General features: G+C 40.7%; 59 protein-coding genes (1 of these 59 running past the window's edge). 26 read left to right on the forward strand and 33 right to left on the reverse strand.

Translation table 11 applies throughout. The annotated features are described in order from the left end of the window. The 7 genes from hscB to ACLL8Z_RS09015 all read right to left on the reverse strand — a co-directional run. Positions 1-404 (reverse strand): Fe-S protein assembly co-chaperone HscB (gene hscB, locus ACLL8Z_RS08985; protein WP_411274440.1); only part of this gene is annotated, 404 nt, incomplete at its 3' end. A gap of 113 nt (positions 405-517) precedes the next feature. Continuing rightward, positions 518-1,846, reverse strand: coding sequence for an RIP metalloprotease RseP (rseP, locus tag ACLL8Z_RS08990; protein WP_411274441.1), 1,329 nt, complete (start codon positions 1,844-1,846; stop codon positions 518-520). A gap of 29 nt (positions 1,847-1,875) precedes the next feature. Continuing rightward, positions 1,876-3,054 carry a 1-deoxy-D-xylulose-5-phosphate reductoisomerase gene (locus tag ACLL8Z_RS08995; protein ID WP_411274442.1) on the reverse strand — a complete coding sequence of 393 codons (1,179 nt, stop codon included), beginning with the start codon at positions 3,052-3,054 and terminating at the stop codon, positions 1,876-1,878. Beyond that, positions 3,051-4,565 carry a GH3 auxin-responsive promoter family protein gene (locus tag ACLL8Z_RS09000; RefSeq protein ID WP_411274443.1) on the reverse strand — a complete coding sequence of 505 codons (1,515 nt, stop codon included), beginning with the start codon at positions 4,563-4,565 and terminating at the stop codon, positions 3,051-3,053. Before ACLL8Z_RS09000 ends, ACLL8Z_RS08995 begins: the two co-directional genes overlap by 4 nt. Further along, a complete protein-coding gene (locus ACLL8Z_RS09005) occupies positions 4,555-5,295 on the reverse strand; it encodes a glycerophosphoryl diester phosphodiesterase membrane domain-containing protein (RefSeq protein WP_411274444.1) in 741 nt (246 codons plus the stop codon). The genes ACLL8Z_RS09000 and ACLL8Z_RS09005 overlap by 11 nt, the downstream gene beginning before the upstream one ends. 3 nt (positions 5,296-5,298) lie before the next feature. Beyond that, positions 5,299-6,264, reverse strand: coding sequence for a glycosyltransferase (locus tag ACLL8Z_RS09010; RefSeq protein ID WP_411274445.1), 966 nt, complete (start codon positions 6,262-6,264; stop codon positions 5,299-5,301). A gap of 40 nt (positions 6,265-6,304) precedes the next feature. Then, on the reverse strand, positions 6,305-7,258 hold the full coding sequence (locus ACLL8Z_RS09015; RefSeq protein ID WP_411274446.1) for a glycosyltransferase family 2 protein: 954 nt from the start codon (positions 7,256-7,258) through the stop codon (positions 6,305-6,307). A 269-nt stretch (positions 7,259-7,527) separates the two neighbouring features. Between ACLL8Z_RS09015 and ACLL8Z_RS09020 the strand changes: the two genes are divergently transcribed. Both ACLL8Z_RS09020 and ACLL8Z_RS09025 read left to right on the forward strand, forming a co-directional pair. After that, positions 7,528-9,138: a S41 family peptidase gene (locus tag ACLL8Z_RS09020; protein ID WP_411274447.1), complete on the forward strand. Its 1,611-nt coding sequence runs from the start codon at positions 7,528-7,530 to the stop codon at positions 9,136-9,138. Positions 9,139-9,261: 123 nt separating this feature from the next. After that, a complete protein-coding gene (locus ACLL8Z_RS09025; RefSeq protein ID WP_411274448.1) occupies positions 9,262-9,699 on the forward strand; it encodes a response regulator in 438 nt (145 codons plus the stop codon). A 32-nt stretch (positions 9,700-9,731) separates the two neighbouring features. Here the strand turns inward: ACLL8Z_RS09025 and ACLL8Z_RS09030 are convergent, their stop codons facing one another. From ACLL8Z_RS09030 to ACLL8Z_RS09045, 4 genes are read right to left on the reverse strand one after another with little or no spacing between them, the layout of a single operon-like run. Beyond that, on the reverse strand, positions 9,732-10,304 hold the full coding sequence (locus ACLL8Z_RS09030) for a DUF4199 domain-containing protein (protein WP_411274449.1): 573 nt from the start codon (positions 10,302-10,304) through the stop codon (positions 9,732-9,734). A 32-nt stretch (positions 10,305-10,336) separates the two neighbouring features. Continuing rightward, entirely contained in the window at positions 10,337-11,008 is a 672-nt protein-coding gene (locus tag ACLL8Z_RS09035) for a hypothetical protein (RefSeq protein ID WP_411274450.1), read from the reverse strand. 9 nt (positions 11,009-11,017) lie between these two features. Next, on the reverse strand, positions 11,018-12,283 hold the full coding sequence (locus tag ACLL8Z_RS09040; RefSeq protein ID WP_411274451.1) for a dihydroorotase: 1,266 nt from the start codon (positions 12,281-12,283) through the stop codon (positions 11,018-11,020). Beyond that, on the reverse strand, positions 12,276-14,333 hold the full coding sequence (locus ACLL8Z_RS09045) for a vWA domain-containing protein (protein ID WP_411274452.1): 2,058 nt from the start codon (positions 14,331-14,333) through the stop codon (positions 12,276-12,278). The genes ACLL8Z_RS09040 and ACLL8Z_RS09045 overlap by 8 nt, the downstream gene beginning before the upstream one ends. A 431-nt stretch (positions 14,334-14,764) precedes the next feature. Here ACLL8Z_RS09045 and hisG point away from each other — a divergent pair, with 431 nt between their 5' ends. The 9 genes from hisG (at position 14,765) to ACLL8Z_RS09090 (ending at position 23,074) form a co-directional block, all read left to right on the forward strand. After that, positions 14,765-15,616 carry an ATP phosphoribosyltransferase gene (gene hisG, locus ACLL8Z_RS09050; protein ID WP_411274453.1) on the forward strand — a complete coding sequence of 284 codons (852 nt, stop codon included), beginning with the start codon at positions 14,765-14,767 and terminating at the stop codon, positions 15,614-15,616. A gap of 15 nt (positions 15,617-15,631) precedes the next feature. Next, on the forward strand, positions 15,632-16,918 hold the full coding sequence (gene hisD / locus ACLL8Z_RS09055; RefSeq protein WP_411274454.1) for a histidinol dehydrogenase: 1,287 nt from the start codon (positions 15,632-15,634) through the stop codon (positions 16,916-16,918). Between the two features lie 200 nt (positions 16,919-17,118). After that, positions 17,119-18,168: a histidinol-phosphate transaminase gene (hisC, locus tag ACLL8Z_RS09060; protein WP_411274455.1), complete on the forward strand. Its 1,050-nt coding sequence runs from the start codon at positions 17,119-17,121 to the stop codon at positions 18,166-18,168. 2 nt (positions 18,169-18,170) lie between these two features. After that, positions 18,171-19,262, forward strand: a complete 1,092-nt coding sequence (gene hisB / locus ACLL8Z_RS09065) for a bifunctional histidinol-phosphatase/imidazoleglycerol-phosphate dehydratase HisB (RefSeq protein ID WP_411274456.1) — start codon at positions 18,171-18,173, stop codon at positions 19,260-19,262. Beyond that, positions 19,259-19,852 carry an imidazole glycerol phosphate synthase subunit HisH gene (gene hisH / locus ACLL8Z_RS09070; RefSeq protein ID WP_411274457.1) on the forward strand — a complete coding sequence of 198 codons (594 nt, stop codon included), beginning with the start codon at positions 19,259-19,261 and terminating at the stop codon, positions 19,850-19,852. The genes hisB and hisH overlap by 4 nt, the downstream gene beginning before the upstream one ends. Before the next feature lie 4 nt (positions 19,853-19,856). Next, a complete protein-coding gene (gene hisA, locus ACLL8Z_RS09075; protein ID WP_411274458.1) occupies positions 19,857-20,606 on the forward strand; it encodes a 1-(5-phosphoribosyl)-5-[(5-phosphoribosylamino)methylideneamino]imidazole-4-carboxamide isomerase in 750 nt (249 codons plus the stop codon). Between the two features lie 28 nt (positions 20,607-20,634). After that, positions 20,635-21,426 (forward strand): imidazole glycerol phosphate synthase subunit HisF, encoded by a 792-nt coding sequence (gene hisF / locus ACLL8Z_RS09080; protein WP_411274459.1) that lies wholly within the window; start codon positions 20,635-20,637, stop codon positions 21,424-21,426. Positions 21,427-21,495: 69 nt separating this feature from the next. Beyond that, complete coding sequence (hisIE, locus tag ACLL8Z_RS09085) at positions 21,496-22,092, forward strand: bifunctional phosphoribosyl-AMP cyclohydrolase/phosphoribosyl-ATP diphosphatase HisIE (protein WP_411274460.1); 597 nt, start codon at positions 21,496-21,498, stop codon at positions 22,090-22,092. A 70-nt stretch (positions 22,093-22,162) separates the two neighbouring features. After that, on the forward strand, positions 22,163-23,074 hold the full coding sequence (locus ACLL8Z_RS09090; RefSeq protein ID WP_411274461.1) for a WD40 repeat domain-containing protein: 912 nt from the start codon (positions 22,163-22,165) through the stop codon (positions 23,072-23,074). 134 nt (positions 23,075-23,208) lie between these two features. Here the strand turns inward: ACLL8Z_RS09090 and ACLL8Z_RS09095 are convergent, their stop codons facing one another. Further along, positions 23,209-23,997: an NlpC/P60 family protein gene (locus ACLL8Z_RS09095; protein ID WP_411274462.1), complete on the reverse strand. Its 789-nt coding sequence runs from the start codon at positions 23,995-23,997 to the stop codon at positions 23,209-23,211. 163 nt (positions 23,998-24,160) lie between these two features. Here ACLL8Z_RS09095 and ACLL8Z_RS09100 point away from each other — a divergent pair, with 163 nt between their 5' ends. After that, on the forward strand, positions 24,161-24,631 hold the full coding sequence (locus ACLL8Z_RS09100; RefSeq protein WP_411274463.1) for a universal stress protein: 471 nt from the start codon (positions 24,161-24,163) through the stop codon (positions 24,629-24,631). Positions 24,632-24,825: 194 nt separating this feature from the next. Here ACLL8Z_RS09100 and ACLL8Z_RS09105 read toward each other — a convergent pair whose 3' ends face one another. Continuing rightward, positions 24,826-25,176: a 4Fe-4S dicluster domain-containing protein gene (locus tag ACLL8Z_RS09105; protein ID WP_411274464.1), complete on the reverse strand. Its 351-nt coding sequence runs from the start codon at positions 25,174-25,176 to the stop codon at positions 24,826-24,828. A 100-nt stretch (positions 25,177-25,276) separates the two neighbouring features. Here ACLL8Z_RS09105 and ACLL8Z_RS09110 point away from each other — a divergent pair, with 100 nt between their 5' ends. From ACLL8Z_RS09110 to ACLL8Z_RS09155, 10 genes are all read left to right on the forward strand, one after another. Continuing rightward, positions 25,277-26,302 carry an acyl-CoA reductase gene (locus ACLL8Z_RS09110; RefSeq protein WP_411274465.1) on the forward strand — a complete coding sequence of 342 codons (1,026 nt, stop codon included), beginning with the start codon at positions 25,277-25,279 and terminating at the stop codon, positions 26,300-26,302. Between the two features lie 140 nt (positions 26,303-26,442). Further along, positions 26,443-26,646 carry a fructose-6-phosphate aldolase gene (locus ACLL8Z_RS09115; RefSeq protein WP_411274466.1) on the forward strand — a complete coding sequence of 68 codons (204 nt, stop codon included), beginning with the start codon at positions 26,443-26,445 and terminating at the stop codon, positions 26,644-26,646. 2 nt (positions 26,647-26,648) lie between these two features. Next, entirely contained in the window at positions 26,649-27,329 is a 681-nt protein-coding gene (locus ACLL8Z_RS09120) for a cell division ATP-binding protein FtsE (protein WP_411274467.1), read from the forward strand. Between the two features lie 81 nt (positions 27,330-27,410). After that, on the forward strand, positions 27,411-28,010 hold the full coding sequence (locus tag ACLL8Z_RS09125) for a nucleotide exchange factor GrpE (RefSeq protein WP_411274468.1): 600 nt from the start codon (positions 27,411-27,413) through the stop codon (positions 28,008-28,010). A 48-nt stretch (positions 28,011-28,058) separates the two neighbouring features. Beyond that, on the forward strand, positions 28,059-29,213 hold the full coding sequence (dnaJ, locus tag ACLL8Z_RS09130; protein ID WP_411274469.1) for a molecular chaperone DnaJ: 1,155 nt from the start codon (positions 28,059-28,061) through the stop codon (positions 29,211-29,213). A gap of 199 nt (positions 29,214-29,412) precedes the next feature. Further along, positions 29,413-31,500: a TonB-dependent receptor gene (locus tag ACLL8Z_RS09135; protein ID WP_411274470.1), complete on the forward strand. Its 2,088-nt coding sequence runs from the start codon at positions 29,413-29,415 to the stop codon at positions 31,498-31,500. 151 nt (positions 31,501-31,651) lie between these two features. After that, positions 31,652-32,764, forward strand: coding sequence for an AI-2E family transporter (locus tag ACLL8Z_RS09140; protein WP_411274471.1), 1,113 nt, complete (start codon positions 31,652-31,654; stop codon positions 32,762-32,764). A gap of 110 nt (positions 32,765-32,874) precedes the next feature. Beyond that, a complete protein-coding gene (locus ACLL8Z_RS09145; protein WP_411274472.1) occupies positions 32,875-33,771 on the forward strand; it encodes an ABC transporter ATP-binding protein in 897 nt (298 codons plus the stop codon). Positions 33,772-33,775: 4 nt separating this feature from the next. Further along, positions 33,776-35,077, forward strand: coding sequence for an ABC transporter permease (locus ACLL8Z_RS09150; protein ID WP_411274473.1), 1,302 nt, complete (start codon positions 33,776-33,778; stop codon positions 35,075-35,077). Positions 35,078-35,148: 71 nt separating this feature from the next. Beyond that, the gene (locus tag ACLL8Z_RS09155; protein ID WP_411274474.1) at positions 35,149-36,108 is read left to right on the forward strand and encodes an exopolyphosphatase; all 960 of its coding nucleotides are present in this window, start codon (positions 35,149-35,151) and stop codon (positions 36,106-36,108) included. On the opposite strand, the gene ACLL8Z_RS09160 is transcribed toward ACLL8Z_RS09155, so the two are convergent. The 16 genes from ACLL8Z_RS09160 to ACLL8Z_RS09235 form a co-directional block, all read right to left on the reverse strand. Next, complete coding sequence (locus tag ACLL8Z_RS09160; RefSeq protein ID WP_411274475.1) at positions 36,066-36,785, reverse strand: hypothetical protein; 720 nt, start codon at positions 36,783-36,785, stop codon at positions 36,066-36,068. The genes ACLL8Z_RS09155 and ACLL8Z_RS09160 overlap by 43 nt on opposite strands. Before the next feature lie 77 nt (positions 36,786-36,862). Continuing rightward, positions 36,863-37,435 (reverse strand): Maf family protein, encoded by a 573-nt coding sequence (locus ACLL8Z_RS09165; protein WP_411274476.1) that lies wholly within the window; start codon positions 37,433-37,435, stop codon positions 36,863-36,865. 70 nt (positions 37,436-37,505) lie between these two features. Further along, a complete protein-coding gene (locus ACLL8Z_RS09170) occupies positions 37,506-37,868 on the reverse strand; it encodes a hypothetical protein (RefSeq protein WP_411274477.1) in 363 nt (120 codons plus the stop codon). A gap of 165 nt (positions 37,869-38,033) precedes the next feature. Continuing rightward, the gene (locus ACLL8Z_RS09175) at positions 38,034-38,564 is read right to left on the reverse strand and encodes a KdsC family phosphatase (RefSeq protein WP_411274478.1); all 531 of its coding nucleotides are present in this window, start codon (positions 38,562-38,564) and stop codon (positions 38,034-38,036) included. Between the two features lie 39 nt (positions 38,565-38,603). After that, entirely contained in the window at positions 38,604-38,849 is a 246-nt protein-coding gene (gene iscX / locus ACLL8Z_RS09180) for a Fe-S cluster assembly protein IscX (protein WP_411274479.1), read from the reverse strand. Positions 38,850-38,871: 22 nt separating this feature from the next. Next, the gene (locus ACLL8Z_RS09185) at positions 38,872-39,204 is read right to left on the reverse strand and encodes a 2Fe-2S iron-sulfur cluster-binding protein (protein ID WP_411274480.1); all 333 of its coding nucleotides are present in this window, start codon (positions 39,202-39,204) and stop codon (positions 38,872-38,874) included. A gap of 24 nt (positions 39,205-39,228) precedes the next feature. Then, the gene (locus ACLL8Z_RS09190) at positions 39,229-40,005 is read right to left on the reverse strand and encodes a Rossmann-like and DUF2520 domain-containing protein (protein ID WP_411274481.1); all 777 of its coding nucleotides are present in this window, start codon (positions 40,003-40,005) and stop codon (positions 39,229-39,231) included. Next, complete coding sequence (locus ACLL8Z_RS09195; RefSeq protein ID WP_411274482.1) at positions 40,005-42,467, reverse strand: heme lyase CcmF/NrfE family subunit; 2,463 nt, start codon at positions 42,465-42,467, stop codon at positions 40,005-40,007. The genes ACLL8Z_RS09190 and ACLL8Z_RS09195 overlap by 1 nt, the downstream gene beginning before the upstream one ends. Positions 42,468-42,473: 6 nt before the next feature. Then, a complete protein-coding gene (locus ACLL8Z_RS09200) occupies positions 42,474-42,884 on the reverse strand; it encodes a cytochrome c maturation protein CcmE (protein ID WP_411274483.1) in 411 nt (136 codons plus the stop codon). Between the two features lie 212 nt (positions 42,885-43,096). Then, positions 43,097-44,533 (reverse strand): Glu/Leu/Phe/Val family dehydrogenase, encoded by a 1,437-nt coding sequence (locus ACLL8Z_RS09205; RefSeq protein WP_411274484.1) that lies wholly within the window; start codon positions 44,531-44,533, stop codon positions 43,097-43,099. A gap of 144 nt (positions 44,534-44,677) precedes the next feature. After that, entirely contained in the window at positions 44,678-44,890 is a 213-nt protein-coding gene (locus tag ACLL8Z_RS09210; RefSeq protein ID WP_411274485.1) for a CcmD family protein, read from the reverse strand. A gap of 109 nt (positions 44,891-44,999) precedes the next feature. Continuing rightward, complete coding sequence (gene ccsA / locus ACLL8Z_RS09215; protein WP_411274486.1) at positions 45,000-45,725, reverse strand: cytochrome c biogenesis protein CcsA; 726 nt, start codon at positions 45,723-45,725, stop codon at positions 45,000-45,002. 82 nt (positions 45,726-45,807) lie between these two features. Then, complete coding sequence (locus ACLL8Z_RS09220; RefSeq protein ID WP_411274487.1) at positions 45,808-46,470, reverse strand: heme exporter protein CcmB; 663 nt, start codon at positions 46,468-46,470, stop codon at positions 45,808-45,810. A gap of 25 nt (positions 46,471-46,495) precedes the next feature. Beyond that, positions 46,496-46,912 (reverse strand): hypothetical protein, encoded by a 417-nt coding sequence (locus ACLL8Z_RS09225; RefSeq protein ID WP_411274488.1) that lies wholly within the window; start codon positions 46,910-46,912, stop codon positions 46,496-46,498. A 9-nt stretch (positions 46,913-46,921) separates the two neighbouring features. Then, a complete protein-coding gene (gene gldC, locus ACLL8Z_RS09230; protein WP_411274489.1) occupies positions 46,922-47,281 on the reverse strand; it encodes a gliding motility protein GldC in 360 nt (119 codons plus the stop codon). A 311-nt stretch (positions 47,282-47,592) separates the two neighbouring features. Further along, complete coding sequence (locus ACLL8Z_RS09235; protein ID WP_411274490.1) at positions 47,593-48,975, reverse strand: DEAD/DEAH box helicase; 1,383 nt, start codon at positions 48,973-48,975, stop codon at positions 47,593-47,595. Positions 48,976-49,099: 124 nt separating this feature from the next. On the opposite strand from ACLL8Z_RS09235, the gene ACLL8Z_RS09240 reads away from it, so the two are divergent. Both ACLL8Z_RS09240 and hscA read left to right on the forward strand, forming a co-directional pair. Next, on the forward strand, positions 49,100-50,434 hold the full coding sequence (locus ACLL8Z_RS09240) for a dihydroorotase (RefSeq protein ID WP_411274491.1): 1,335 nt from the start codon (positions 49,100-49,102) through the stop codon (positions 50,432-50,434). 100 nt (positions 50,435-50,534) lie between these two features. After that, entirely contained in the window at positions 50,535-52,409 is a 1,875-nt protein-coding gene (gene hscA, locus ACLL8Z_RS09245; RefSeq protein WP_411274492.1) for a Fe-S protein assembly chaperone HscA, read from the forward strand. Positions 52,410-52,502: 93 nt separating this feature from the next. Here hscA and ACLL8Z_RS09250 read toward each other — a convergent pair whose 3' ends face one another. Next, positions 52,503-52,799 carry a hypothetical protein gene (locus ACLL8Z_RS09250; protein ID WP_411274493.1) on the reverse strand — a complete coding sequence of 99 codons (297 nt, stop codon included), beginning with the start codon at positions 52,797-52,799 and terminating at the stop codon, positions 52,503-52,505. Positions 52,800-52,928: 129 nt separating this feature from the next. Here ACLL8Z_RS09250 and ACLL8Z_RS09255 point away from each other — a divergent pair, with 129 nt between their 5' ends. Beyond that, positions 52,929-54,071, forward strand: coding sequence for a tetratricopeptide repeat protein (locus ACLL8Z_RS09255; protein WP_411274494.1), 1,143 nt, complete (start codon positions 52,929-52,931; stop codon positions 54,069-54,071). A gap of 154 nt (positions 54,072-54,225) precedes the next feature. On the opposite strand, the gene ACLL8Z_RS09260 is transcribed toward ACLL8Z_RS09255, so the two are convergent. From ACLL8Z_RS09260 to ACLL8Z_RS09270, 3 genes are read right to left on the reverse strand one after another with little or no spacing between them, the layout of a single operon-like run. After that, entirely contained in the window at positions 54,226-54,810 is a 585-nt protein-coding gene (locus ACLL8Z_RS09260) for a riboflavin synthase (protein WP_411274495.1), read from the reverse strand. 12 nt (positions 54,811-54,822) lie between these two features. Then, complete coding sequence (accC, locus tag ACLL8Z_RS09265; protein ID WP_411274496.1) at positions 54,823-56,307, reverse strand: acetyl-CoA carboxylase biotin carboxylase subunit; 1,485 nt, start codon at positions 56,305-56,307, stop codon at positions 54,823-54,825. A gap of 48 nt (positions 56,308-56,355) precedes the next feature. Further along, positions 56,356-57,390, reverse strand: a complete 1,035-nt coding sequence (locus ACLL8Z_RS09270) for a threonine aldolase family protein (RefSeq protein WP_411274497.1) — start codon at positions 57,388-57,390, stop codon at positions 56,356-56,358. 186 nt (positions 57,391-57,576) lie between these two features. Between ACLL8Z_RS09270 and ACLL8Z_RS09275 the strand changes: the two genes are divergently transcribed. Next, positions 57,577-57,671: the 5' end (the start) of an N-acetylglucosamine kinase gene (locus ACLL8Z_RS09275; protein ID WP_411274498.1), read on the forward strand. It continues 772 nt past the right edge of the window; the window shows 95 of its 867 coding nt (coding positions 1-95); it begins with the start codon at positions 57,577-57,579; the stop codon falls past the right edge of the window.

Here is a 57,671-nt window from a genome sequence, read left to right on the forward strand (position 1 = left end):
TTTAATTCATCGAAGAGAGAGGCTTCTAATTGATCTATTTCAGCACTAAGTATCATTAGCCGCCCCGCATCAGGGTCGAACTCCATATCCATCAAAGCCTCATTTACATCCATCATATCCATCAGAAAGGCCTGCGGTAGTGCGTATTTATCGCCATCCACAAGCAAATCATGAAGTTCCAGTATGTACTCGATACGTTTCAGAGGATCCGAAAGAACTTTGTATGCTTGATTATTAAGGGTTGATAATTCCAGAATTTCATCCTGTTTCTCCCGTGATTCATTGGCGTGAAAATCCGGATGAAACTCTTTACTGAATGCGTAGAACTTCTTCTTCAGCAAAGACTCATCGACTTTGAAGCTAAGTGGAAGGTCGTATAACTCAAAGTAGGATTTGTCTGGCACTTAAATAGGATTCATAGGATTGTAGGATTCATAAGATGCTGGTCTGATAGACTTAATTTCAGCAGTCGCCCCTTCAATTGGCAACTGTCAAGCCGATAGCTATCGGGTGTCGACTAATTAATTACATGCTTAATAATATCATTCCCAAAAACAAATACCATCAGTGTAATCAGGATTACAAATCCAACCATTTGGGCGCGCTCCATGAATTTATCTCCAAGGGGTTTGCCTTTAACCATTTCGATTAGCAGAAAAACAGCGTGGCCTCCATCAAGGGCGGGGATTGGCAAGAGGTTCATTAAAGCAAGAGCCATGGAAAGCAAGCCTACAAGGCTCCAAAACTTAATCCAATTAACAGTAGATCCAAACATCGTAGCGATGCCTATAGGACCTGTGAATGCTTTATTTGCCTTCACCTGACCTGACGCTACTTTTCCCAGTCCTTTCGCATTATCCATAAATGATCCCCAGGCCTTTGACGCTCCCACTGGTAAGGCTTCAAGAAAACCATACTCAATCGTTTCAAGAGGAATGTCGTGGTATTGTGGAATATAAACTCCAACTGTTCCTTCCGCGGATACTTTGGTAGGGATTTGTACCGTTTTATTGTCCCTTATGACCGTCATTTCAACCTGCTTATTTTTATTGGCAACTACCAGCGCCTTAAATTCATCATAATAGGTAACCGGCGTATTATTGATTGCAAGAATACTGTCACCAACTTCAACGCCTGCCTTCTGCGCATTTCCACCAGGTTCTACCATAGAGATACCAGAGATTTTAACTCTCGGCTCAACAAACTGTCCGATACCCAGATCTGATACTTTCTCAAGAACATCACCCGGAACATGAATATTTTTTGTCTCACCATTACGCTGAACTGTAAGTTCTGTATTGCCAAGCAAAACTTTTGAACTCGTGAGCTCCTCAAATCGCTTTACGGGTTGACCATTTACTTCAGTAATACGGTCGCCATTTTGCAAACCAATCTCTTTACCTATTATCCCAGGTGCAATCCCGTAAGGTATTTTATCATTCGGCACAAAAGTCTCCCCATTACTTAATGTCAGCATCCAGAAAATGAAGATACCCAGTACTATATTTACGGTTACTCCACCAAGCATGACAATTAGTCGCTGCCAGGCTGGTTTTGAGCGAAATTCCCATGGCTGAGGCGGACCAGCAAGCTGTTCGGTATCCATGGATTCATCTACCATTCCTGAGATCTTCACATACCCTCCAAGCGGAAGCCATCCGATCCCATATTCACAACCTTTATAATTGAAGCTAACTAGCTTAAATCCCCAGGCATCAAAGAACAGGTAGAATTTCTCTACCCTTATGCCGAAAGCACGGGCGGCTAAAAAGTGCCCTGCTTCGTGTAATATTATTAAAATTGATAATCCAAGTAACAGTTGACCTGTCATTATTAATCCATCCATGCCTTATTCTCTATTTTATTTTTTAGATATTAATACTTCTTGTTTGTTACTAAATCCTGTGCATACATACGGGTTTGCCTGTCTGTTTCCATATAATCATCCAGGGTAGGATCGACGACAAAAGATATTTCTGCCATGCAGTTTTCTATCACGTCGCTCATTTGTAAGAACCCAACACGGTTGTTCAAAAACTCAGCCACAACAACTTCGTTGGCAGCATTGATAACGCATGGCATATTACCCCCGGCATTTAATGCGTCAAAAGCTAAAGCCAGATTTCTGAACGTCTTTTTGTCAGCCTGTTCAAAGCTCAGGTTGGGGAAATCCATAAAGTTAAACCTGGGGAAATTACTCGCTAACCTTTCAGGATAGGCAATTGCATATTGAATAGGTAGCTTCATATCCGGAAGGCCCATCTGGGCTTTCATGGAGCCGTCGCGAAACTGCACAATAGAATGAATAATAGACTGGGGATGTACAATAACATCGATTTGCGAAACATCCAGATTAAACAACCATTTAGCTTCGATCACCTCCAGTCCCTTGTTCATTAAAGACGCTGAATCAATTGTTATCTTTTCACCCATCACCCAGTTGGGATGTTTTAAAGCTTCCTTTTTCGTTATCGACTCCAGGAATTCTGAACTTTTACCCCTGAATGGGCCACCCGAGGCAGTTAAATAAATCTTTTCAATTGCATTATTTTCCTCGCCGGCAAGGCACTGAAATATAGCCGAATGTTCGGAATCTACAGGCAGAATTTTAACCTTATGTTTTTCTGCCAGGCTCGTGACCAGTTCCCCGGCAACAACCAGAGTCTCTTTATTCGCTAATGCGATATCCTTTCCTGCCCTAATGGCGGCAAGCGTGGGTCTGAGTCCCGCAAAACCCACCATCGCTGTAAGCACCATGGATATGTCGGCATGAGAAACGACTTCGCACATATCATCAATGCCGCAGAGCACCTTAATACCGTACGGATGCAGGACAAATTGCAGATCTTCATATTTTTCCCGGCTTCCAATAACAACATAAGCTGGTTTAAATTCTATAGCCTGAGCGATTAGCATATCTGCATTACTTTGGGCTGTGAGCACAAATGCCCTGAAACGATCAGGATGTTGCCTGATAACTTCAAGCGCCTGTGTACCAATGCTTCCCGTAGAGCCGAGAATTGCAATATTCTTAAGATTTTGATCTTGTTTCACGTCTTTACATTACGACTTACCAGTTTATCCAATTCGTCCGCTATTAGTCTGTCATTCGATAATCTGGGTACTTTATTCTGTCCTCCCAGTTTACCCTTTGACTTCATGTAGTTTCGAAATGCGTCCTTTTCCAGTGAATGCATGATCAAGGGCTGCAATACTTTTCCCTCAATCAGGTCGAAATAATACGAATTTAAACTCTGCAGAGATTTATCAACCTTAATGCTGAACAATGTCAGATCTGCCGGCGGATTCACAAACTCCACATACCATTCATGAAAGGGCAAAGACCCGTCAGCTGGAGCAACCCTGGGAGCAACCGTGAATTCGGTTATTTCCAGGTTCTCATGTTTTGCTGCTGATAAGATTGCCGATTCCACCTCCTCTCCTATCACATGTTCACCAAAAGCCGAAATATAATGTTTAATTCTACCCGTCACAATTAACCTGTATGGATCTTTCGAGACAAATTTTATTGTATCGCCAATGCTATAACCCCAAAGTCCGGCATTCGTGTTAAGTATCAAAGCATAATTTTTATCCAGCTCCACATCTTTGAGAGAAAGCCGGGTGGGATTTTCATTGAAATATTCTTCAGAAGGAATAAACTCATAAAAAATTCCCGAATCTAAAATTAAAAGCAAACCCTTTTCTGTCTGCGAATCCTGGAAGGCAATAAATCCTTCAGAAGCTGGGTAAGTTTCAATCGAAGGAATTCTTTTTCCTATACTTTCCTCAAGCCTTGCACGATATGGCTCAAAGTTTACCCCTCCGTAGACGAAGAGTGAGAAGTTTTTAAAAATATCTTTAATCTTTTTGCCATCAGTATGTGCCGAGAGGCGGTCGAAATACATTTGGACCCAGGGTGGGATGCCAGAAATAAGCCTCATATCTTCGGTGATAGTCTCCGCAACAATAGCCTCAATTTTTTCTTCCCAATCTTCAATGCTATTTGCTTCAAAAGATGGAAGGCGGTTCGCTTGTAGATACGCGGGAACATGGTTAGCAACAATTCCTGAAAGGCGCCCAAAGGCTATTCCATTTTTGTGTTCCAACACGGGACTGCCCTGAAGAAAAATGATCTTGCCATCTAGAAATTCCGCTCTGCCTGTCTCATGAATATAACAGAACATAGCGTTCTGCGCGCCTTTTAAATGTTCAGGCATAGAGTCCATGGATATTGGGATATATTTAATCCCGGATGTTGTTCCGGATGTTTTAGCTAGATATTTAGGTTTACCGGGCCACAGAACGCTGGATTCTCCCGCCACAATGCGTTCGATATAAGGCTTGATAAGCTCATAGTCGCGAACAGGTACATATTTTTTGAAATCTTCGTACGAGTTAACAACTGCGTAAGAGTGGTCGCGCCCAAAAGCGGTATGCTTCGCCTTCTTAATGAGGTTCTTGAAAACTTTTTCCTGAGCCTTTAGAGGGTTCTTTTTCCACTTATTGATCTGCATCACTGCGAATGCAGCCAGGGGTCTAGCTAATAGAGACTTAATTCCCATCACTCTTTACTACATCATCAAGTAGAATCTCCTCCTCATCTGCATAGTTATTTACCATATGGCGATAAGCAATGATCAGAATAATACTTGAAAATGGAACACTGAACAATGTACCAAGCCCAAGTGCCATTGCTCCCAAAATATTTACACCTAACATGAGGAGAAAAAGTCTTAAAATAAACCAGAAGTGCCCTTTAGTAAGCGTCCAGCTTTGACTAATTGACTCGGAGGAGCCTGATTCCTGATCAACGATAAAAGCGACTACAAAACATAAACGGATTGTAAAATAAGTTATCGGTATGGAAATCAGGATAAAAATAGGGAGCATTTCCCAGCTGAAGGGGTTTTCAGGATCTATTTCAATTTGTGGAGTATTGAAAAAGTAAACTGAACTTATCACCGCAATCATGAACACCAGGACAAGGCTTATTACCAATTTAACCAGCAGGAAATTAAAAGCTTTCACCAAATTAGGGACGACATCAGGAAATGATGCATCCTTCGGATCGTCAATAAGCTTAAAAAATACCTGATAAAAAGCTACAGTATAAAAGGCATCAAACAGAGTCAGCAACAGACCGCTGGCATTACCCAATACTACCGCAAGCAAGGATATTATAAATATTATGGCAAATTGAAATACCGTCAGACCAAGCAATACCAGCATATTGTCTTTGGCCAACCGCCAGGAATCCATGAAAACCTCCTTCACTGTGATCACTCTGCCCATATTTTATCTCTTTAAGATTATTCGTTTCCACAAATCCTGCATAAAACCCATACCATAAGCCACCAATTGTACTAATGAAGCAAGAATGCTCAAAAATGCAACTTTTACCGATCTGTTCATTGCCATTGAGTGGAAAAATATCAACAAAACAAACAAAGCCAGCATAGTATTACAAAAAGCTGCCAAAGGTTGTTTCAAAAGGTTCAAAATCAAGCTGAGCAAAAGAAAGATGGTGAAGCATGCAGGAAAAAAATGGACAATCTTGAGTTCAGCAGGAAAGTGTTTATAAATATTGATTCTTGCCCGGCCGAAAAAATGGAGCTGCCGATAAAACTGAGTAAAACTTGTACGTCGTTTATGATATACAATTGCTCCAGGTACGAGCCCAATCTTAAATCCGAGCGATTGCACCCGTATACTGAATTCAATATCTTCACCCAGCCGCGTTAGAATAAAACCTCCGGTCTTTTCCCAAACTTCGCGCGAAATTCCCATGTTAAAACTTCGGGGATGAAACTGACCTATGTGTTTTTTATTACCCCTGATTCCGCCGGTTGTAAATGGCGAGGTCATAGCATAACTAATAGCCTTCTGTATCGGCGTAAATGACTTGTGGGCTCCATCCGGCCCACCATATGCATCGAGCTGATGTTCAAATAGATAATCTTTCACTATTTCAAGATAGTGTTCAGGGATCAAACAATCTGAATCGAATACTACAAAATAATCACCTTTGGCACGAGCAAAACCATAATTTCTAGTAAAGCCCTGTCCCTCATTCTCTTTATAAAAGTAGCGGATATCCAGTCTGTCTGAATAGCTTTTAACAATCTCTTCTGCGCCATTTATGGAACCATCTTCGATAACCAGGACCTCAAATTGCAGATAAGTCTGCTTTGTTAGCGTGTGAAGTAATTCATCAATCTCCTGAGGACGGTTATAGAGGGGGATTATGATTGAGAAGAACATAGATGGGAAGTTTAGAATCAGGAGTTAAAATTTCCACCTCTCATACAGTTTTCTCAATGTGGTATGAGTTCCTTTCCGGCGAATTTCTTGAAACAAGCTCAGCTATAAATCCCGTAAGGAAAAGCTGGAAACCAACAACGATAGCAACCAGAGCAATATAGAACAGCGGTTGTGCTGTAACATCCCGGTTATTTGCGATATGCATCGAAATATTATACAACTTATTACCAATAATCCACACGGTTATAGATAATCCGGCAAGGAAACTCAATGCTCCCATTGTACCAAAAAAATGCATTGGCCGCTTAGAGAATTTACCCACAAAAAATATCGACAGGAGATCGAGGAAACCATTTATGAAACGGCTGAGACCAAATTTGGTCGTGCCATATTTTCTTGCACGGTGTTCGACAACCTGTTCGCCAATTTTTGTAAATCCTGCCCATTTTGCAATGACAGGTATATACCTGTGCATTTCGCCGTAGACTTCAATATTCTTCACCACGTCCTTCCGATAGGCCTTTAAACCGCAATTAAAATCGTGAAGATTATGGATTCCTGACATACGTCGGGTAAAGTAATTGAAAACTTTAGTAGGAAGAGTTTTACTTAAAGGGTCATGCCTTTTTTGCTTCCATCCTGATACAAGGTCAAATTTATCTTCCGTTATTCTGCGGTACAGCTCAGGTATTTCGTCCGGGCTATCCTGAAGATCTGCATCCATAGTAATAACCACGCCGCCCTGGCTAGCTTCAAAACCCACATTGAGCGCAGCCGATTTCCCATAATTTCTTCTGAATTTAATGCCAATGATATTAGGCAGCTGCTTTTTTAAAGCCTCTATAACCTCCCATGAGTCGTCGTTACTTCCATCATCTACAAGAATAATTTCATATGTGAGGCCATGGGCATCCATAACGCGGCTAATCCAACTTGTTAGTTCTGGCAATGATTCTGCTTCGTTTAATAATGGTACAACTACCGAGATATTCATTGACTTGAAAGTTGAGACCCGATAGCTAGCGGGTTGACAGTTGACAGCTGCATGGCGTAAGTTACTACTCAGATAAAGGTGCAAATTTGATTAATAAATTTGGAATATATAGAATTCTTTCGGATGAGGGGAAATTTATCCATTACTGGGTATTAATCTTCTCCCAAAATCTAACCCACCCAAACAAACGTATCTCTATTAAATTCCAAATTTCATTTGATCTTCATAATAGCACCATAATTTGAAACATTAAGTATTAAAAGCCCAACATGAAAAATTTGTTCATTCTCTGTACCCTTATAATCCTATTTGCCTCGTGCAAAAAAGACCCTGCTATCATACAACCCCAAATTAGCTCTGCTGGTCCTACAAACGCTACAGTAAACGGTTCTCGCAGAGATTTAACTCATGATTCGCTATTCTTGTATGCCAAGGAAGTGTATTATTGGAATGCTGCCCTGCCAGCCTATGACGTGTTTAATCCAAGAAGTTATATCAATGGATCAGATGCTTCTTCCTATCAGCTTTCACTATTCAACCTCAGCCAGTATAGTATTAACCCGGCTACCGGTAAAGCTTACGAGTTCGTTGCATCAAGTTCCGGCGGAAACACTGGATATTCTAAATACTCTTACATCAAGAGTAAAAGTTCAGCCAACCCCGTTGCTTACCTTCCTGACCTTCAGGGATCGGTAGATATTGAGGGTAATGGATTTGATACAGGAATTTCCTTTTCGGCTATAGGTTCAGCTTCATCGTATGAAGTTAGGGTCAAATTTGTAAGTCCGGGATCTCCCGCACATCAGGCTGGTTTTTCGCGTGGAGATTTTATAAGCAAGATCAATAACAGCCCCGTAGGAACTAATTATAATAATGAAGTAAGCCTGATTAATAATGCTCTAAGCGGCAGTAGTGTAAAACTTGCGGGCAAAAGAATCAATGGTTCCGCATTTGAAGTAACCCTGGAGAGGAGTTCATATAAAAGTAGCCCGGTGTATAAAGACACTGTTATAGTCTCGAACGGGAAAAAGGTGGGTTATATAGCTTATGCGAGATTTTCGAATGCAGGAAATTCGAACAGTGTGCTAAATTCAATCTTTGCAGAATTTTCAGGAACCGGTGTAACGGACCTGGTTATAGATCTGAGGTACAACGGTGGAGGTTATGTGCATACTGCAGAACATTTTACCAATCTTATAGCACCTTCCAGTCTGAACGGAAAAGTGATGTTCCGGGAGAGGTTTAATACTCTTATGCAAAATGGCGGTGCAACAATTTTAAAGAATCAACCTGTTCTGGATGGAAATAATAAGCCGCAGTTTACAAATGGTCGCCCAATGACATATGCTGATTACAGTTATAAGGAAGAGGACAATAGCTACAATTTCAAAAAAGCTGGCAGTTTGAATTCTATTCAAAAGGTGGTATTTATTATAAGCGCCAGTACCGCATCTGCCAGTGAAATGCTTATAAATAATCTGCGTCCATATATTGATGTTAAGCTTGTTGGTAAGCCTTCTTATGGAAAACCAGTTGGTTTCTTTCCAATTACACTGGAGAACAATTATAATATTTACTATTCTATGTTCACAAGCATCAACTCGGCCGGACAAACTGATTATTTTTCTGGATTTACACCTGATTGGGATGCTGCGGATGACGTAACCCGTAATTTTGGAGACCCCAAAGAAATTTGCTTTGCTGCGGCCCTTAACTATATTGGGAAGGGTAGCTTCGTTACAGGCAGTAGTGTTGCTACCCTACTAAGTATCAAGGGCGAAAAAATCAGTACAACATCAAGCTCATTTGACGTGCGCGAACTTAATGATGACAATTTTTTTAAAGGAATGGTGGAAAATAGATTTAAAATCAGAAAGTAGCATGATCTGATTTGAAAGTGTTTTAACGAGATAGTTTAGTGTGTTCAACGACATTACTATTCTCTTTTCGAATACTATTTTGACAATTATTTAATTTTAGCACGCTAATTGTAATATAAGCACATGATCCCAGTACTTTGTATTAACGACAGTTCAATAAATTTATTCGTACAGAAAAAACTATTATTACAATCAGGTATAACTGACAATGTAATTACAGTTGCGGACGGGCAGGAAGCTCTGGACTATTACTCCCGATTTAAAGATTTGCCATCATTTGAGTACCCGCGATTGATACTTTTGGATATTCACATGCCAAGGGTCGACGGCTGGGAATTCCTCGATAAATTTTCAGAACTGTATTTATCTAGTTTTGATGAAACGCGAGTTATCGTTAACTCGTTTACCGTGGATGAGAATGAGATAAATAAGGCTAAAAATTATCCGCTAATAATTGATTTTGTGACTACGCAGTTAACAACTGAATATTTCCGCCAGCTGGAATTGCCAGGTTCAAAGGAAATGATTCCCGGTATGGAAAGTGCAGGCACCCATCAATAATTTAGAATACCTGCACCTAATTTTGTTTATTCTTAATCTACATCATCTTCCAATGGCGCAAAAATCTGCGCTTCTTTTTTGAATATTGCTGCAAATATTAGTGACATAACAAACTGAATCAGAATTGCGATACCTAAATTTTGAAGAAGTTCCATTGGAGTTGGATTAAACTGCTTTTTGATTCCTTTAAGCTGTTCGCTCACCGCAGTTTCTATTTGGTCAGGATCCATGCCCATACTTTCAAATGTTTTGGTAGCACCCTCTTCTACATATCCGGAGATCTTTGTAAATCCATCTGGCTCAACGAATTCATAAAATACGTAATTAATGATGGTCACCAGAATTCCGGCTACAAATGCCATTAAGAAAATGCCTTTTAATGCCTGTCTGAAGCTCCAGTAACCGCCTATTTTTTTCCGAAGATCTATAGTAAAGAAAATATACACCAAAAGAAGGAATATTACATTCCCTATGGCGAACCACACTGAACCGAAAAGGGCCGGGGCCACATAATAAATGACAATACCAAGTATCGTAGCGAGAATTCCAATAATTAGGCCGTTGTTTACAGCAGCCTTGTTTAAGTTTTCTAGAGATAATTCCATGTTGTTTGATTTAGGTTGGGTTTTTGTTGTGTTTAGCGTTGGTTGTACGATATTAGGAGGGAGTACACTGCAGAATCAAACTCCGCATTTTTACTATATTTAACAAACTCGTCAAAATCTTCATTATCAGGATGCTGGTCGCGAAAGAAGCCGATCATTGGATAAAATAACTCCTTTAATTCTGAATCTTCAGGCAATTCATTTGCCACCCGTGCAACTTCCTTGAGGTCGCTATCTACCAGTATTTGATTTGCGATTACATCCTCATAGATTCGGTGTTCATCCTGAAATTCATCCTCATCCACCAGCAAAAATTCTTTTAGAAAGTCCGCCAGATCTGGTTCTATATCCTCGTCCTCGCATTCTTTCAGGTATAGCATCAGATTTAAAAGTTCAGTACCCCTGTCAAGGGTCTTCTCTTCAATTGCTTCCCACTCTGTTGAGTCCAGATAATCCACTTCCAGTTTACGTACATCGTCGTTGAAGAAATTTATGAGTAAAAGATCGAAAAATAATTCCCTCAACGATTCGTATTCAGGATTTTCATTGAACTTAAGATCCAAATTCGCAACCTTTTTCAAATATTCTTCTTTGCTGTCGAATACCTGAACCAGGCTTTCATAAAATGGCTTACTATCGTTTTTACTGACAACAGCGAATTGCCTCAAAGCTGCCAGCAGTGCTTGTTTTACACTTGCATCCATAAAGTCCGGCTAATAGGTGAAATATTGGGCATTATTAACTACTAACTTAATCTTTCCTGTTAAATTTTTCCCAAAAAAAGGTGAATTTTCTGACTTGGAATAGTTTGTTTCTTCATTGAGGGTCCACTGTTCCAAGGTATCAAACAGAATAAAGTTAGCAGAATTTCCCGCTTCTAAAACAGGGATTGGGAGTCCGAGTATATTTCGGGGATTCACAGCCATTTTCTCAACAATTTGTTCAGGTGACAAGCCGGCTTTAAGTGCTAGCGGCAGAGCAGTTTGGAGCCCGGTTATGCCATATGACGCGATCTCAAACTCAACGTTTTTGTACTCGATCTCATGTGGGGTGTGCTGGGAGACTATTGCATCGACTGTCCCATCTTTAAGTCCGGCTAAAAGAGCTTTCTGGTCGGTTTTAGTTCTTAAAGGTGGCTCTACTTTATAGTTGCTGTCAAAGCCTTCCAGAAGATCTTCTGTGAGTACCAAAGCATGTGCAGCTACATCGCACGTCACTTTTATGCCAGCTTTTTTAGCCCGTCTGATTAGGTCGACGCTATTGGCTGTGCTTATTGTACTAAAGTGCACCCTTGCATCATTGTATTGTGCGAGATATATGTCCCGTGACACCATGAGCTCTTCTGCAAGTGATGGATTGCCCTTCATTCCCAGGTAGGTACTCATCACGCCTTCGTTCATTTTCGCCTTACCGGCGATATCCTGGTCCTCCGGATGTGATAATATCAGCCCATTAAATGACTTGGTATACAACAGGGCGCGGCTCATCAACCCTGCATTGCTAACGGACTTTTTTCCGTCTGTAAACGCTATTGCACCCGACTGTTGCATATCAAACATTTCCGCAAGCTCTTTACCCTCGCAATTATGACTTATGCATCCCAACGGATAGATGTCGACAAGGTTGTTTTTTGAACGGTTAATAAGATAAGATACTTCCGCTTTGGAATGAATTGGCGGCTGAGTATTCGGCATCAATGCAAGGCCTGTAAAGCCTCCAGCCGCAGCCGCTGCTGCACCAGTGCTGATATCCTCCTTTGTCTCAAGCCCGGGATCGCCGAAATTTACATTTAGGTCAAAGAATCCTGGCGACAAATACATTCCCTTAGCGTCAATAGTTATCGTTTTGGTACCGGATACACTAATATTTTTTCCTGTTTCTAATATCCGCCCATCAACGACCAGTATATCAGCAATTTTCCCATAAAATTTGCTTTGAGGATCAAGGATCGTTGCCGACTGAATTAATAAGTTATTCAAATTTTACAGCTTTAGTTTGTGATTTTCTATAGAACCGGATAAGCAATATTTCGGCAGCTAAAAATAATAGTGCAAGTATAATACACAATTTCCATAAAGGTGTTCCCTGATTAATAGACTGTACCGCCCCCTGCATTGAACCGGGCCTGGGAGTTATCAGATCTATCTTCTGTCCTGGAAATTTAGCTTTTATTACCCGGTCGGTGGCATAATTCAAGTTTGATTCCGGGCCGGCATCGTTAAATGATAAGATGGCAAGCAGGCTGTCATTTTTCAATAATTGATAATTGCCAATTTGCCGAATCTGGTCTGCAACATATAATTGGGAAACATTATCATTTTGACGGAGATCAGGTATTGCCTCAAATTTTTCCTTTCGAAGCTTCAGAGTTTGATTAGCGTTCAGTGTAAGTTTAGGCAGCTCGATCACCTGGTCACGGTTAAGTTTATGAAATAAGTTCTGATCCTGAAGCGATAACAATGCAGTTTGGTACATAATTGGAACGAAAACAGAATGGCGTGCAAAATTACTCGTTTCTGCATTCAATGGCACAGCTGAAAGATAAATTTTGCCTCTTCCCAGTCTATATTCGCTGAGAAATGTCACCCTACCGGGAAATTCCAGAATACTTTGTTTCGTTGTATTGTTCTGAATGCTGTAACGGAGAAATTTTTTAGCAACAGGCAGGTCAAGATTCTGTGGAATATTTTCAAATACACCTTTAAATATTGGATGCTGTAGATTCATGGAAGATACCTTTGTTTCAGCAGTGACCACTTCGGCTGGAAAATCGGTACCCAAGGTTTTTAAGAGTGTCTTTAAACCTTCCTGATTACTTTCGAGCTCGGGAAATATCATAAGGCTTCCCCCTTTGTTGACAAATTCCCGCAGTTGCTGGATTAAACCTTCACTTATCTGCCCAACTTCATTTAGTATTAAAAACGGATAGTTATTTAGTCCTGCGTAGTTTATGTTTCCAGAGCCAACATTAGTCACGTTAAAAAATACGTCTGACCGATATACTGAATTCAAATATTCATTCTCCTTACCCGCATTGATAATTAACAGAGGAATTGATAGCTGTACATTGAAGCTGAAATAGAAACGGTCGTCAAATACCACCGGAAAGTCGGTAATTTCAATCTCCCCTTCTTGCCACCCCGCTTTAAGTCCGCTAAAAAACAAGGTATCGGTTGACGTCGCTCGAGGCTCAATACTAAGACTCCCTATAGCTTTTTGTTGCTTGTTGATTGTAATTTTAACAGGAATATTTTCAGCCTTTTCGTCCGAATTATTCCTGAGTTTTACTATCATTTGTTCAGTATCCCCCGGCCTATGGATTGCTGAAGCAAACCAAATAGAATCAATAGAAATATTCGGCTGTGAGTTTGATTTTAACCTCACAAGTCTTACTGCGACAGAAGTATCTGCTAGTACAGGAGCCTTTGGGAGTATGTTCTCCTGAAAATCCGAAATAATGTAGACCGTCTTCTTCGAATTAGGTTCCTTAATAAAGACATCCTCCTGACGGCGAATAATCTGGTTCAGATCACGGTTTGCGGAACTGATCTTTACTTCATCAACAGCTGTAAGAAATTCGTCATAATTCAAAAGCCGTTGAAACTTGCCCTCAAAATCATTAGTAAGAAGCTGGAATTTATCGTTAAGGCTATAGGCCGACGCAATTTCTTTTGCCCGCCGCTTTGATTCATCGAGTAATGTTCCCTCCTTATTTACAGCTTCCATACTGTAGGAATTATCAACAAATATACTTACCACTTGCTGCTGGTAGGCATTATTTTGGTCTGGATTTGGAATATATGGCCTTGCAAAAGCAAATACCATAAATACCAGCGCAAGAATTCTGGACGCCAGGATCAGCCTGTCTTTAAGATGCTGGCGTGATGAGGTCTGAATCTGTACAAACTTTAAAAAACGGACATTACTGAAGTAAACTTTTTTAAACTTCCGGAAATTGAAAAGATGTATAATAATTGGAATGGCAATAGCCAGAAGGGCAAATAAAAATCCGGGGGACAGGAATCTCATTAAGTATCAAAATTACAAATTAAGTTGAATTATTCATTTTTAAAATGTAGGATTTTCGTATCAGGGAAGAGTTGAGAGTTGACGGCGGAAGGCCGGCAAAAAGATACTTTCTACCAACTACTGTAAGAAGCGAATCAACACGTATATTTAAGATTTAAAGTTAAAAACCTAATAAGTCGTATGGGGATGGTAGAATCTTATTCTTATCAACCCGATAGCTATCGAGTGTCAACTCCTTAAAATTATTTTAAATTTAAACAAGGTATCCGTATCTTTGCTCGCCTCCCAAGCATATGGGCCAAATTATATGAATAAAGTTTTTACATATCCCGTACATTTCCATCATCGCCATTCGGCGATGGTAAAGTAATATACGTTTCTACGTGAAACTCCTTCATAACAATTCTTTTGGTCTGATTAAAACTTAAAATTTGAAAACTCTTAAAATAGCTATCCAGAAATCTGGTAGATTAAACGAAAAATCAGTAGAACTTTTAAAAAATTGCGGATTAAGTTTCGAAAACTATAAAAGTTCGTTAATCTCAACCGTTTCTAACTTCCCTTTAGAAATCTTATTTCTTCGCGATGACGACATTCCTGAATATGTACAGGATGGTATTGCTGATCTGGGGATAGTTGGCGAAAACGTTATCAGCGAAACTGAGGTCGATGTAAACTACCTGCAAAAACTGGGATTTGGCAAATGCACGCTAAAACTGGCGGTTCAAAATAACAGCGATATTCAAAACATTCAGGATCTCAACGGGAAAGCAATTGCTACATCTTACCCTGTCATTCTGAAAAAATTTCTTGATAAAAATAGTATCACAGCCGATATCCGCACAATTTCAGGCTCAGTTGAAATCTCTCCGGGCCTTGGCTTGAGTGATGCGATATTCGATATTGTATCGACTGGTGGCACCTTAAAAAGCAACGGATTAAAGCCATTTGCTGATGTTCTTTCGTCTGAAGCAATACTCATCGGCAGAAAAGGCGAAGAGTCGCATCCCCTGATCGTTGAACTGATCCAAAGAGTTCAGTCTGTTTTGCGTGCAAAAGAAACAAAATATGTGGTTCTGAATGCCGAAGCAAAGAACTTAGATCAGATTGTTAAGCTTTTACCTGGTGTAAAAAGTCCAACAGTAGTTCCTCTGGCCGAGGAGGGCTGGCTGGCCGTTCACACAGTCATTTCTGAGCGCGATTTTTGGGAAAAGATAAGCCTGCTGAAGAGCGCTGGAGCGCAGGGCATAGTTGTAATGCCGATAGAGAAAATCATTTTATAAAATCTGATTAAGGCTATGCTGAACGTTTATAAACTAGATGATCTGAATCAGGAAAAGATTAAGGAGCTTTGCATACGCAATGCAGATATTGATAGTAATATCAGAAGTACAGTTGAGAATATTATCGAAGAAGTTAAGCAAAAAGGTGATAGTGCACTAAGGGCATTCGCCAGGGAGTTTGATGGCGTAAACCTAACTCAGCTTTACATCGGGAAAGAAGAAATAGACAGTCTTTCTGCTCAAGGTGGTGAATCAGAAAAAGAGGCACTTCGATTGGCTTATAATAACATCCGGAAATTTCACGAAACCCAGCTTATTAAAGAAAATAAAGTCGAAACAACAACGGGCGTAGTGTGCTGGAGAGAAGCAAGGGCCATACAGAAAGTCGGTTTGTATATTCCAGGTGGAACAGCGGTACTTCCCAGCACATTTTTGATGCTTGGCATCCCTGCAATGCTAGTTGGCTGCGCCGAGATAGTCGTTTGCTCACCACCCCAAAAAAATGGCAGGGTAAATCCATACCTCGCTTTCTGTGCAAAGCTTCTTGGAATTGAACGGATATACCTGGTTGGCGGCGCACAGGCTGTAGCAGCTATGGCATACGGCACAGAAAGTATTCCAAAAGTTGATAAGATATTTGGTCCCGGTAATCAATATGTAACTAAGGCAAAAACCATTATTCAGTCGGAAAGCCAGACGGCAATAGATATGCCTGCCGGCCCTTCAGAAGTTCTGGTAATTGCCGATAATTCGGCAAATCCGGTTTTTGTAGCTGCTGATTTGCTGGCCCAGGCCGAACATGGCACGGATAGTCAGGCCGTTCTCGTTTCAACCTCTTTGGATATTATCGATCAAACGATAGCCGAACTTGAGAAACAACTTTTGGCTTTGCCACGACGCGACATAGCTGCTAAAGCCATCGCTAATTCATACGCAATATTAGCCGACGATCTTCCTGGAGCAATGAGATTCAGTAATGAATATGCTCCGGAACACCTGATACTTGCAACGGACCAATGGGAAGCAATGATAGATAAAATCACAAATGCAGGTTCGGTATTTCTTGGCCACCTTACTCCAGAAAGTGCAGGAGATTATGCCTCCGGGACAAATCACACACTTCCTACAAGTTCATATGCGAAAGCTTATTCAGGCGCTTCCATAGATTCTTTCGTAAAAAAAATCACCTTTCAGCATATAAGTAAGATCGGGATTGAAAATCTTGGCCCGGCTGTCCAAGTACTGGCTTCGCTGGAGGGTTTAGATGGGCATAGGAATGCGATAACGGTAAGATTAAAGTAGGATGCGGGATTGTCTGGAATAGGATTAGTAGGATTATAGGATTGCAAAGCAGAAAAGGATTCCAAAATGGAAATTGGAATAGGATGCGTAGGATGATAGGATTCATAAGATGCTTGGCGGAAAGTTTGTATACTTAACCTTCCCCAATCTTGATACTTTATAATTGATACTTGATACTTGATATTTGATACTCAAATAAAATGTTTAACCTTCAAAACATAGTTAGAAAAAACATCAAAGACCTTGTGCCCTACTCCTCGGCGAGAGATGAGTTCAAAGGGGAGGCATCGGTATATCTGGATGCCAATGAGAATAGTTTCGGTTCGCCTTTGGACATGAACTATAACCGTTACCCTGACCCACTTCAACTTAAGGTAAAGCAGCGGCTGAGTGAGATCAAGGGAGTGCCTTCAAGGAATATATTTTTAGGTAATGGCAGTGATGAAGCTATCGACATCTTGTTCCGGGCATTTTGCAGGCCTGGTGTGGACAATATTATTACAGTCCCTCCTACTTATGGCATGTATGAAGTCTCAGCAAATATCAATGATATTGAAGTTCGAAAGATTAAATTAACGCCCGATTATCAACTTAATATGGATGGTATCGCGGAAGCTATTGATGAGAATACAAAGATCATCTTCATTTGCTCACCGAACAACCCGACTGGAAACTCAATAAACCGGACAGATATAGAAACGATCCTTGCCAATTTCCATGGCCTTGTCGTTATTGACGAGGCTTATATAAATTACTCACGCCAAAAAACTTTTATCCAGGAATTAAAAGAATATTCAAACCTGGTGGTTCTACATACCCTGTCTAAGGCCTGGGGACTTGCAGGGCTAAGGCTTGGGATGGCTTTTGCCAGTGAAGAGATCATCAAGGTATTTAATAAAGTCAAACCTCCTTATAACATAAACGAAGCATCTCAGCAGATTGCCCTTGAGGCTTTACAGAATGTGGAACAGGTTAATAATTGGATAAAACTGACTGTTTCTGAAAGAGAAAAACTCATAGAAGATCTGGAGAAAATCGACATTGTTCAAAAGGTATATCCTTCTGACGCAAACTTTGTTTTGGTTAAGACTGCAGATGCAAAGGGTATTTATAGGCACCTTGTAGATAATGGCATTATTGTTCGCGATCGTTCGAAAGTGGAACTTTGCGAAGGATCATTGCGCATAACCATTGGTACGCCGGAAGAGAATAAAACCTTAATTACAAATCTGAAAAATTTTTCTGCATAGAAATGAAGAAAGTATTATTTATAGACCGTGACGGTACAATTATAGCGGAACCACCCGTCGATTTACAGGTTGATAGTCTGGAGAAACTTGAATTTCTGCCATATGCAATATCATCTCTTAAGAAGCTTCATGATTTTGGTTATGAGCTGGTAATGGTGAGCAATCAGGACGGGCGGGGTACCAGCAGCTTTCCGGAAGAAGAATTCCAGAAGCCACATCAAAAAATGCTCAATACTCTGGAGAACGAGGGTATTAGGTTCGCTGAAATTTTCATTGACGATTCTTTCCCGGAAGCTAACAGTCCGAACAGAAAGCCTAACACAGGTTTGCTGACCAACTATTTGGTCTCAAACCTGATTGATTTGCACAATTCTTATACCATTGGCGACAGGGCCACTGATGTCCAGTTTGCAAAGAACCTAGGATGTAAATCTATATTTTACGGGCAACAAAACCCGGATGCAGATCTTAACTCCGGGAGTTGGCCAGAAATAATCAGTTTCCTTACCCGTAAAGCAGACCGCATAGTAGAACTCGAACGCAATACCAAAGAGACCAAAATCAAACTCAACCTAAATCTCGACGGTAACGGCGAACACGATATTGATACTGGCCTGAAGTTTTACGACCACATGCTTGATCAATTGGCAAAACATTCCGGTGTTGATCTAAAGTTGACTGTTCAGGGCGACCTCGAAATTGATGAACACCACACCATTGAGGATAGTGCTATTGCACTTGGAAAAGCTTTTAAACAAGCGCTTGGAGATAAACGCGGTATTGAACGTTATGGCTTTTTATTGCCAATGGACGAGGCATTGGTTCAATGCGCGATAGATTTTTCAGACCGCGCCTACTTTATCTATGAAGGTGAATTTACCCGGGAATATGTAGGTGATTTCCCCACTGAAATGTTCGAACACTGGATGAAGTCCTTCTCTGAACATGCCGGTATGAATCTTAACTTAAAGATTATAGATGGAGACAATACCCATCATATGATTGAAGCAGGCTTTAAAGCACTGGCCAAAAGTATTAAACAAGCAATAAAAGTAACCGGAACAGAATTACCTACCACCAAAGGAGTCATATGATTGGGATCGTATATTATGGCGCAGGGAATATTTTTTCACTAACTGCGGCGCTGGACAGGCTTGGACTAGAGTACGGCATGATCCTTAAAGCTGAAGATTTTGACAGGTACGACCGCTATATCATTCCCGGGGTCGGTCATGCCGGTTCGGCAATGAGCAAACTCGAGCAAACCGGCCTGGTTCCTTCTATACTCAAACTTCAAAAGCCTGTGCTGGGTATATGTGTGGGAATGCAATTGTTGACGGAACACTCTGAAGAAGGAGATTCCACTCTGACAAGTATCTTTCCGTTGAAGACAAAGTTGTTTGATCATCAACTTAACATCAAAATTCCTCATACCGGATGGAACCGGGTTGAACATTCACCAGACCAAATTCTTTTTCGGGGAATATCACCGGGGGCTCATTTTTATTTCGTACACTCTTATTATATAGAATTTAATTCTAATTTTACTATTGCTGTAGCAGAATATGGAATAAAATTCTCTGCGGTTATTCAAAAAGATAACTATTATGGGGTGCAGTTTCACCCTGAAAAATCCGGTCTGGCCGGGGAACAATTATTGAAAAACTTCTCACAACTAGCATAATTCTATGTATATAATCCCAGCAATTGATATTTTGAACGGAAAAGTTGTCCGTCTTCGCGAAGGAGATTACGAACAGGCAACTTTCTACGATGTTACGCTTGAGGAGATGATTGAGAAATACTATTCGAACGGTACTGAATTTATTCACATCATTGATTTGAATGGAGCAAAAGGTGATTTTAGTAACCAAAAATTTCTGTTTGATATTATTAGGAAAACAGAAATAAAGGTTCAGTATGGAGGTGGGGTACGGAGTATTGAAAAGGTTAAAGAACTTATTGACTCAGGAATACACCGCGTTATCGTGGGTACACAGGCACTCACCAATGCGGATTTTCTTCCTGAACTGAGTAAGGAGATTTGCGGAAAATACAAATCCCAGGATCAGGTGGTGGTTGCTATTGATGTGCTGGACGAGGTAATCAAATATTCGGGTTGGATGGAAAGTTCTCCGATCAAAATGATGGATTACGTGGATAAATGCTTACATCTCGGGTTCTTTAGATTCCTTTGTACAGATATAGATAAAGACGGGAAATTAGGTGGTGCTGGTGTGGAGCTTTACAAGAAACTCCTGGAGCATTCTCCCTTCATAAAGCTTATCGCCTCGGGGGGTATCAGTTCCATGGAGGATATTGAAAAACTTCAGCAAATAAAAGTAGAATCCTGTGTTGTGGGAAAGGCTATTTATGAAGGCCGCATAAGTATTGAAGAAATTAAAGATTGGAACTTAAAAGCATTGATCAGCTTTTAATTGACCATTAGTTTTGAACGATCAAATTATGAATAAGCCTTCGGGCAATGTTCTTGCAAAGACATGCCTCGCCAAAAGAATAATCCCCTGCCTGGATGTCAAAGACGGTCGTACCGTTAAAGGTGTTAATTTTGTTGCATTGCGCGATGCAGGAGATCCGGTAGAACTGGCCTTTCAATATTCACAGCAGGGTGCCGACGAATTAGTATTCCTGGATATCACTGCTACACACGAAAGACGTAAGACACTTGTAGATTTGGTAAAATCTGTCGCCACGCAGGTAAATATTCCATTTACTATCGGCGGCGGAATAAATGAGATTGCTGATGCTGACATTCTGTTAAATTCCGGAGCCGATAAAATTTCGGTTAACTCAGCGGTAGTAAGAAATCCGGCTTTCATAGATGAATTAGCCCTGGCATTTGGAAAGCAATTTGTCGTTGTTGCCATAGATACGAAGTTTATTGAGGGCAAAAACTATGTACACCTTAACGGCGGGCGTATAAAAACGGATATTGAAACAGAGGACTGGATCAGAGAAGCTGAAGCACGTGGTGCGGGAGAAATATTGCTTACTTCTATGGACCACGACGGGACCAAAGCGGGCTTTGACAACGATCTGCTGAAGAACATTAATGTTACATTGGGAATTCCGTTAATAGCATCAGGAGGCGCAGGGAACGTGCAGCACTTTGTCGATCTTTTCCATACAACCAACGTTGATGCTGCACTGGCTGCATCAGTTTTTCATTATGGTGAGATCCTTATTCCGGATTTGAAAAAAAAATTAAAACAGAATAATATAGATGTTAGGCTTTAGATTACTTGAGTGTGGCAATTCGTAATTTTAAGCCGATAGCTAATGGCTCGTAATTCGTAATTTATCAAGATGACAATCGATTTTAATAAAGGTAATGGGCTAGTACCAGCAATTATTCAGGATGACAAAACTTTGGAAGTCCTGATGCTGGGTTATATAAACGAGGATGCCTATCAAAAAACCCTGAAAGAGAAAACGGTAACCTTCTTTTCGAGAAGTAAGAACCGTCTGTGGACCAAAGGGGAAGAAAGCGGCAATTACCTGAATGTGGTTTCTATTAAGGAAGACTGTGATAATGATACTTTGCTTATTAAAGTTAATGCCGAGGGACCTACTTGCCATACCGGCGCGCGAAACTGTTTTAATACTGAATACAATCAAAACTTTATTTTCAAGCTGGAAAACATTATTGCCGACCGATACAAACATCCGGTCGATGACTCATATATAAACAAACTTCGCGGCAAAGGATTGAATAAAATAGCTCAAAAAGTCGGTGAAGAAGGCGTTGAAACCGTTATTGCTGCGTTAAATGAAACTGAAAACGATTTTATAAACGAGGCCTCCGACCTTGTATTTCACTTATTGGTATTAATGAAGGAGAAAAATGTTAGCCTTGAAGCGATTGCCATGAATTTGGCGGACAGACACTTTGATAAAAGTTGAGAGTGAAGAGTTAACGGTTGACGATGGAGAATTGAAAGGGACTAACTGAACTTGCAATTGAATACCGATTATGATCGAGATAAAGCTTCAGGCGACACTATCCGGGCATCAGAACCCCATTTTTACTGCGGAAAATTCGCAAAAGCAGGGAATTTTATTTACCGCTGGTAATGATAAGGGGGTGGTAGAATGGAACTTGAAAACAATGAGTTTTATTAAGGTGATGTTTCCTGTACGCTCATCCGTTTATTCACTGCACTGCCCTACCGGCACACCCTTTCTGATTGCCGGAGAAAGGAACGGTCAGGTTGACATCTTTGATTTTAATGAACAAAAAGTCATTCATGTTCTTCAGCATCATAAACTCCCTATTTTTGACATTAAAACTGTAAAAAGCAAAAACGAATTGCTCCTTTCATCTGAAGATGGCACAGTATCAGTATGGGACTTGGCGAGCATGCAAATACTCTATACTTTCAAGGTATCGACCTCAACCGTACGTGTAATCAGCATTAGTCCGGACGAAAAAACTGTAGCTTTTGGTTGCAAAGACAATATAATCAGAATATACCAGGTTGAAGATTACAGTCTCATTACCGAGCTGGACCAGCATACGCTGCCGGTAACATCACTGCAATTTTCACCAGATGGGAAATACCTTCTATCCGGCAGCCGGGACGCTCAGTTAAAAATTTGGAATACTTCAAACTATACATTAAGCGAAAATGTTGCTGCCCACCTTTTTTCTATTTACAGTATAGCATTCCACTCCATATTGCCGTATTTCGCTACTGCCAGTAGGGATAAAACAATTAAGATTTGGAATTCAGCAAATTTCGAAATTCAAAAGACATTAAGCCTGCAGAAAGGCTATGAAATGCACCGGCTTTCAGTCAACAAGATCATATGGGATTTGGAAAACAGGTTGATATCCGTTGGTGACGACAAGCTGGTTAAGGTTTGGAATGTCATTTTTGAGTGATACGCATTAAGTTTTAGGTTATAAGTTATAAGTCCTTTGGTAGATAAACGGAGACAAACTTCCACGAAGAGTATTTGCGGGGTAAATTGACCCTCAAACATCACACTTACAACCTAAGACTTACGACTTACAACTTAAACTACAATCCTTTTAATAATCCTCAGTTTATGCGTATACCTGTTCAAGCCTTTATCAAATATCCCCTGATTATCGATGCCGTCTATCCTGACCTGGCCAGAAGCATGAATTATTCGTTCATTGTCGAGCATAATGCCCACATGAGTAATTCTGCCATCTTCATTATCAAAAAAAGCAAGATCTCCGCCCTGAGCCCCCTGTAAGAAGGCAACAAGCTCGCCCTGTTCGGCCTGCTGATAGGCATCTCTTCTGAGTTTTAAGCCAAAATGCCTGAACACCATTTGAGTAAGCCCGGAGCAATCAATACCGAATACCGACTTTCCTCCCCATAAATAAGGTGCGTTTAAGTAGAACTTAGCAACCTCAATCACCGAGCTTCTGAAATTATCGATAGTAGGCCTAAACGTTTCGCCCTCAAGCTTATATTTAGTATTTCCTAAATAAAAAAACTTATCGAGTGTGTTTGGGATATTGGATCCTGCCACCAGGTGGAGTTTTTCATTGGCTGACACTTTCGTAATAAAGTTGCTTACAAATGGCCCTAGAATAGTATTAAGATCATGGAGAGCTACAAATAAAGAATGTTCTATCTCGTCAAATTGCTTAATATCAATCCAACCTTCGTATTCATCATGGGCGGTCAATATCTTTAACCATTTGCCAGTATTTTCCAGTATTGTGAAATGATCTCCAAATAATAACTGTGAAGACATTTCACTTTTGTCTGAAGGTTCCGTCCGGATTGGAACAAGTGATAGATTACATACACCAAACTGTTCATTCATATTGCAAATAAACCAAATTTAGCATAAATTGGATGTACGGACAGCGTATTATTATATTTCAGTAAATAGATCTCCGGGTTTTTAACTTCGCGACTGAGTTCATATTTTAAACACAAACCACCATTAACACAGAATTTAGATTTTTCTAACTTTATTAAATATTATGAAAAGCCAGGACAACATAGAGAGAATTTTGATAGCTGTTGAAGATAGCCCTTATTCAGATCAAGCAATAAGGTATGGCGTGATGCTAGCAAAAAAAATGGGTTCGCAAATTGCCATGGTACATGCAGATGAAATACCTGTAAGTACCCCATACATTGCCGATCCGATGCTGAGCGAAACTCCCTTAATGATCCCTGAGATGATAGAGATTCAGGAAGAAGCAAGCAAAAATTTGTTTAAGAGAATCGTTGAGCAATACGGTGAAGGAATTATGATCACGAAATTTATCAGAGTTGGCCGTGCACAGGATGAGATTCTTGCTGTCGCTGATGAATATAATGCAGACCTTATAATACTTGGAACTCATGGAAGAACCGGCCTGGACCATTTTATATCAGGAAGCGTATCGGCAAGTGTTGCAAAAAGGGCTAGGTGCCCGGTGCTGATCATTCCGAAGAAGGAGGCTTGAGGACGGAGGTCGGAGGTCGGAGGTCTGATGGATTTCCGACAATTGGAGAGAGTCTGAAGCCTATTTGAAAATCTAATGAAAAATACAGGTACGGCGTCCAGGTCAGACTTCAGACCTCTTACTTCAGACCTCAGTCCTCCTCATAAAAAAGTGGCTAATTTCAAAAGTAACCGTTTCTTCACAGAATATATCTTCTAGTCCCCGTGCAGCCAGGCTTTTTTGGCTAGCAGTTCTTCACGGCTTTCGCGGATGTCTTCATCATCAACACAACAATCAACAGGACAAACCGCAGCACATTGTGGCTCGTCGTGAAAGCCTACACATTCAGTACATTTATCAGGAACGATATAATACACTTCATCGGATATTGCCGATTGGGTTTCGCCTGAATCCAGGGTTGTGCCATCCCCAAAATCGATGATACCGCTCAGGCCAGTCCCATCCGAAAATCTCCACGCGGCGCCAGCATCATAAATTGCATTATTCGGGCATTCTGGTTCACAAGCCCCGCAGTTAATGCACTCATCGGTGATTTTAATCGCCATCTCTATTAAGAATTCTATTTGTTAAGCTATTTTTACACCCTAACAGGGGTGATTGTTTTAAAACGATGCAAATATAATATTATTTGAAGTATTTTTTTTGATGACTGAGATTTTGACAACCAAACAACGATTGCAAGCCTTCGCGGAGCTAGGGAAGATTCTAAGCTCTCCAGACAAGCAATTAACAGATCTTATAAACTCTGCCAGGCAGTTTAATGCCTGGTTCACCCCGGAAAGTACTGGAAATGCTGTGCAAGCCATCGCAAAAATGCTGAACAAGGCTGATCTGGAAAAATGGATGAAAGCTTACAAGATGTTGCGAGAGTCCAGGCGATATTCTGTAGGACTTATCCTTGCCGGTAATATTCCGCTTGTAGGTTTTCACGATATCCTTTGCGTACTGACAACAGGAAACAGGGCGCTCATCAAATTATCTTCTCAGGACAGTAAACTTACACCCTATGTTCTTCAAAAATTAGTCGAAATTGAACCTGGTTTCACAGATCAGATCGAATATATTGACCGCTTAGTTGCTTTTGATGCTGTGATAGCTACAGGAAGCAATAATAGTTCGAGGTATTTTAAATATTATTTCAGTAAAGTGCCCCATGTTATACGTAAGAACCGAAACAGTATAGCCATTTTGAATGGACATGAAAGCGGGGAACAATTGCAAAAATTAGGACATGACATTTTTGATTACTATGGCCTTGGATGCCGAAATGTTTCGAAGGTATATGTGCCGGCGGGCTATAATTTTAAGAACTTTTTTGAGGGAATAGAAGTCTTTAAACCAGTAATTGATCATCATAAATACAATAATAATTACGATTACAACAAGTCGATTTTTCTCGTGAATCTTGATAAGCACCTTGACAATGGGTTCTTGTTGGTAAAGGAAGATAAGCGGCTCGCCTCTCCGCTGGCTGTTTTGTATTTCCAGGAATACCATGACATACGCATTCTCGAGCGGGAATTAGTTGAAATGGCAGATCAAATTCAATGCATTGTATCGGTTGATAAACTGACTATTGAAACCGTGAACCCGGGGGAAAGCCAGAAGCCGGCATTATGGGATTATGCGGACGGGTTGGATACAATTGCCTTTTTAATTGGTATCAAGTAGCAGGAAGAGAGTATCAGGTAGCAAGTATCAGGTATCAAGACATGTGGCTGTTAAATTGAACTTGGGTTTCTCCTAAACCGCTGCGCCAGCCTTGATACTTGATACCTGATACTTGCTACTAATTAGTAACTTTGAACCACATGTACGTAATAAAGGTAAAAGGAGTCGCAAAAATTCCGGACTATGTTCAGTTAAGAGATGAGAAATTCACTTTGCTGGCTTATTTTCGACTGGACCGGCCGGAAAAAGCGCTTGACAAAGCAGGATTGACAGCACATGCTGATTACATTATGGACACTATCAAAGAACTCCCTTTCGGGCAAATATTAAAATTAGATATCTGATTATGATTGGTAATTCCGTTATAAAATTGCAAGGCGTAGATGTTTATCAGCAAAAGCATCTAGTACTTAGCAATGTAAACCTCCATATTGACAAAGGCGAGTTTGTATTTCTGATCGGCCAAACGGGTTCTGGAAAGAGCAGTCTGTTAAAAATAATTTATGGTGACCTTCATATTGGTAACGGAGATGGGCAGGTGGCAGGATTTGACCTTAAAAAGCTGGCAGAAAAAGACGTGCCTTTTCTTCGACGTAAATTGGGCATAGTTTTTCAAGATTTTCAACTGTTAACAGACCGGAGTATCGAACAGAACCTTGAGTTTGTGATGAAAGCAACCGGCTGGCGAGATAAAAAACTGATTTCGGAACGTACACGGGATGTGTTGGAAAAGGTAGGATTGCGATCTAAAATAAAAAAAATGCCTCATGAACTCTCTGGAGGCGAGCAACAGCGGGTAGTTATTGCACGCGCTTTAATCAACGACCCGGAGTTAATTTTAGCAGATGAGCCAACCGGCAACCTTGATCCAGATACATCAGAAGAAATTGTTACTCTGTTAAAACAGATAAGCCTTTCTGGAACTTCAGTTCTTATGGCCTCTCATGATTATCATATAATCCGCACTTTCCCGTCAAGAATAATAAAATGCGATGGGGGCCAGGTGCACGAAGACGTTAAAATATAATCCTGCCACTCTGACGCATTTATTCTTTTGGCAAAAAAATTGCCATAAGCAATTATGCGTCTTTCAGACATGTTGAATAAAATGAAGAAGAATAAAATGGAAGAGAATAATACTCCCGAAAAACAGGAATCAAACGAATTGCAGGAGGAGGATAAAATACCGGAAGAAACGGGTCAAATTGATTTGGAGGAAACGGACGAAACGATTTCAGAATCTAAAGAGGGTACAGACACAGAAGAGGAAAAATTGAAAGCTGAAGTAGCTGAGTGGCAAAACAAGCACCTTCGCCTCTATGCAGAATTTGATAATTTTAAACGCCGTACTAGCAAAGAACGTCTCGAATTGCTGCAGATTGCGGGTAAAGATGTAATCGTGGACCTCTTGCCGGTTCTTGATGACTTTGAAAGGGCACAAAAATCAATGGAAACTGCATCAGATATCGAGGCAGTTAAAGAAGGTGTAAAGCTCGTTCATCACAAATTAAAAAACACTCTCGCAGGTAAGGGTTTAAAGGAAATGGACTCAAAAGGCAAAGAATTTGATGCTGAAGTTCATGAAGGAATTACAAACATTCCGGCGCCTACCAGTGACTTGAAAGGGAAGGTAATTGACGAGTTAGAAAAGGGTTATTACCTCAATGATAAGGTAATCCGATTTGCAAAAGTTATCATAGGATCATAATATTAAAAAGCGTTATGTGGGCATTTGGAAAGCACACTTCTAAATAAGATGGGGAAAAGAGATTATTACGATATCCTGGGCGTCACCCGCACTTCCAGCGCAGATGAAATAAAGAAAGCCTATCGCAAAATGGCTATCAAATATCACCCGGATAAAAATCCTGGAGATAAAAAATCGGAAGATAACTTCAAGGAAGCTGCGGAAGCATATGAGGTTCTGAGCAATGCCGATAAGAAAAAACGGTACGATCAGTTTGGTCATGCCGGGGGCGCTTCGAGCCCTAACGGCGGCGGCAATATGAATATGGAAGATATCTTCAGCCAGTTTGGGGATATTTTCGGCGGTGGCGGCGGAAGCCCCTTTGATAGTTTTTTTGGTGGACAACAGCAATCCCGAGGTGGCCGGCGGGTTTCCAGAGGAAGCAATCTGCGGATTAAAGTAAAGTTAACACTTGAAGAAATTGCAAAAGGCGTCGAGAAAAAAGTTAAAGTTAACAAACAGATTGTTTGTGAAACCTGTGATGGAAGTGGTGCAAAAGACAAATCTTCATTTCATACTTGCCATACATGCAATGGCAGCGGTTCAGTTCGGCGAGTTACTAATACGATACTTGGGCAAATGCAAACTACCAGCACCTGTCCTACTTGTAATGGAGAAGGAAGTGAGATAACTGCAAAGTGTATAGTTTGTCATGGGGATGGTCTGACAAGAGGTGAGGAAACGATTAATATAAATATTCCTGCGGGAGTTAGTGAAGGGATGCAATTATCGATGAGCGGGAAAGGTAATGCGGCCCCGAGAGGCGGAATTGCCGGTGACCTTATTATCCTTATCGAAGAATTGCCGCATGAATTCTTAAAAAGAGAGGGGAATAATATAATTTATGATTTGCATGTTAGTTTCATCGATGCCACAATCGGATCGAGTGTAGAAGTTCCTACTATTGATGGGAAGGCCAAAATCAAAATTGAACCCGGTACCCAAGGTGGAAAAATACTCCGCCTGAAAGCCAAAGGAGTTCCTGAAGTTAACTCTTACCATCGTGGCGACCAGTTAATCTATGTTGATATTTGGACACCAAAGGCGTTATCCAAGGAAGAGCGTGAAATGCTTGATAAATTAAGAGACTCTCCCAACTTTAAACCACAACCTGGTAAAAATGAAAAAAGCTTTTTCGATAAGATGAAGGAGTACTTTGAGTAGCTATATAGTCACAGGGTGTTGAACTTTATGCACCTAATAATATTGAGCCCGACTTTAAATGGTTAGGCTTTTTATTTTCTGGGGTGTTTCATTCAATAATTTTACATAAAACTCAAATTTCATTTATTAAATCTTAACCAAAAAAGTAGAAGTTTTAATAATTTAGCGTCGCCTAACAAATAAACGGCCTGATTTCTAAATGAATATCTTTAAAATATCCAGCTTTCCCGGTACTTTACTTACAATAGCACTATTATTTACAACTGTTGCAGGATCTTCTCAAACTAAAGTCGACTCGGTTCAGCGAATGGATGAAGTAGTGGTCAGAGGATATATTTCTGAACAGCCACTTTTAAAAGCCCCTTCATCAGTTAGTGTGATAAGTAGTAAGGCACTAAGAGACCAACCCGGAATTTCAATGTTACCTGCATTTAATAGTGTGCCGGGCATTCGTATGGAAGAACGTTCCCCCGGAAGCTACCGTTTGTCTATAAGAGGGAGCCTGTTGCGTTCACCATTCGGGGTAAGGAATGTAAAGGTTTATATGGATGATTTTCCCCTGACAGATGCCGGTGGTAACACTTATCTTAATTCCTTAGATATAGGAAGTATTAATAATATCGAAATCCTGAAAGGACCAGATGGTAGCTTATTCGGGGCAAATTCAGGTGGGGTTGTTTTGTTAAATCCATTTGACAAACGCTCTGACAGCAGTTGGGCATCGGCGAATATTACCAGCGGCTCTTACGGTTTATTCCAGGAAAAGGTTGCTTTGCAAAAGAAATGGAGTAATAACTATTTAAATGTCAATCATTCCTATCAAACATCCGATGGTTATCGCGAGCATAGTTCGATGAAGCGCCATTATGGCCAGATCGGCTACCGCTGGAATTATTCAAAGGCTAGCCAGTTGCGTTTTCTCGCATTGTACTCCGATTTGAACTACCAAACTCCAGGTGGTTTAACCATCGCGCAATATGCGGCGAATCCGAAACTTGCCCGTCCTTCAACGGCTACTGTTGCTGGACCTGTAGCGCAACAAGCCAGGATCGAAAATAAAACCCTTTTTGGAGGACTTATCAATGAAACTAGACTGTCACAAAACTTTCGTCATGTTTTAGCGCTTTTTGGATCGCACACGGATTTTCTAAATCCTTTCATTACAAATTATGAAGTTCGCGATGAAAGCACTCTAGGTCTTAGAACGTATTTTGAACTTGTTAGCCAGGTCAGCACAGGAGTTAACTGGAAATGGAATGTTGGTCTGGAATTGCAGGGGACTAAAGCAGATATAGCAAATTACAGGAATAATAAAGGCATTAGAGGCAACCTTCAGGCACAAGATGATATATTCTCACGCCAATTTTTCTATTTTACACGTTTCGCTGCGAACCTTAGCGAGAAATTAACAGCGGAAGTAGCTGCAAGTGTTAACTACTATAAATATGAGTTTGATAAAAACGTCAAGACTCCAACCTCAAATTCAGTAAGAAAATTTGATCCCAAGCTAATGCCTCGCTTCGCATTATCCTATCAATTAAGTGATGGTATGGCGTTAAGAACTTCTGTAAGCCGCGGCTATTCTACGCCAACAATTGCTGAGGTGAGAGCATCAGATAATAAAATAAATACTAATCTTGAATCCGAAACAGGATGGAATTATGAAGGCGGAATTCGCTTACGCGATAAGACTGATCGCTTTTGGCTTGATGCTTCATTGTTTAATTATAGATTGGAGAGTGCCATTGTAAGGAGAGTTAATGCCGACGATACTGAATTCTATCTGAATGCAGGTGGTACTAAACAAACAGGCATCGAAACACAGGCTTCTTACTGGTTAATACCTCCGGGTACTAATGGATTTATAAGCGGACTGCAACTTCAGAACAGTTACACATTGAGTAAATACTTTTTTAGTGACTACCAGAATGGTCGTGTAAGCTATTCAGGCAATCGTCTTACGGGAGTGCCGAGAGGCGTTGTTGTCAGTGGCATCGATTTGCGTGTGGATAAAAATTTCTACCTGTTTGCTCAGCATAATTATACATCAAAAATTCCGCTGAACGATGCTAACAGCCTGTTCGCAGGTAAGTATAACCTTGTTCATTTTAAAGCCGGCTGGAGAAAATCAACTCCGGGAAAACCGATATTAGACGTTTACGCAGGTGTTGACAATCTTCTTGACGAGAATTATAGCTTGGGCAATGATCTGAATGCTTTTGGCGGAAGATTTTTCAACGCTGCACCGCTAAGGAATTTTTTTGGTGGGCTTAAGGTAACCCTGTAATAAAAATTACAGCCGATAGCCGTCCGTTTACAAATGGGCAATCGGATTAATCTGCTTGCTTGTTTATATTATTATCTAAAAGAAGCGAAGTGAAAAGGATTGTTGATATTGGCTGTAAAATGTATATTGAGTATAGCTAACCCATAATCTAATGTTCACAACCAGCCCCTCTCTTTCTAGAAGCATTTCGATACTTTTTTTCGCATTCCTGATCATTAGCGGGATGTATTTTGCCCGGGAATTTCTAATTCCGATCGCCATTGCCGCATTACTTGCGATGCTTTTAGTGCCGCTTTCGCGATGGTTTGAAAGTAAGGGGAGCAGTCGTAGCATCTCCAGTGTATTATGTGTTCTTATACTACTGGCAGGTATAGCCGGCATCGTCGCTATACTTTCCTGGCAGGCTTCCGATATCACAAATGATCTTTCCAATATCGGCGAAAGAATTAGTAAGATTGGAGGTGAAATAAAGCAATACATCGCGAAAAATGTGGGTATTTCCCCTGAGAAGCAAAAAGAATGGATAGATAAGCAATCAGAATATGGAGGAAGTGAAACATCCTCGACAACGGTTTTGAGCTCGCTAATGGGAATTTTGGTGAATACTATTCTTGTTCTGGTTTATCTGTTCCTTTTTATTTCTTCAAGAGGACATTTGAAGAAATTCGTTTTGATGATGGTCCCTGGCGAAGAAACAAAAGAGACAGAACAAATCATGAATGATGGAGGTAAGATGGCGCAGAAATACATTTCCGGAATGGCTATGATGATCGTGATGTTATGGATTCTCTACGGTGTAGGTTTTAGTCTCGCGGGTGTCGAAAATGCACTATTCTTCGCTGTCCTTTGTGGAATTCTTGAAATAATACCTTTCATTGGTAACCTGTTGGGAACATTTCTGACAGTTCTAATGGCTGTTTCCCAAGGAGGAGACGATGTGATGATTATGTCGGTTATTGGTACGTATTTAATTGTTCAGTTTGTTCAAACGTATATCATGGAACCCCTAATCGTCGGGTCAGAAGTAAATATAAACCCACTCTTTACAATTCTGATCCTGGTTTTGATGGAAATAATTTGGGGAATACCGGGGATGATCCTTGGCATTCCTATGTTAGGCATCATCAAAATTATTTGTGACCATGTAAGGCCGCTTAAGCCTTATGGTTTTCTGATAGGAAAAGAGAAAGGAAGCGACACAAAAATTTTCGAAGCAATTAAAAGTGTCTTTGGAAATTCAAAAAAGAAAAAATCGAAAGCCTGACCTGGCTATTTGTTTAATAATTCAATAATTTACCCCGCAACAAAACGAATTGGTGTGTAACTAAACCTTTATGCACGCATCTAAAAACCGTTAATTTAAAAATCATTGAGATGTTGAGTATCAGAAATATTGTAAAGCAATATGCCAATCATTGCGCTTTAGATAATGTATCTATAGAAGTTGAAAAAGGAAGTGTATTTGGATTGCTGGGTCCCAATGGTGCCGGAAAAACTTCTCTTATCCGGATAATCAATCAGATTACTGCGCCAGATAGCGGTGAGGTTTTCCTGAATGGACAAAAATTAAATGCTTCCCATATTTCAAAAATTGGATACCTGCCCGAAGAACGCGGACTTTATAAAAAAATGGAGATTGGAGAGCAAATGCTGTACCTGGCCCAATTAAAGGGCCTGAGTAAGGCAGATGCAATCAAGCGTACTAAATACTGGTTCGAAAAGATGGAGATCGAAAGCTGGTGGAAAAAAAAGGTGGAAGATTTAAGTAAAGGTATGCAGCAGAAAGTTCAGTTCGTAGCTACGGTTGTTCATGACCCTGATTTGATAATTCTGGATGAACCTTTCTCGGGATTTGATCCGGTGAATGCTCAGGTTATAACCAATGAAATACTCGAATTAAACAGGAACGGCGCGACCATCATTTTTTCTACTCACCGTATGGAATCGGTAGAGCAATTGTGTGATAGCATTGCCCTCCTCCATAAGTCAAAGAAAATACTGGATGGCAAAGTTAAAGATATCAAGAACTTGTATCGAAGTAATACCTATCGAATAGGCTATCATGGACAGCTTAACCATAGGGAAAACGAAATGTTTACTGTCGTTGATCAAAAGGCGGATGATGAGATCACTCATTTAACAGTTCGGGTTGGGGAGAAATACTCGGCTAATGATGTGCTTAGTTATTTTATACCTCAGGTACAGGTCAATGAATTCATGGAAGTGATACCCAGCATGAACGACATATTTATTCAAAACGTAAAGAATTAAAAACATGAACAAGACTTTACTCATAATTCAAAGAGAATACTTTAGCCGGGTCAAGAAGAAATCATTCCTGTTAATGACTTTCCTCGTCCCTTTGCTTATTATCGGTATGTATGCATTAGTTATTGCTTTATCGATCAGCGGCGGCGATAATGTTCCAACAGTTGAAGTGATTGACGAAAGCAGAGAATTGGGTAGTGGATTAAAAGATAAAAAGACCGTAAAATTTCACGTGTCCACTGAATCCCTTGAACAGGCCAAACAGCGCGTTATAAGTGATGATAGTGCCTTTCTATTATTTATCCCTAAGGACATTGCTACCGGAGGTAAGCCAGAGTTGTTTTCACAGAAAAAAGCTGGGCTTTCTGTTATAAGTACCATCGAAAATCAGCTTAATGATCAGATGAGGAATAAAATGCTTGAAGACGCGGGGATTGATGCATCTACTCTCGACAAGATCAAACCCGACTTTTCAGTCGTCTCAAAAGAACTGACCCTGGAAGGCGAAAAAGACACGAGTTCCGGCGCCGCTATGGCAGTAGGATTTGCCGCAGCAATATTAATCTACATGTCGCTATTTATCTATGGTATTCAAGTGATGCGGGGCATTATAGAGGAAAAAACGAGCCGGATTGTAGAAGTTGTAATTTCTTCGGTAAGGCCTTTCCAATTGATGATGGGGAAAATAATTGGTATTGGACTAGTCGGGCTTACCCAATTTCTCCTCTGGATTATCTTATCCGGCACCTTAATGACTGTAGCGACAAACGTCCTTTTCAAGGATAAAATGGATGTTGTAAAGTCAGAAATGCCTGCTACACCCCAATCTGCAGCTGTTCAATCTGGTCCCGGTACTGATATAGTTAAAGCAATCCAGACAGTAGAGTGGTCTTATGTTCTACCTGCATTCATCATATTCTTTTTTGGCGGATATATGCTTTATAGCGCCCTATTCGCCGCGGTGGGCTCTGCCGTCGACAGTGATACAGAAACCCAGCAATTTATGCTTCCCATTACCCTTCCACTGCTCTTCACCTATATTATGTCTTTTAGTTTTATTGTGAATAATCCGGACAGCTCTTTGTCATTCTGGTTAAGCATCATTCCTTTTACATCTCCAATTGCTATGATGGTGAGGCTTCCATTTGGCGTACCCATGTGGGAACTGGTTTTGTCCGTTGCATTGCTTATAGGAGGATTCATTTTTACTACCTGGGTTGCCTCACGAATCTATAGAATCGGCATTCTTATGTATGGAAAGAAAGTTAGCTTCAAGGAGTTGGGGAAATGGTTTATGTATAAAGGTTAGAGGTTAGAGGTTACATGTTAGTGGATAGTTTTTAGCAGGTTGCAAGACCCACGTATTTTAAGTCGGTTTTTATGATTGATTCGGCATATTCCAACCAGCTAACAACTAACAACCAACCAACCCGCGTAGCGATTCTGGATCTGGGAACCAACACTTTCCATCTGCTAATAGCCGATGTTGAGGCTGGGGGGAAGCCAAAGATCGTTTATGAGGAAACTATTGCAGTTAAGCTTGGGGACGGTAGTATTGCGCAGGGCACTATTTCACAGGGGGCGTTCGGTCGTGGGATCAAGGCTTTAACAATCTTCAAGAAACACATCGACGAGTTTCAGGCTGTATCGGTCAGAAGTGTAGCGACGTCTGCAATAAGAAGTGCTTCAAACGCAAACGAATTCATTAAAAAAATAGAAGAGGAAACAGGCATAATCGTACAGATTATAGATGGTGAACGTGAAGCGGAGCTTATTTACTTTGGCGTCAGAGCCGCTGTAATAATGAATGAAACAAGCCTCATTGTTGATATTGGGGGCGGGAGTGTTGAATTTATTATCTGCGACACTAGCACGCTGTTCTGGAAGAAGAGCTATCCAATAGGTGCTGCACGATTAATGGAGAAATTCCATATTAAAGACCCAATTTCACAGAAAAGCATAAGTGAACTATATGCTTACCTGGATAATAGCCTTAAAGATCTACATAATCATTTGGCTCATTATAAGCCACGGTGGATGATAGGCTCGGCCGGTTCATTTGAAACATTCGCGAAATTACAGGATGCTGATTTTAAAGTTTCTTTTGACAGGCCGGAACAGGAAATAGACCTTGGAATTTTTAGTAAAATATCACACCAAATCATAAAAAGCACGCATGCAGAACGAGCACTGATGACTGCAATACCGGCCGTGCGTGTAGACATGATTGTCGTTTCGACAATTATGGCCAGTTACATTATCCATAGATCCGGAATAAGTGTACTTAAACTTTCTACTTACTCGCTAAAAGAAGGATTGCTTTTTGAAATGGGAAAATAGTCATCTGATCGAAAGTAACCTTGTTTAACTAAAGTCAGATTCCAGAGCATCATGATAAAGAAGCAAATGCCGAAAAAGAATTCGCCTACTTCTTCCTCATGACCGGTTTGAAAATCAAGCATAAGTAGCGCAGCAATTGCGAATCCTGATCTTAAAAAAAGGGGAGGAACGATAAACTGCTTCAAAAGTATCTTACCATTTTGTTGATTTTGGTTTCGCATAAGGCCCGGGAGTATACATCCATAAATAAATAGTACCAACAAAGCAATATGTTTGGTTTTAATATGAAAGATCCCCTGGAATGTATTATGCAGGTTTATCTCATTTTGATCACTGTACTTATGGAAAACGCCTGTAGTTTCTACTTCAAAAACCCTTTGTCCCCAGCTAATTTCTTCCAATCCGGCGAGAATGTTAAATCCAAAAAATAAGATAAAAAACCAGTGTAAATACTGATGCTTCTTCCAGATTTTTAAAGCCACAAGTAAAGAGACAAAACCCGCTGTAATTAGCAAAAAAAAGGTCAGCCATTCGATAATGCTGTCTTCTTTTATTAATGAGCGGTAAAAGGTTTCATCAATTAAATAGAATGCAGCGAAAATAACCGTTAGAATTGGGAAGAGGTACAAACCCCATTTCGGGATTGAACCTGTTTCGCTGTTATGAGTAAGAGCCATTCGCTTATATAGCAACTTTCGTACTAAATTCAGTAAACTGTATTTGTTACGTGTATAAACATATTGTTAATCGTTGGTTAAATAAAACTGCACAATTCCTGATACAGTCTGTGTGTAGGAAGCCCAACAACATTTGTATAAGAGCCATCAATTCGTTCTATTGCAATCAGACCGATCCACTCCTGAATCCCATATGCTCCAGCTTTATCCATTGGATTTCCAACCTTAATATAGTGCCGTATCTGGTCTTTCGTAATCGGTTTAAAGAATACCTTGGAAACTTCATGAAAACTATATAGGCGGTCATTTTTTAACAACGTAACCGCGGTGATTACCTCATGCATGCTACCCGACAATGTCGATAGGATTTCGGAAGCGTGATTATCATTCTCAGGTTTACCGAGTATCCCACCATTAATTACTACGATAGTGTCAGCAGTAATCACGATTTCATCGTTAATCAGTTCGTCGAACGCTTTTGCTTTCTTTTCTGAGATATATCGTGCGATTTCCGGAGGAGTTAGTCCCTCAGGATAACTTTCATCCACTTCTTTTAGAACAACCCGGAAGTCAATTCCCATAAGTGTAAGGAGCTCCTGCCGCCGCGGGGATTTTGAAGCCAATATAATCGGAGGAAACTGATTAGTCATGTTTTAGATTTTCACAAAAATAAGAAAAGCGGCCATTGGCCGCTTTAATACTTTGAAAGAATAACAAATATTAGTTGTTCATTCTTGCTCTTCGCTCTGCTTCCATAGCTTCAAAAGATTTCTTCTGCTCATCATTCAATAGAACCATTACTCTTTTATAAGTCGCTGCTTGAATCGGAGCCATCTTTTCGCGCATTCCTTCCATTCCTGCACCGCCGCTCGCAACTCTAAGGCTGTCAATTGATTTTCCCTGTACCAGGTAAACATCTGTTAACTTTGCTTTTTGGTCAGCAGTAAGCTTCAATGCTTCCATACGAGCAATTGAACGTTCTGCTCTTTCAGCGGGAGTTCCCATTTGACCTCCACCGCCCTGAGCATTAGCAAATGTGACTGAGCAAAGCACTAAGCCTAATGCGATAATTAATTTTTTCATTTGTTTACAATTTTTTAATAGTGAGGAACCTGCCCGCCGGCAAGCGGGGCTATCATGAGCATCTTCAATAAGCTTGAAAGTTGTATGAACATGATGGTTCAATTTCGTTATGGTTTCTTTATTTGATAACAATTGCCTGAAATGGTTTAATCAGCTTAAAAAAAATTATTTAATGCTGCCATCATGAGCTGATGGACTTTCATCATGCCAGTCGCCTCGGATTTTAAGGACTTTTTCTATAACATCACGCACACATCCCTCACCACCATTTTTTGGAGAAATATAATCGCAAACTGCCTTAATTTCTTGTACAGCGTCTGCAGGACAAACTGCCAGACCTGCCAATTTAATAACAGGAAGATCAGGAATATCGTCACCCATGTATAAAATCTGCCCGGCCGAAAGCCCGCTGCGGGAAATGAAATTATGATATGTTTCAAGCTTGGAATCCAACCCAAGGAATATTTGTGAAATTCCCAGACCTTTCAAACGATGTTCAATACCCTTAGATCGTCCTCCTGAAACTGCAACAACCTGATATCCACGTTTGATGGCAAGTTGTAATGCGTAGCCATCCTTGATATTGAACCTCCTGTGCTGCTCGCCGGTTTCCGTTACCAGAATAGTGCCGTCGGTAAGGACTCCATCAACGTCGAGGATAAATGCCTGGATATGTTTAATTTTTTCGAGGAACACGTTTTTTAAGTTGACAGTTGTGACTATTTCTAGCAGCTGCTATTGCTGGTTATCGCGCCATTCATACACCCAGGCCGATTGGATTTGCTCCAAATGTCCTTCACTACTCTCCTCACGGGTGCCGGCGAAATTTGGAAGTTTTAGTACCCATTCCAGAAGTTCTGTGAAACGGATCCTATAGATTCTAGACTCTCCAAATTCGTCTCCGAATTTTTCGTAAAGTCCCATTGCGATATCTTCGTAATCCTTCCAGTAAATAGGAAGTTCAAATTGTTCATTAATCATATTGTTTGCTTTCAGCCGTTAGTTAGTGCCCTAAAAATTGATTTTGATCCGGCAGTGTAACCTCAATATCTCCATCTATGATCACACACTGACAGCCGAGACGGGAGCTGATTCTAGGGTTTACGGCTCGGTCAATAAAATCCTCTTCCTTGTCTGATATCTCCTGAATGTTATCCATTCCCCTATTTACATAGACCTGGCAGGTACTGCATCCACATACGCCTCCGCAGTTATGCTGGAGCTCAAGTCCATTGTCCAGACATACGTCGAGAACAGATTCACCCTCAGCAATTGCTAGCTCAATTGAGGGTTGGCCAGTCTCTTCAAAATTAATTTTGATCTTAAAAATGTTCATTTGGGCAAAAATAAGAATTTAAATTCAGCCCCGTGGTTGCTTGTGCAAATTGACTATGCCCTGACTTAGTTGAGAGTAAAGTTCTTGCAATTCAGGCGTATCCTTCAGCATTTTAAGATGGGAACTGATGATCTCACTCTCACCCCGAACTGCCGGACCAGTCTGCACTGTATCAGGAGAATAAAGCTGAACCTTTTCAGCTGTCTCGGCAATTAAAGGCCTTAAAAGATCGAACTCTAGGTTCTCGGCTTCAAGCAATTGCTGAGAGATAGCCATTAGGTGATTAGTAAAATTACATGCAAAAACAGCGGCCACATGTAAAACTTTCCGCTGTGCCGAACTTAGTTCTGTAACCCTTTCTGAAAGACGATCTGCAATAGCCCGGATCACAGACAAATCTTCGGGATTACTAGCTTCAATAGCAATTGGTACACTTCGAAAATCGACAGCCTTCTTCTTTGAGAAGGTCTGCAACGGATAAAAAACGCCGGTGTGACTGGAAACTCCATCTAAAGCTTCGATTGACGTAGACCCCGATGTATGGACTATTAGTTTATCGCCAATATTCAGGGTTGATGCCAGCTCGGCTATGGCGTTGTCCTTTACAGCGATAATATAGAGATCTGCAAAAAGATATATATCATCAATATTTGAGATTGCCTCTGAAGCAACAGTATCTGCTAATTCTTTTGCGTGTTCTATATCGCGGCTCCATACCTGAACAATAGTTTGACCGGCCATTTTAAAAGCACGCCCTAACTGTGTGGCAACGTTGCCACTACCTAATAAAACAATATTCATCAGGTCGTTTTTAACTCTTTATTTCTTCTGAAAATGGATAAAATAAACCCAATGACCATAATAATCGTGCCCCCCCAAAAAAAGTTTATGTAAGGAAATTCTATTGCTTTCAGCACGACCCAGCTTTTCTCGGCCTTGGGTTTCTGATAAACCATAAGTTCCAGTTTATCCTTGTCAGGATAAACATTAGTAAAACGTAATTTCAGACCTGCTTCATCTACAGTTTTACCGAAATCAAATTTAGATCCATCTTTTAAGAGGTATACTGGCTCAGTATTGTACGTCTTGCCATTGGAATTAATTTCCAGTTGCATACCAATAGCAATATCATTGCCGATAACCGGAATGTTTTGAATCTTTGCATTACGATTTATTCCTTTAACAATTATATAACCTTCGCGAAATCGGACAGTATCCCCGACATTAATTTCGTGACTAACCGGTTTTTCAAACTTCTCATCGTCAGAATGACCTTCATGGTCCTCATGATCTTCCTCTTTAAGAGGCACGCTGCTCACGTGAGTATAAATATCATGGAATAAGTAATGACGGGTATCCGGAGAAGCGATGATTTGCTTCATTTTAACATTTTGCTGTGCATTTGGATACAGGTCAAAATTTTCCTCAACCTTGCCGCTGGCAGTGTCAATTACCTGATAGTTTATACGGTAGTAAGTATTAACTCCTTCAGTAGAATCACCTTTATAGGTTACAGTATACCTATCCATCTTTATTGGTTCATCCTTGTAGAGGAGTATATTTTCACGAGGGTTGTTGCTTTTCGCAAATTCATCACCAAATCCAATACCCGTGTTGTTCACAGATATTATATTATTCGTTGCGGCAGCGATTAGCGCACCAACCAGAAGAAAAGCAAAACCAATATGTGCTACTGCCGAACCCGCAAGCCTCCATTTACCTTTAAATACTTCTCCAAGTATCTTTGCGTTGGCTATTATTGAAAATACTGCCGCATAAGTCAAAATGATATACATAAAGTTGGTATACACTTTTGTGATATATACAGCCGCGGCAGTAATGAGTAATGATAATAGCAGGGAAATTGCAATACTGATGTAGAATTTCTTAGGATCAGTCTTTTTGTATTTCAAGTATTGTGAAAAAGCCGAAATAAAGGCGATAACAACGGCAAAAGGTACTTGCCATTTGTTATAATGCTGAATCACATTAGGTGGTGGTGCGATTTGAGTACCAAATATGGCGTTAAATACCGGCACTGAGGTTGTTGCTAATATCTGAATACATGCTACCGACAATACCAGTGCTCCGATAAATAACCAAAACTCCCTCGAATATGTTTCTTCGTCTTTCTGAGTGATTGGCAGTTCTTTCCAGCGGATAACTAAAAAAAAGATCATCAGGATGAAAAATATTCCTACATATGCCACCAAGTGCCAGAACATACCGAGATCAGTAAAAGCGTGCACAGACGTTTCGCCCAAAATTCCGCTTCTGGTAAGGAATGACGCGTACAGAACCAACACAAAACTTATGAGTACTAAGAAAGTCGCAGTGAAATATGAATGACCGGAGTTTTTATAAGCTATTAATACATGTACTGCTGCGATAAGCGTTAACCAGGGGATAATTGAGGCGTTTTCAACTGGATCCCAAGCCCAGAAACCTCCGAAGTTTAGTGCTTCATAGGCCCAAAACGATCCCATTATGATGCCTGTTCCAAGAATCATTACTGCGAAAAGTGACCATGGCAATGCGGGTTTTATCCATTCGCTGTAACGTTTTTCCCATAATCCGCCGATACCATAAGCAAAAGGGATTATCATTGAAGCAAAACCCAGAAACAATGTTGGCGGATGTATTACCATCCAATAGTTCTGCAATAATGGATTGAGCCCATTCCCGTCGGTGATCAGTGAGAGGTAATCAGGTCTTGAAAAAATAGGTCCCTGAACCGCATCGCGAAGTAAGATAAAGGGAGAACTTCCTATTCGTTGTCCAAACAATTCAACCCCTACCAGCATCGAAGCTATAAAAGCCTGAGATAACATAACAGTTGTCATGACCGAGTTTTCCCAGGATTTGCCCCTTAAGACAATGATTAATCCTAAAATCCCCTGCCAGAAAGTCCATAACCAAAAGCTGCCTTCTTGCCCTTCCCAGAATGACGAAATAATGTAATAGACCGGCAGCGTTCTCGAGGAATGCGCATAAGCATAATGGTATTCAAATAAATGATTGTAAATAATGTAAAACAAACATGAACCAATGCCAACTACTGCAAGTAAATTTAGGCTGAAGGCAGTACGGGCGATTTTTTGCCAGCCTGAAACAGACTGTTTTTGAAAGTCATCCCCGTGAGAACTGACCGTTGCAAAATAATAACTTATCGTTGCCAACAGGGCTGTGCAGAACGACAGAATGATGAAGAATTGACCTAGTTTACCAGGAAGTAGGTTTTCTCCAATGAATTGTATATCCATTAAGAATTAGATTTTTGCGGTCGTGGCAGTCACTTCTGTAACTTCCACCTCGTCTTTGGTATATTTTGATGGGCATTTCATCAGGATCTTCGAAGCATGAAATTCGTTGCCGATCATCTTTCCAGTAAGGACGATTTGCTCGGAACGCTCAAAATCCTGTGGCTTAGAACCGCTGAAAACAACCTTACATTCCTTCCCGTCGTTATCCTTGAGATAAAATGAAAAGTAATTTGCGTCCTGTATGGGGTTGTAAAAAAGTGCTTTTTCTTTATTCAAATGGCCCACAACATGCAGTTCTGACTCAGTTTCACGAGCATCTGAAAATGAACCGTATGTACTCGAATCTGCATATGTGCTGATGATCACTGAAATAGCAATTGCTATAATGATCATACCTGCTATAGAACTTTTCTTCATGATTATGAATGTTAGAACTTAAAACGGCAATTGCCATTGTAAAAGTACTAAAAGCTAAACTTTTGGAGTAATTCTAACAAGATTGTTTCTATAATAGAATCATTCTAAATAAGTATCAAGATATATGTATCAAGTATCAAAACCTTGGGAGAAGTCAATTGGGTATTTCACCCCTAAATGAAATTAATCTTAATACTTGATACTTGATACTCCTAAGGCCATATACCCATATTCATGTAAGACACTGCCACTTTATTAATTGAGCTTACAAAGGCTGCAGTACGTAAGCTATCGATACGTGAATTCTCTAACTTGATTTCGCGGATCTCATGATATGAGCGGATCATGGTGTCTTCCAATCCAGAATTGACCAGTTCAAGCTCAGAAGCGCCTTTAATGATCATGCTTCTTTGCGCAGCGTCGAGCGTAACACCTGTTGACTTCTCTATGGTATTAACGAGGTTAAGATTCGCGTTTTCTTCATAACGTTTGTCCATCCGGCCAAATGCTACGTGCGAAAGATTTTTCAGCCACTCAAAATAAGACACAGTAACACCACCGGCATTACAATACATATCAGGAATCAGAATACAACCCCGTTCAATCAGCGCGTATGCTGCATCAGGAGTAGTTGGGCCATTGGCCGCTTCAGCTATGATTTTAGCTTTTATATTAGCAACATTCAGCTCTGTTATCTGATTTTCCAGGGCTGCCGGAACTAATATATCACAGTCTTGTTCAAGTCCTTCAGCCGATTTCGTAAATTCTTTTTGAGCTTTGGAAAATCCAAGTATTGACCCTGTTGATTTACGATGATTAAACACTTCTTCGAGATCAAATCCTTCAGAGCTATAAATCGCTCCTTCAAATTCACATATACCAACGATGGTAGCTCCAAACTCTGTTAAATATTTAATAGTATAGTAGCCAACATTCCCCATTCCCTGCACGATTACCCTTTTGCCTGATAATCCGGCAGATAATCCAAGCTTCTGCATATCCTCGGGAACATTTACACACTCGCGGATAGCAATTGCAACACCGCGACCTGTCGCTTCTTTCCTTCCCGCGATTCCATGTAAGGCAAGAGGTTTTCCAGTTACACATCCCAATGCATCCAATTGTCCGGGATTCATCGTCTGGTAGGTATCAGCAATCCAGCTCATTTCTCGCTCGCCAGAACCGTAATCAGGAGCGGGAACATCAATACCAGGACCAATGAAATTCTTTTTTATCAATTCAACCGTATAACGGCGTGTAATATTTTCAAGTTCTGCAACCGTATACTCTTTAGGATTGATCTTTATACCGCCTTTTGCACCTCCAAAAGGAACATTAACAATAGCACATTTATAGGTCATAAGAGCCGCAAGCGCCATTACTTCATCTTCATTCACCATTTCACTATAACGAATCCCCCCTTTCGTTGGTGATTTGTGATGAGAATGTTCAACACGCCATGCATCGATTACTTCGAATCCATTTCCTCTGCGAATGGGAAACCGGAACCGGTACACACTATTACATGATCTTATCTGATCTAGCAATCCCTCTGGATGTGATGTAAATTGCGCTGCATGATCAAAAAACTGGCAGACGTCTCCGAAAAAAGATGTATCGGAGTGCGCTGCGTCTATAGACTTAGCCATACTGTAAATAAATTATTTTATAATTGGTTTATGCAAAGTTGAAAGAAATTAATTGATACCAAAAATGAAAATGACTTAGTGTACCAAGTACATCTTTTAACCAAATTCAAAAAACTCAGCAGAAAGATTTTAAAGGCAGGTTTTCTACTTCTGCAGCTTCTCGATTTTTTTTAGCCTGCTGTCTATAGAGAACAAATAGAATGCCAGTCCGATGAAAATTACAGCCAGAACAGCCACTACAACATATATCTTGCCCGAGCTGCGAAGTTCAGTAGCCATATCGACACCATTGGTTTCCTGTGCAAAGATTGACACTGAGACCGAAAGCAGGATGATAAGTAAAAGGAATTTTTTCATATTTATTTAATAAGTATCAGATATCAAAATTGGCAGTGAGGCTATTCGCGATACGATCGTCAATGTTTATCCATGTTATTGTTAACTTTCCACCCTTAACCGCTAACCGTCAACTTACTAAGTTTTCTTGTTTACGCATTCTCACCCTCAAAGTAGTTATCCAAGTAGCCATAAGAATCCAACCTAAACACGCTGGATAGAAAACTGGGCGCAATTCAGGAGCCATATCTTTTGTATTGAAACCGGGGTTGCCTCCATTTCCGGGGTGCAGGGAATCAGTCATGCGAGGCAGTATAAATAGCAATACAACCATAATTGGAAAGGCAAAAACATTATAAACGGACGATATTTTACCTCTTTTTTGCTCTTCCTCCATTGAATTACGAAGGACCAGGTAGGCCAAGTAAATAAGAAGGGCTATCGCTGAACTATTCTGTTTAGGATCGTTACTCCAGGGCTCTCCCCAAGTAAAATTGGCCCAAATCATACCGGTTAATAATCCTAAAATCCCGAATATAATGCCCACGTTGGCACTTTCAACGGCCATAAGGTCGTCAAACTCGTTACCCTTGTTCAAAAATTTGATGCTGTAAACGAAAGATATGGTAAGCATGACTATCATCGCGAACCACATAGGAACATGAAAATGAATATTCCGGATCGATTCGTTCAAAATAGGCTTTGCGGGCACCTGAAATAAAAATCCGCTAATGATTGAAAAAAGCACGAGCAATACTGCCAGAATTTTCCACCAGCTTTTTGTCATAGTTATAGGGTTGGGTGAGCAAATGTAAGATAAATGGATTATTTGGAAGGAAAATTTTGGAAAGAGCAAAGGAGTTGCCAGTTACCCGTTACCAGACCAAGCGTTTAGTCGACCCAGGCTGGTAACCGGCAACTGAAAACGGGCAGCTGATCTACTCACGCCACAAAAATGGAAACAACAATAACGATGTCGTGATCACAATAATATTGATAGCTATCAAAATCGCTATTTCATCCAGGGACACAGATCTGTCCAGGCCATCCAACGCATTTTTTGACAGTTTGATAAGGACAATGAGTAAAGGAATAATTAAAGGAAAGCTGAGGATTGCCATAAGGGCGCCTCCATTACCTGACTTTGATGCAATACCGGAAATCATGGTGAACACGGTGGCGAAGCTAATGCTCCCCAACAGGACTGAAAGCATATAAAACAGCGGATCGCCCACCGGATTTTTAAATACCAGGGAGTAGAAGCCCAGCGCAATAATAGAAAGCAATAGCATCAGGAAAACATTGTAAATGATCTTGGAAATAATTATCGCATGAGGCCCGGTTATAGTATAGTAATAAAGCTGTCGTCCACGACTTTCCTGCATGAAGCTTTTGGTAATAGCATTAACCGATGCAAACAGCATTATTATCCAAAAGAGGGCGTTCCAAGTGGGCGGATTACTGATTTCACGAAAAGAGAGGTAACAAACAAAGACTGTAGAAACAACATAAAGCAAAATTCCATTCAATGCGTATCGGGAACGCCATTCAAGCATGATTTCCTTGCGAATGAGGAATTTAATCTGATGGTAGAGGGTCATCTAAAACAACGATTTTTTGTTTTTATCATCGCAAGGTTTGAAAAGGAGCTTTATACTTCCGGGAGAATACAATAACGATAAATGCGCCGGCGAACATAAGACCCCATCCCAGCCATTGAAATTTTATCATTCTCGCGGCAGCCGCAGCAAGCTTTTTCATCGGAATGAAGCTGAAATAGTCATTAGCCTTGAAATATACTGCAGTCAGCGTAAGTACCAGCATTAGCAGCAAAGACCAACCACACCAGCGCAGAAGGCCCTGCTTTCGCGTAACGCTAGCAAGAAGAGCAATAGCGCATAAGGTGTAAACTATTGTTGCAAGTACGGTGTCTATCTCCCAGTAGTTCCAGTTTCCCAGAATTGGTACCCGTAGCATGGGACACATTCCGCCAACAATAACAAGCAGCACGCCTAGAAGACTCGTGTAATGTTTAGCTGTCATAAGATTAAATTAACCCTTTAACGCTGACTGCGGACTATTACCTTCAGAAAGTTCCATCTTTTCAGCGAAATGAGCACAATAATCCCGAAGATCTTCAACAATAGCCTCTTCACCAGTTGCGCGCAAAAAGCTGTCGCCCATAGTCTGAAGAGTTTCGTAAAAGAAGCGTTTCATCTCATCAACCGGCATATCCTTCGTCCACAGATCTATTCGCAATGAGTTCTTGTAATTATGATCCCATAGAGCAAGCATCATTGATTTAACGGGCAATGCTTCCTTGTTTTGCGAGTCGGTAGATTCCCAAAGTATATTTTCAGGCACGTTTTGATCGTCGAGGTCTATTGTTAGTTTTATTTCAGCTTTTTTCATGAATAAATGTATGAGGTAAAAGGTATTAGCACCTCCAACCTTAGATTTTCTGATTCAATTGAATTGAGTTTTGATCAGCAGGATCAAGATCACGACAAAGATGAGAAATAGTAACTCAAATAACCAAATTCGTTTGAGATCAACAATTAATCTTCGGAACAGTAAATCTGAAATGAAACTGATGATTAGTATCACCCCCAAGGGAATTGCACCCAGATAACGCCAACCGTGTTCATCAGGAAACGACAGAAGATAAATTATACTAACTAATAAAAGAGTCGTAACTAAATTAAGCGGGGTTAAGCGCAAATTCATTTCTTTTTCTTGTCCTTTTTATGAACCGCGTCGAATTTTATGCTTTTTCTTTTCCTGACCCCTCCAGGTTTATTGTTTCTTACCTTTACTGCTGGACCAGCCTTTGCAGCAGGTTTGACTCCTTTGGAGTTTTTAGCTTTTTTCTCGTGAAATGCGCCTTTAAATTCAGGATCATCGCGCCGTTTCTGAAGGTCGATCTCACGTGCAATATCCTGACGCTCTTCATATGGAGTATCATCGATAAAAATAGCCTCGGGCATTTCTGCAACCGGAATCTGCTGCCGTATCAAATTCTCTATTTTTTGAATGTAATATTCTTCTGAAGGGCTGCAAAATGTGATTGCATCGCCCGTTTGGAGGGCCCTGCCGGTACGACCGATTCTGTGTACATAATCTTCTATGATGATCGGTACATCGAAGTTTATTACATGACTCACGTTAGTCACATCAAGCCCACGGGAAGCAACATCTGTAGCTACAAGAATTCTTATATCGCCTTCCTTAAAGGCATTTATTGAATTTATCCGGGTATTCTGCCCTTTATTAGCATGAATAACTCTAACCTGTTCCGCTCCATACCGGCGCTCAAGGAAATGGAAAATATTATCAGCAACGGTTTTAGTCTTACAAAAAATAATCAGGCGGGTGAAATCCTCTGTGTCTTTTAACAGATGCTGAAGGAGGTTAAGTTTAGTTTTGAGGTTGGGTACTTTATATAAAACCTGGCTAACGGTATCGGCTGGTGTAGCCTGAGCTGCTACTTCAATAACAGTGGGGTGCTTAAGAAAATCTCCAGAAATCTTATGAACCAACTCGCTCATCGTAGCTGAAAAAAGCAGGTTCTGCCTCTTTCTAGGTACAACTTCAAGTATCCGGTGAATTGAGCCTATAAATCCCATATCCATCATTTTATCGGCTTCATCCATTACCAGAAATTTCAGATATTGAGTATTTATATTACCCGATAAATATAGATCCAGAAAACGTCCGGGCGTGGCAATAATAATATCAACCCCTTTTTTAAGGTCAGCAATTTGAGTTTTAGGCCCCAGGCCGCCGTAAATTACAACGGTTCGTAAATCAGTATATTTTGCAAAAGTGCGCACATTTTCCTCAATCTGCATTGCAAGCTCGCGGGTAGGCGCAATGATCAAGGCCCGGGCATCGTTACCCTGGGCATATTTAAGCTTCATAAGAATAGGAAGCACAAAGGCAGCGGTTTTACCTGTACCGGTCTGTGCTATTCCCATTATATCCTGCCCTGACAATATAGGCATGATGGCTTTTTCCTGTATCGGCGTAGGCAAAGTATAACCCGCATCTGCAACAGCATTCAGGATCTGGCGGTTAAGCTTAAAGTCTTCAAAAGATATTGACATTGTGCAAAGGTAAGGTTTAGCGGGGAGCTATAAGACTTGAACGATAAGCTAATCCACATTACACCATAGTTCGTAAAATTGTCACGAATATTTCTCAAATTCGCATAACTTAAATCATATCCCAATGGCATCCATACTAATAAAATCTGCTACAATCGTTAACGAAGGAAAATCATTTGAAGGTGATCTGCTTATAAAAGATGGAAAGATTGAGAAGATAGGCTCAAGTATAAACCTGCCTGCTGACACGCTTATTAACGCCGAGGGCCTGCATCTTTTACCAGGGTGCATTGATGACCAGGTACACTTCCGTGAGCCCGGGCTAACCCATAAAGCAGATATCTTTACAGAAAGCCGGGCGGCAGTTGCTGGGGGTATAACATCATTCATGGAGATGCCCAACACGCTTCCCAATACTCTAACCCAGAAACTTCTTGCGGATAAGTATGATATCGCGTCGAAAACTTCTGCGGCTAATTACTCCTTTTTTATGGGAGCGGGAAACGATAATCTGGAAGAAGTTCTGAAAACTGACTCCAGAAACGTATGCGGTATTAAGGTTTTCATGGGTTCATCCACAGGCAACATGCTGGTTGATAATGAAAAGACGCTGGAGGGCATTTTCAGCAAAACGCCAATGCTGGTTGCAGTGCACTGTGAGGATGAGGCAACAATACGAGCCAATTTTGCAAACTTTAAAGCTCTGTATGGCGACGAACTCACACCAGAAATGCACCCTCTTATTCGCAATTCTGATGCCTGTTATAAATCATCCTCTTTTGCGGTGCAGCTCGCTAAAAAACATAATACACGACTACACATTCTGCACATTTCTACGGCCCGGGAAACCCAACTTTTTGATAATTCAATTCCCCTTTCGGAGAAACGAATTACTGCTGAAGCCTGTATACATCATCTCTGGTTTTCTGACAAAGACTATCCTAAAAAAGGAAACTGGATTAAATGGAATCCGGCAATAAAATCCGGCGAAGACCGGCAGGAGATACTGAATGCGGTATTGAATGACAGAATAGACATTATAGCAACTGACCACGCTCCTCATACCATAGAAGAAAAATCGCAGCCATACATCAAGGCTCCCTCTGGAGGGCCACTCGTTCAGCATGCGTTAATTGTAATGTTACAGCTTTTTGAACAGGGCAAGATTAGCCTCGAAAAGATTGTCCAAAAGATGGCGCATAATCCTGCCATATGTTTTCAAATTGAAAACCGGGGTTTTATTCGTGAAGGCTATTGGGCTGATGTTGTTTTGGTCGACCTGGCCAAACCAACTGAAGTAAACCGGGAAAACCTTTTATCGAAATGCGGCTGGAGCCCATTTGAAGGATTGATTTTTAGTGCGTCTATTCATACCACGATCGTTTCAGGAAGAATAGCTTACCGAAATGGTCAGGTCGTTGAGGGAGGTGTTGGAGAAAGACTGTTGTTCGAGCGGTAATGGAATGTGAAAATTTGTAATTCTCACCACTAAGTAATAAAACACCCAATTACTCCCCCTTCCTTCCCAATTTCGTTAAACTACGTACCTTTGCCACATTATGGCTACAGTATCTATAAATCTTGCTACCGGTTCAGTTCAGAAAGAGGAAATCATTGTTGGGATAGATCTGGGAACGACAAATAGTCTGGTGGCTTTTATAAGTCCTGATGGGAAGCCCCAGGTAATTAATGATACGGGCAAGGGCGTGCTGGTTCCATCTGTAATTCATTTTAAGCCCGACGGAAGTGTAATTGTGGGCAATGACGCCAAAGAATATCTAATTTCTGATCCTCAAAACACAATATTCTCAGTTAAACGCCTCCTTGGGCGCTCGTACCGTGACCTTGAAACACACAAAAATCTTTTTTCTTACAAAATAATCGACGATAACACGGAGAGTCTGGTCAAGATCAACGCTGGCGGGAAATATTATACGCCCATCGAGCTTTCGGGAATGATACTCAGAGAGTTAAAAGACCGTGCTGAACATGCCCTGAAGACGCCTGTCAACAGAGCTGTCATTACAGTTCCGGCATATTTCAATGATAGTCAGAGGCAGGCTACGCGCGATGCTGGTAAACTTGCGGGACTAGATGTCCTACGGATTGTAAATGAACCGACTGCTGCCAGCCTTGCCTACGGTATTGGCCTTGATCCCGGGGAAGAAAAAGTAATAGTTGTTTATGATCTTGGCGGCGGAACTTTCGATGTGTCCGTATTAAAGATTCAAAATGGCATATTTGAAGTTTTGTCTACTAACGGCGACACTTTTTTGGGCGGTGATGATTTTGATCAGGCGATATTGAATTACTGGATCGAATCAAACGAGATTCAGATAGAGTTGGACATTTCAGTTCGCCAAGCATTAAGGTTAAAAGCGGAAGAGGCAAAAAAGGCATTATCTACACAAAATATTTTTAATGATTCTGTAGATGGTATTCCCTGTGCCATCACTAAAATAAAATTTGAGGAATTGATCCAGGCTAAGGTTGAACAAACCATAAAATTTTGCCAGAATGCCTTGAATGATGCTGGTCTGACTGTAACTGATATTCAAGACATTGTAATGGTTGGGGGTTCTACGCGGACGCCACTTGTAAAACGCAAGGTTTCTGAATTCTTTGGGAAAGAAGTTCATGATAAGATAAACCCGGATGAGGTTGTCGCCCTGGGTGCTGCCATACAATCAGATGTGCTAGCTGGAAACAGGAAAGACATTTTACTTCTTGATGTTACTCCTCTTTCTCTAGGGATCGAGACCATGGGCGGCTTAATGGATGTAATTATACCACGCAATGCTAAAGTTCCCAGTAAAGCTGGCAGACAATATACAACGTCAATTGACGGACAAGCAAATATGAAGATTTCCGTTTACCAGGGTGAACGCGATCTAGTAAAAGAGAACAGAAAATTAGCTGAATTTGATTTAATGGGAATTCCCGGAATGCCGGCCGGGTTTCCTAAAGTAGACATCAATTTCCGCTTGAATGCTGATGGGATCCTTACGGTTGAAGCAGTTGAACTTCGTTCGGGAGTTAAACAGGAAGTAGAAGTTAGGCCAACTTATGGTTTAACAGACAAGGAGGTCGAAAAAATGCTGATCGATAGTATTCAGAACGCTAAAGACGATGTAATCCAAAGGATGCTTATAGAATCGCGTACTGAGGGAGAACAAATGCTTTATACGGTTGAACGTTTCCTTGAAAAGAATCAAGATCAGGTATCGAAGCAGGAAATGCTGGACACCCGAAAGCTTTTATTCTCGTTGAAATCATCTCTTACCTCTGGAGACAAAGATCTTATCCATAAAAACATTGATGCACTTAACGAGTTCACACGCCCGTTTGCTGAACGATTGATGAACACAGCGATCTCAACAGCCATGAAAGGGAAGGGTGTATCGACAGTGAATGCACCAAAACTAAAGCCTTAAAACAAGATAGCCAAAGAAAGATCATTCTTTCTTTGGCTATAAATTAGCGGCACAGCAGCAAGTTCGCAAGTATCATCGCTGTGGTTAAATAGCTTAAATGCCAGCTTCCCTTATTATTTCTTGCTCGCGCAAACCTTCAATATCATTTTTCTTTTCAAAATCATTTTTGGTGTCTTCAAAACTGCTAAGGATCTCGGCAATTTTATCCAGATTATCGGCAACATTCTGATGCATTACCGGAAGAACCTTTTCAAGTATTTTATTTCCGAGATCGTAATTATCAATCTCAATTTTACCGATCTTCTGTACGATGGCGGTCTGGCTGTTTTTCAGATCTTCCAGCTCGTGCGTAATTTTTTCCATCAGATCAAATTTTTTCAGCTTATCCATATGTTGTTATTTGGTTTAGAGGATTAGTGCAATTATACTGCCAGTAATAAAAAGGAAGTGGAGAATTGAGAACATTTTTAAACAACTATAAACTTAGTTTGATGAAATGTGTATCTTGACTAAATGTCTATGAAAAAGTCATTTATTATACTTCTGACGTTTGCAAACTTTCAGGTTCAATCGCAAGTAAAGGATGCAGACAACCTCTATTTACTTGACCTTCTTCAGAGTCAACGGTATGTTGAAGCATCCGACTATTTGAAAAAAATTTTCCAGGAGCCAATCAGGGACAATAAAGTTTTAAGTCGATTTGGCTACAGCCTGAAAATGGCAGGTAGATTATCGGAGGCCGAAACCTATTACAGACGAATTCTTGAAAAAGATTCGACAGAGGTCTCAGCACTTTTCAGCCTCGCAGGAATTAACCAGGCAAAAGGAAATTTTAAGATGGCAGGAGATTACTATAAATTAATTTTGGAAATTGATAGTAACAATTTTTCAGTTTACCGGCAACTAAGTGATATGATTGAAAGCTCAGAGGGTCTTATATTTGCAACGCCATATCTTGCTAAAGCAAACTATCTTAATCCTAAAGACGGTGATGTTGCTTACAGCTATTCGAAAGTACTCAAAGCGGCAAAGCAGTATCAACTTGCGGAAGCCGTATTGGACACTGCAATTGCTGCAGATACAACAAACTTATACCTTTTGCGAGGCAAATCTGAGCTGGCCTATGCCCGCGACAACTGGCCAGCGGTTGTCGAGATTATCAACAGGTTGATCAGCCTTGGAGACGAAAATGCTCTTTCACTCAAAATGCTTGGCGAGGCTTATTATTCAATTAAAAAATATGACTTAGCAATTGAGATTTTGAAAAAGCTTGAAGAAACCAGTCAACAAACAGAATCTTCACTTTACTTTCTAGCCATGAGCTATAAAGCCTTAGAAAATTATCCCAGGGCAATTGAATATTTTAACAAGACATTAAAAGAAAGCATCTCGCCAAATACGGCAGCGTATTATGCTTTGATCGGTGATTCGAACCAGAAAAGAAATCAGATGAAATCTGCTTTGGCTTCATATCAAAAGAGCCTTTTCTTTGATAATAAGCCAATAACCCTCTATTCGATGGCCACCATCTATGATCAAAAGCTTAATGATAAACCAAGCGCCTTAAGGTTTTACAGGCGGTATCTGGAATCTAACCCTCCCAAAGGACAGGAAAGTTATTTGGAATACAGTAAGTTTAGGGTTGGGCAGTTAGAAAAGTGATTTGGTTGGTGGTTGCCTGCCTGCCGGCAGTCTTCCAGAAGGCAGGTTGGTTGATTGATTGAACTAAACGACGTATTCCGACCTCTACTTCATACTACTAACTTCAGACCTCTGTTCGACCCAGATCTCAGATCTCAGACCTCCGACTTCATATCTAAAGCCTCATAAGCCTTGCCACGTATTTTCCGATAATATCAAATTCTAGATTAACAGTATCACCTACTTTAATATATTGCATGCTTGTATTTTCAAAAGTGTACGGTACTATCGCTACTGAAAATGAATTTTTAAGCGAATTCACAACCGTAAGGCTAATCCCATTTACACAGATGGATCCTTTTTCTACTGTCACATTGCCGGGGGCCATATCATAGCTGAAAGTAAATTCCCAACTCCCTGTGAGCTGCGTAAATTTGGTGCATTTTGCAATTTGGTCTACATGGCCCTGAACAATGTGTCCGTCAAGGCGGCCATTCATTTGCATACAGCGTTCAAGGTTTATCAAATCACCGACCTTTATTGCAGCTAGATTTGATTTAATAAGAGTTTCCTCAATCGCCGTAACTACATGTCTCCCGTTATCAACGTTCACAACAGTTAGACATACTCCGTTATGCGAAACCGACTGATCAATCTTGAGCTCCGAAGAAACATCAGACTGCACAGTGAAATGGAGATTGCCTTTGTCAGAATTAATATGAGTGATTAGACCTAAAGTTTCAATTATTCCGGTAAACATAGTCTCGCTTATTTAGTACTCTTTCCTGTTCTTTTTCCAGGCTGAACACGAAGCTGAAATTTCCGGCATTATTTCAGGTCCTGACGGAGCTTTCATAAACGTTGCAGCAATAATTGCCGCTATCATCGCCTCTTCTTCATCGGCGCTTTGAAGCTGGTCCGGGGTAAAATATTTACTTACAAAATGAGTGTCAAAATTTCCGGAAATAAAAGCAGGATGCTGCATTACATACTTACCAAATCCTAGTGTTGTTTGTATTCCGGTAATCGTGTATTCATCAATAGCCCTGATCATACGTTCAATAGCCTCTTTCCGATCTTTGCCATGAGTAATGAGTTTGGCTATCATGGGATCGTAGTAAATAGGTATCTCCATTCCCTGCTCGAAACCATCATCCACTCTCACGCCAGGTCCTTTGGGGGTTTGATATGTTTGTAGAGTTCCAATATCTGGCAAAAAATTATTCGCAGGATCCTCAGCATAAACCCGCACTTCTATTGCATGGCCGTTAATTTCAAGGTCTTCCTGTGTAAAGCTTAGCTTTTCACCGCGGGCAATCCTGATTTGTTCTTTAACAAGGTCTATACCAGTGATCATTTCAGTGACCGGATGTTCCACCTGTAAACGGGTATTCATCTCCAAAAAAAAGAAATCAAGATTTTCGTCCAAAATGAACTCCACAGTTCCCGCACCAGTATAATTACATGAACGGGCAGCATCAACCGCACTCTTACCCATTTTCTGTCGCAATTCCGGACTCAGTACCGATGAAGGTGCTTCTTCAACTACTTTCTGATGCCTTCGCTGCACTGAACAGTCTCGTTCAAACAAGTGAACAATATTCCCATGAGTATCTCCAATCACTTGGATTTCAATGTGCCTTGGAGAGGAAACGTAACGTTCAATAAAGACTGAACCATCACCAAAAGCTGACGTAGCTTCGGAAACAGCGAGGTCCATTTGTTCAATAAAATCTTCTGCTCTTTCCACGATCCGCATACCTTTACCCCCACCTCCGGCAGCAGCTTTGATTAATATAGGAAAACCTATTTCCAAAGCCCTTTGCTGTGCAAGGGGAATATCTTTGATGGCCTCGTCTGTGCCCGGAACCATAGGAATGTTATACTTAAGTGCAGCTGCTTTTGCTGATAATTTATTTCCCATGATTTCCATGGCTTCGGGCGAGGGTCCAATTAGTACCAGTCCGGCGGCCTTAACCTTTCTGGCGAATACAGCATTTTCTGAAAGAAACCCATACCCAGGATGTATACCTTCTGCGCCTGTATCCTTACAAGCTTTTATGATATTATCAGCCACCAAGTATGATTGCGAAGATGGCGCTGGTCCAATGCATATTGCCTCGTCTGCATATCGTACATGCAATGCGTTTCGGTCGGCTTCCGAGAAAACAGCGACAGTCCTGATTCCCATTTCGCGCGCAGAACGCATAATACGGAGGGCAATTTCGCCGCGGTTTGCAACCAGGATCTTGTTCATCAGTCTATTTTTGTTCTTTTAGAACGGGCAAAATCCCGCAAAGTAATATTAGTGGATCTTTTTAAGCGTTTGAATAGTGTGTTCCAACATAGTATCATTCAGATCCAGATGCGTGACAAACCGGATCATCTGCTTGCCAAAAGTATTGCATTTAACTCCAAAATGATTTAGTTTTTCAACAAATTCGTCTGGCTTTAGATGCGGGTCGAGTTCAATAATCACAATATTAGTATCAACGGGCATTACACTGCTAACATATGGGAGGCTCTTAACCGCCTCACCCAAGATTCTCGCGCGCTGATGATCCTCCGCTAGACGCTCAATATTATTGTCGAGGGCGAAAATCCCGGCGGCAGCCAGGTAACCTGCCTGTCGCCATCCCCCTCCAAATACTTTCCGAACCCGTTTTGCTTTCTGAATAAACTCTTCTCTTCCAAGCAGTACCGACCCCACCGGTGCCCCCAATCCTTTTGAAAGGCAGACTGAAATCCCATCAAACATATTTCCATAGTCCTTCGGATCATCTTTTGTTTCAACCAAAGCATTGAAAATCCGGGCACCATCAAGGTGAAGATACAAGCCTTTCATTCGGCATAGATGATAAATAGGTTCAATTTGATCCGTAGAGTAGTAGCTCCCTCCTCCCCGATTAACAGTATTTTCAAGGACTACCAGCGAGGTCTTTGGATAATGAATATTGTCAGGATTGACATGAGGTTCAATAAGTTCCGGGTTTAGTCTGCCCCTATCACCATACAATAATCGCACAGAAGCTGAAGAATTAAAGGCGATCCCACCTCCCTCATATCTGTAGACATGTGCGGTTTCATCACAAATTACCTCTTCCAATGGATTTGTAAAACATTTTATAGCAATTTGATTAGTCATGGTTCCAGAAGGACAGAACAGACCTGCTTCCATGCCAAATATATCGGCGGTCTTACTTTCAAGAGCATTGACCGTTTCATCCTCACCAAATACATCGTCTCCCACTTTCGCACTCATCATAGCATCAAGCATGCCCGCAGAAGGGCGGGTAACTGTATCGCTTCGAAGGTCAACTATCATACTTTTTTGATCCATCGTTAAAAATAGATTTTATCTCCCTTGATTGATGGATTTTTTTAAAAAATTAATTAATTAATATTCTAAAGCTGTTGTTCAAAGTCCGATTTCTGATTCCATAAATTAGATACGCTCTGTACAGAATTTTATTTTGCGGACTTTTTTAACTTTCGTACATTTAGCTTTTTAAAACTAAACGAAACTATGATCATTATTGCAGATGGAGGCTCTACCAAGACCAACTGGTGTTTATTGAATAAGGCAGGTCAAAAGATTTACTTTAATACCCAGGGGTATAA

Origin of the sequence: Daejeonella sp. (genome assembly GCF_046590655.1) — a bacterium.
Taxonomy (GTDB): domain Bacteria; phylum Bacteroidota; class Bacteroidia; order Sphingobacteriales; family Sphingobacteriaceae; genus Daejeonella.

Coding starts and splice junctions, on each gene's coding strand:
- iscX (WP_411274479.1), bottom strand. CDS start 38,849: ATGATTAATGAACAATTTGAACTTCCTATTTACTGGAAGGATTACGAA.
- ACLL8Z_RS09125 (WP_411274468.1), top strand. CDS start 27,411: ATGAAGAAGAATAAAATGGAAGAGAATAATACTCCCGAAAAACAGGAA.
- ACLL8Z_RS09160 (WP_411274475.1), bottom strand. CDS start 36,785: ATGGCTCTTACTCATAACAGCGAAACAGGTTCAATCCCGAAATGGGGT.
- ACLL8Z_RS09150 (WP_411274473.1), top strand. CDS start 33,776: ATGAACAAGACTTTACTCATAATTCAAAGAGAATACTTTAGCCGGGTC.
- ACLL8Z_RS09185 (WP_411274480.1), bottom strand. CDS start 39,204: ATGAACATTTTTAAGATCAAAATTAATTTTGAAGAGACTGGCCAACCC.
- hisF (WP_411274459.1), top strand. CDS start 20,635: ATGAATAAGCCTTCGGGCAATGTTCTTGCAAAGACATGCCTCGCCAAA.
- ACLL8Z_RS09105 (WP_411274464.1), bottom strand. CDS start 25,176: ATGGCGATTAAAATCACCGATGAGTGCATTAACTGCGGGGCTTGTGAA.
- ACLL8Z_RS09095 (WP_411274462.1), bottom strand. CDS start 23,997: ATGAATGAACAGTTTGGTGTATGTAATCTATCACTTGTTCCAATCCGG.
- ACLL8Z_RS09115 (WP_411274466.1), top strand. CDS start 26,443: ATGTACGTAATAAAGGTAAAAGGAGTCGCAAAAATTCCGGACTATGTT.
- ACLL8Z_RS09030 (WP_411274449.1), bottom strand. CDS start 10,304: ATGGAATTATCTCTAGAAAACTTAAACAAGGCTGCTGTAAACAACGGC.
- hisA (WP_411274458.1), top strand. CDS start 19,857: ATGTATATAATCCCAGCAATTGATATTTTGAACGGAAAAGTTGTCCGT.
- ACLL8Z_RS09200 (WP_411274483.1), bottom strand. CDS start 42,884: ATGAAGAAAAGTTCTATAGCAGGTATGATCATTATAGCAATTGCTATT.
- ACLL8Z_RS09165 (WP_411274476.1), bottom strand. CDS start 37,435: ATGACTAATCAGTTTCCTCCGATTATATTGGCTTCAAAATCCCCGCGG.
- ACLL8Z_RS09195 (WP_411274482.1), bottom strand. CDS start 42,467: ATGGATATACAATTCATTGGAGAAAACCTACTTCCTGGTAAACTAGGT.
- ACLL8Z_RS09235 (WP_411274490.1), bottom strand. CDS start 48,975: ATGTCAATATCTTTTGAAGACTTTAAGCTTAACCGCCAGATCCTGAAT.
- ACLL8Z_RS09260 (WP_411274495.1), bottom strand. CDS start 54,810: ATGTTTACCGGAATAATTGAAACTTTAGGTCTAATCACTCATATTAAT.
- ACLL8Z_RS09090 (WP_411274461.1), top strand. CDS start 22,163: ATGATCGAGATAAAGCTTCAGGCGACACTATCCGGGCATCAGAACCCC.
- ACLL8Z_RS09205 (WP_411274484.1), bottom strand. CDS start 44,533: ATGGCTAAGTCTATAGACGCAGCGCACTCCGATACATCTTTTTTCGGA.
- accC (WP_411274496.1), bottom strand. CDS start 56,307: ATGAACAAGATCCTGGTTGCAAACCGCGGCGAAATTGCCCTCCGTATT.
- ACLL8Z_RS09135 (WP_411274470.1), top strand. CDS start 29,413: ATGAATATCTTTAAAATATCCAGCTTTCCCGGTACTTTACTTACAATA.
- ACLL8Z_RS09010 (WP_411274445.1), bottom strand. CDS start 6,264: ATGTTCTTCTCAATCATAATCCCCCTCTATAACCGTCCTCAGGAGATT.
- ACLL8Z_RS09000 (WP_411274443.1), bottom strand. CDS start 4,565: ATGGGAATTAAGTCTCTATTAGCTAGACCCCTGGCTGCATTCGCAGTG.
- ACLL8Z_RS09190 (WP_411274481.1), bottom strand. CDS start 40,005: ATGAATATTGTTTTATTAGGTAGTGGCAACGTTGCCACACAGTTAGGG.
- hisB (WP_411274456.1), top strand. CDS start 18,171: ATGAAGAAAGTATTATTTATAGACCGTGACGGTACAATTATAGCGGAA.
- gldC (WP_411274489.1), bottom strand. CDS start 47,281: ATGAAAAAAGCTGAAATAAAACTAACAATAGACCTCGACGATCAAAAC.
- ACLL8Z_RS09250 (WP_411274493.1), bottom strand. CDS start 52,799: ATGGATAAGCTGAAAAAATTTGATCTGATGGAAAAAATTACGCACGAG.
- rseP (WP_411274441.1), bottom strand. CDS start 1,846: ATGGATGGATTAATAATGACAGGTCAACTGTTACTTGGATTATCAATT.
- ACLL8Z_RS09270 (WP_411274497.1), bottom strand. CDS start 57,390: ATGGATCAAAAAAGTATGATAGTTGACCTTCGAAGCGATACAGTTACC.
- ACLL8Z_RS09015 (WP_411274446.1), bottom strand. CDS start 7,258: ATGAATATCTCGGTAGTTGTACCATTATTAAACGAAGCAGAATCATTG.
- ACLL8Z_RS09170 (WP_411274477.1), bottom strand. CDS start 37,868: ATGAAAAAATTAATTATCGCATTAGGCTTAGTGCTTTGCTCAGTCACA.
- ACLL8Z_RS09100 (WP_411274463.1), top strand. CDS start 24,161: ATGAAAAGCCAGGACAACATAGAGAGAATTTTGATAGCTGTTGAAGAT.
- ACLL8Z_RS09045 (WP_411274452.1), bottom strand. CDS start 14,333: ATGAGATTCCTGTCCCCCGGATTTTTATTTGCCCTTCTGGCTATTGCC.
- hisC (WP_411274455.1), top strand. CDS start 17,119: ATGTTTAACCTTCAAAACATAGTTAGAAAAAACATCAAAGACCTTGTG.
- hscA (WP_411274492.1), top strand. CDS start 50,535: ATGGCTACAGTATCTATAAATCTTGCTACCGGTTCAGTTCAGAAAGAG.
- ACLL8Z_RS09140 (WP_411274471.1), top strand. CDS start 31,652: ATGTTCACAACCAGCCCCTCTCTTTCTAGAAGCATTTCGATACTTTTT.
- ACLL8Z_RS09145 (WP_411274472.1), top strand. CDS start 32,875: ATGTTGAGTATCAGAAATATTGTAAAGCAATATGCCAATCATTGCGCT.
- ACLL8Z_RS09025 (WP_411274448.1), top strand. CDS start 9,262: ATGATCCCAGTACTTTGTATTAACGACAGTTCAATAAATTTATTCGTA.
- hisH (WP_411274457.1), top strand. CDS start 19,259: ATGATTGGGATCGTATATTATGGCGCAGGGAATATTTTTTCACTAACT.
- hisIE (WP_411274460.1), top strand. CDS start 21,496: ATGACAATCGATTTTAATAAAGGTAATGGGCTAGTACCAGCAATTATT.
- hisD (WP_411274454.1), top strand. CDS start 15,632: ATGCTGAACGTTTATAAACTAGATGATCTGAATCAGGAAAAGATTAAG.
- ACLL8Z_RS09155 (WP_411274474.1), top strand. CDS start 35,149: ATGATTGATTCGGCATATTCCAACCAGCTAACAACTAACAACCAACCA.
- ACLL8Z_RS09225 (WP_411274488.1), bottom strand. CDS start 46,912: ATGACAGCTAAACATTACACGAGTCTTCTAGGCGTGCTGCTTGTTATT.
- ACLL8Z_RS09110 (WP_411274465.1), top strand. CDS start 25,277: ATGACTGAGATTTTGACAACCAAACAACGATTGCAAGCCTTCGCGGAG.
- dnaJ (WP_411274469.1), top strand. CDS start 28,059: ATGGGGAAAAGAGATTATTACGATATCCTGGGCGTCACCCGCACTTCC.
- ACLL8Z_RS09020 (WP_411274447.1), top strand. CDS start 7,528: ATGAAAAATTTGTTCATTCTCTGTACCCTTATAATCCTATTTGCCTCG.
- ACLL8Z_RS09220 (WP_411274487.1), bottom strand. CDS start 46,470: ATGACCCTCTACCATCAGATTAAATTCCTCATTCGCAAGGAAATCATG.
- ACLL8Z_RS09240 (WP_411274491.1), top strand. CDS start 49,100: ATGGCATCCATACTAATAAAATCTGCTACAATCGTTAACGAAGGAAAA.
- ACLL8Z_RS09120 (WP_411274467.1), top strand. CDS start 26,649: ATGATTGGTAATTCCGTTATAAAATTGCAAGGCGTAGATGTTTATCAG.
- ACLL8Z_RS09210 (WP_411274485.1), bottom strand. CDS start 44,890: ATGAAAAAATTCCTTTTACTTATCATCCTGCTTTCGGTCTCAGTGTCA.
- ACLL8Z_RS09035 (WP_411274450.1), bottom strand. CDS start 11,008: ATGGATGCAAGTGTAAAACAAGCACTGCTGGCAGCTTTGAGGCAATTC.
- ACLL8Z_RS09005 (WP_411274444.1), bottom strand. CDS start 5,295: ATGGGCAGAGTGATCACAGTGAAGGAGGTTTTCATGGATTCCTGGCGG.
- ACLL8Z_RS09255 (WP_411274494.1), top strand. CDS start 52,929: ATGAAAAAGTCATTTATTATACTTCTGACGTTTGCAAACTTTCAGGTT.